The organism is Marinobacter sp. (assembly GCF_041595835.1).
Taxonomy (GTDB): domain Bacteria; phylum Pseudomonadota; class Gammaproteobacteria; order Pseudomonadales; family Oleiphilaceae; genus Marinobacter.
Genome location: NZ_JBFHJO010000010.1, coordinates 1 through 57,671 on the forward strand (window position 1 = coordinate 1; position 57,671 = coordinate 57,671).

40 protein-coding genes and 1 tRNA gene (1 of these 41 running past the window's edge) are annotated in these 57,671 nt (G+C 52.5%); 25 read left to right on the forward strand and 16 right to left on the reverse strand.

Annotated elements, in window-relative coordinates; translation table 11 throughout:
* Nucleotides 1-140: 140 nt before the first annotated feature.
* The 4 genes from glyQ to ABYA77_RS05625 all read left to right on the forward strand — a co-directional run bounded on the left by glyQ (nt 141) and on the right by ABYA77_RS05625 (nt 4,235).
* Nucleotides 141-1,130 carry a glycine--tRNA ligase subunit alpha gene (gene glyQ / locus ABYA77_RS05610; protein ID WP_372965027.1) on the forward strand — a complete coding sequence of 330 codons (990 nt, stop codon included), beginning with the start codon at nt 141-143 and terminating at the stop codon, nt 1,128-1,130.
* Nucleotides 1,130-3,211 carry a glycine--tRNA ligase subunit beta gene (gene glyS / locus ABYA77_RS05615; RefSeq protein WP_372964972.1) on the forward strand — a complete coding sequence of 694 codons (2,082 nt, stop codon included), beginning with the start codon at nt 1,130-1,132 and terminating at the stop codon, nt 3,209-3,211. The genes glyQ and glyS overlap by 1 nt, the downstream gene beginning before the upstream one ends.
* A gap of 86 nt (nt 3,212-3,297) precedes the next feature.
* Nucleotides 3,298-3,374 (forward strand) — tRNA-Pro (locus ABYA77_RS05620).
* Between the two features lie 447 nt (nt 3,375-3,821).
* The gene (locus tag ABYA77_RS05625; RefSeq protein ID WP_372964973.1) at nt 3,822-4,235 is read left to right on the forward strand and encodes a hypothetical protein; all 414 of its coding nucleotides are present in this window, start codon (nt 3,822-3,824) and stop codon (nt 4,233-4,235) included.
* A gap of 39 nt (nt 4,236-4,274) precedes the next feature.
* On the opposite strand, the gene ABYA77_RS05630 is transcribed toward ABYA77_RS05625, so the two are convergent.
* The 6 genes from ABYA77_RS05630 to ABYA77_RS05655 all read right to left on the reverse strand — a co-directional run bounded on the left by ABYA77_RS05630 (nt 4,275) and on the right by ABYA77_RS05655 (nt 13,725).
* The gene (locus ABYA77_RS05630; RefSeq protein WP_372964974.1) at nt 4,275-5,393 is read right to left on the reverse strand and encodes an ABC transporter permease; all 1,119 of its coding nucleotides are present in this window, start codon (nt 5,391-5,393) and stop codon (nt 4,275-4,277) included.
* A 2-nt stretch (nt 5,394-5,395) separates the two neighbouring features.
* Nucleotides 5,396-8,128 (reverse strand): ribosome-associated ATPase/putative transporter RbbA, encoded by a 2,733-nt coding sequence (gene rbbA, locus ABYA77_RS05635; RefSeq protein ID WP_372964975.1) that lies wholly within the window; start codon nt 8,126-8,128, stop codon nt 5,396-5,398.
* Entirely contained in the window at nt 8,121-9,119 is a 999-nt protein-coding gene (locus ABYA77_RS05640) for an HlyD family secretion protein (protein WP_372964976.1), read from the reverse strand. The genes rbbA and ABYA77_RS05640 overlap by 8 nt, the downstream gene beginning before the upstream one ends.
* Before the next feature lie 121 nt (nt 9,120-9,240).
* Nucleotides 9,241-9,633: a globin domain-containing protein gene (locus ABYA77_RS05645; RefSeq protein WP_372964977.1), complete on the reverse strand. Its 393-nt coding sequence runs from the start codon at nt 9,631-9,633 to the stop codon at nt 9,241-9,243.
* A gap of 133 nt (nt 9,634-9,766) precedes the next feature.
* Nucleotides 9,767-12,022, reverse strand: a complete 2,256-nt coding sequence (locus ABYA77_RS05650; protein ID WP_372964978.1) for a helicase C-terminal domain-containing protein — start codon at nt 12,020-12,022, stop codon at nt 9,767-9,769.
* Nucleotides 12,019-13,725, reverse strand: a complete 1,707-nt coding sequence (locus ABYA77_RS05655; RefSeq protein ID WP_372964979.1) for a VRR-NUC domain-containing protein — start codon at nt 13,723-13,725, stop codon at nt 12,019-12,021. The genes ABYA77_RS05650 and ABYA77_RS05655 overlap by 4 nt, the downstream gene beginning before the upstream one ends.
* 158 nt (nt 13,726-13,883) lie before the next feature.
* On the opposite strand from ABYA77_RS05655, the gene ABYA77_RS05660 reads away from it, so the two are divergent.
* The 5 genes from ABYA77_RS05660 to recD all read left to right on the forward strand — a co-directional run bounded on the left by ABYA77_RS05660 (nt 13,884) and on the right by recD (nt 24,338).
* Nucleotides 13,884-14,354: a hypothetical protein gene (locus ABYA77_RS05660; protein WP_372964980.1), complete on the forward strand. Its 471-nt coding sequence runs from the start codon at nt 13,884-13,886 to the stop codon at nt 14,352-14,354.
* Nucleotides 14,355-14,368: 14 nt separating this feature from the next.
* Complete coding sequence (locus ABYA77_RS05665) at nt 14,369-14,590, forward strand: hypothetical protein (protein ID WP_372964981.1); 222 nt, start codon at nt 14,369-14,371, stop codon at nt 14,588-14,590.
* A gap of 141 nt (nt 14,591-14,731) precedes the next feature.
* On the forward strand, nt 14,732-18,340 hold the full coding sequence (recC, locus tag ABYA77_RS05670) for an exodeoxyribonuclease V subunit gamma (protein WP_372964982.1): 3,609 nt from the start codon (nt 14,732-14,734) through the stop codon (nt 18,338-18,340).
* Entirely contained in the window at nt 18,337-22,062 is a 3,726-nt protein-coding gene (recB, locus tag ABYA77_RS05675) for an exodeoxyribonuclease V subunit beta (RefSeq protein ID WP_372964983.1), read from the forward strand. Before recC ends, recB begins: the two co-directional genes overlap by 4 nt.
* Nucleotides 22,059-24,338, forward strand: a complete 2,280-nt coding sequence (gene recD, locus ABYA77_RS05680; protein ID WP_372964984.1) for an exodeoxyribonuclease V subunit alpha — start codon at nt 22,059-22,061, stop codon at nt 24,336-24,338. The genes recB and recD overlap by 4 nt, the downstream gene beginning before the upstream one ends.
* Here the strand turns inward: recD and ABYA77_RS05685 are convergent.
* The 5 genes from ABYA77_RS05685 to ABYA77_RS05705 all read right to left on the reverse strand — a co-directional run bounded on the left by ABYA77_RS05685 (nt 24,292) and on the right by ABYA77_RS05705 (nt 31,011).
* On the reverse strand, nt 24,292-25,449 hold the full coding sequence (locus tag ABYA77_RS05685; RefSeq protein WP_372964985.1) for a phage tail sheath family protein: 1,158 nt from the start codon (nt 25,447-25,449) through the stop codon (nt 24,292-24,294). The two genes, recD and ABYA77_RS05685, sit on opposite strands and share 47 nt — an antisense overlap.
* Before the next feature lie 169 nt (nt 25,450-25,618).
* Entirely contained in the window at nt 25,619-26,866 is a 1,248-nt protein-coding gene (locus ABYA77_RS05690) for a hypothetical protein (protein WP_372964986.1), read from the reverse strand.
* Nucleotides 26,863-28,068 (reverse strand): MbnH family di-heme enzyme, encoded by a 1,206-nt coding sequence (locus tag ABYA77_RS05695; RefSeq protein ID WP_372964987.1) that lies wholly within the window; start codon nt 28,066-28,068, stop codon nt 26,863-26,865. The genes ABYA77_RS05690 and ABYA77_RS05695 overlap by 4 nt, the downstream gene beginning before the upstream one ends.
* 3 nt (nt 28,069-28,071) lie before the next feature.
* Nucleotides 28,072-29,127 (reverse strand): MbnP family copper-binding protein, encoded by a 1,056-nt coding sequence (locus tag ABYA77_RS05700; protein WP_372964988.1) that lies wholly within the window; start codon nt 29,125-29,127, stop codon nt 28,072-28,074.
* A gap of 90 nt (nt 29,128-29,217) precedes the next feature.
* Nucleotides 29,218-31,011, reverse strand: coding sequence for an ABC transporter ATP-binding protein/permease (locus ABYA77_RS05705; protein WP_372964989.1), 1,794 nt, complete (start codon nt 31,009-31,011; stop codon nt 29,218-29,220).
* Nucleotides 31,012-31,242: 231 nt separating this feature from the next.
* On the opposite strand from ABYA77_RS05705, the gene ABYA77_RS05710 reads away from it, so the two are divergent.
* A complete protein-coding gene (locus ABYA77_RS05710; RefSeq protein ID WP_372964990.1) occupies nt 31,243-31,998 on the forward strand; it encodes a VC0807 family protein in 756 nt (251 codons plus the stop codon).
* 86 nt (nt 31,999-32,084) lie between these two features.
* Here ABYA77_RS05710 and gyrB read toward each other — a convergent pair whose 3' ends face one another.
* From gyrB to dnaA, 5 genes are all read right to left on the reverse strand, one after another.
* Nucleotides 32,085-34,499, reverse strand: a complete 2,415-nt coding sequence (gene gyrB / locus ABYA77_RS05715; protein WP_372964991.1) for a DNA topoisomerase (ATP-hydrolyzing) subunit B — start codon at nt 34,497-34,499, stop codon at nt 32,085-32,087.
* Between the two features lie 75 nt (nt 34,500-34,574).
* A complete protein-coding gene (gene recF / locus ABYA77_RS05720) occupies nt 34,575-35,708 on the reverse strand; it encodes a DNA replication/repair protein RecF (RefSeq protein WP_372964992.1) in 1,134 nt (377 codons plus the stop codon).
* Nucleotides 35,709-35,818: 110 nt separating this feature from the next.
* Complete coding sequence (locus tag ABYA77_RS05725) at nt 35,819-37,090, reverse strand: ABC1 kinase family protein (protein ID WP_372964993.1); 1,272 nt, start codon at nt 37,088-37,090, stop codon at nt 35,819-35,821.
* Between the two features lie 18 nt (nt 37,091-37,108).
* Complete coding sequence (dnaN, locus tag ABYA77_RS05730) at nt 37,109-38,212, reverse strand: DNA polymerase III subunit beta (RefSeq protein ID WP_372964994.1); 1,104 nt, start codon at nt 38,210-38,212, stop codon at nt 37,109-37,111.
* Nucleotides 38,213-38,266: 54 nt separating this feature from the next.
* On the reverse strand, nt 38,267-39,712 hold the full coding sequence (gene dnaA, locus ABYA77_RS05735) for a chromosomal replication initiator protein DnaA (RefSeq protein ID WP_372965028.1): 1,446 nt from the start codon (nt 39,710-39,712) through the stop codon (nt 38,267-38,269).
* 653 nt (nt 39,713-40,365) lie between these two features.
* Between dnaA and rpmH the strand changes: the two genes are divergently transcribed.
* From rpmH to ABYA77_RS05810, 15 genes are all read left to right on the forward strand, one after another.
* Nucleotides 40,366-40,500 carry a 50S ribosomal protein L34 gene (rpmH, locus tag ABYA77_RS05740; RefSeq protein WP_008172542.1) on the forward strand — a complete coding sequence of 45 codons (135 nt, stop codon included), beginning with the start codon at nt 40,366-40,368 and terminating at the stop codon, nt 40,498-40,500.
* Between the two features lie 15 nt (nt 40,501-40,515).
* Nucleotides 40,516-40,914, forward strand: coding sequence for a ribonuclease P protein component (gene rnpA / locus ABYA77_RS05745; protein WP_372964995.1), 399 nt, complete (start codon nt 40,516-40,518; stop codon nt 40,912-40,914).
* Nucleotides 40,914-41,210, forward strand: a complete 297-nt coding sequence (gene yidD / locus ABYA77_RS05750; RefSeq protein ID WP_372964996.1) for a membrane protein insertion efficiency factor YidD — start codon at nt 40,914-40,916, stop codon at nt 41,208-41,210. Before rnpA ends, yidD begins: the two co-directional genes overlap by 1 nt.
* A 4-nt stretch (nt 41,211-41,214) precedes the next feature.
* Entirely contained in the window at nt 41,215-42,918 is a 1,704-nt protein-coding gene (yidC, locus tag ABYA77_RS05755; RefSeq protein WP_372964997.1) for a membrane protein insertase YidC, read from the forward strand.
* Nucleotides 42,919-42,986: 68 nt separating this feature from the next.
* Nucleotides 42,987-44,357 (forward strand): tRNA uridine-5-carboxymethylaminomethyl(34) synthesis GTPase MnmE, encoded by a 1,371-nt coding sequence (gene mnmE, locus ABYA77_RS05760; RefSeq protein WP_372964998.1) that lies wholly within the window; start codon nt 42,987-42,989, stop codon nt 44,355-44,357.
* Nucleotides 44,358-44,399: 42 nt separating this feature from the next.
* Nucleotides 44,400-45,083 carry a response regulator transcription factor gene (locus tag ABYA77_RS05765; protein WP_372964999.1) on the forward strand — a complete coding sequence of 228 codons (684 nt, stop codon included), beginning with the start codon at nt 44,400-44,402 and terminating at the stop codon, nt 45,081-45,083.
* Nucleotides 45,084-45,092: 9 nt separating this feature from the next.
* Nucleotides 45,093-46,496 (forward strand): ATP-binding protein, encoded by a 1,404-nt coding sequence (locus ABYA77_RS05770; RefSeq protein ID WP_372965000.1) that lies wholly within the window; start codon nt 45,093-45,095, stop codon nt 46,494-46,496.
* Nucleotides 46,497-46,582: 86 nt separating this feature from the next.
* Complete coding sequence (locus ABYA77_RS05775) at nt 46,583-47,794, forward strand: efflux RND transporter periplasmic adaptor subunit (RefSeq protein WP_372965001.1); 1,212 nt, start codon at nt 46,583-46,585, stop codon at nt 47,792-47,794.
* A gap of 3 nt (nt 47,795-47,797) precedes the next feature.
* Nucleotides 47,798-49,759 (forward strand): MacB family efflux pump subunit, encoded by a 1,962-nt coding sequence (locus ABYA77_RS05780; RefSeq protein ID WP_372965002.1) that lies wholly within the window; start codon nt 47,798-47,800, stop codon nt 49,757-49,759.
* Between the two features lie 12 nt (nt 49,760-49,771).
* Nucleotides 49,772-51,199, forward strand: a complete 1,428-nt coding sequence (locus tag ABYA77_RS05785; RefSeq protein ID WP_372965003.1) for a TolC family protein — start codon at nt 49,772-49,774, stop codon at nt 51,197-51,199.
* Between the two features lie 84 nt (nt 51,200-51,283).
* Nucleotides 51,284-52,750, forward strand: coding sequence for an aldehyde dehydrogenase family protein (locus tag ABYA77_RS05790; RefSeq protein ID WP_372965004.1), 1,467 nt, complete (start codon nt 51,284-51,286; stop codon nt 52,748-52,750).
* A 29-nt stretch (nt 52,751-52,779) separates the two neighbouring features.
* Nucleotides 52,780-53,868 carry an NAD(P)-dependent alcohol dehydrogenase gene (locus ABYA77_RS05795; protein WP_372965005.1) on the forward strand — a complete coding sequence of 363 codons (1,089 nt, stop codon included), beginning with the start codon at nt 52,780-52,782 and terminating at the stop codon, nt 53,866-53,868.
* A 59-nt stretch (nt 53,869-53,927) separates the two neighbouring features.
* Nucleotides 53,928-55,055, forward strand: coding sequence for an S-(hydroxymethyl)glutathione dehydrogenase/class III alcohol dehydrogenase (locus tag ABYA77_RS05800; RefSeq protein WP_372965006.1), 1,128 nt, complete (start codon nt 53,928-53,930; stop codon nt 55,053-55,055).
* A 53-nt stretch (nt 55,056-55,108) separates the two neighbouring features.
* Nucleotides 55,109-55,948 (forward strand): S-formylglutathione hydrolase, encoded by an 840-nt coding sequence (gene fghA, locus ABYA77_RS05805; protein WP_372965007.1) that lies wholly within the window; start codon nt 55,109-55,111, stop codon nt 55,946-55,948.
* Nucleotides 55,949-56,100: 152 nt separating this feature from the next.
* Nucleotides 56,101-57,671, forward strand: the 5' portion of a protein-coding gene (locus ABYA77_RS05810) for a TonB-dependent receptor domain-containing protein (RefSeq protein WP_372965008.1). 622 nt of this gene lie beyond the right edge of the window; 1,571 of the gene's 2,193 nt are visible here — the first part of the coding sequence; the start codon lies at nt 56,101-56,103; its stop codon lies off the right edge, out of view.

The following is a 57,671-nucleotide window of genomic DNA, read 5'->3' on the forward strand; positions in this document are numbered from 1 at the left end:
ACTTAGAAAAGCAGCGCCAGCCAGCGTATAATGCGCGTTTTCAAATTTCAGAGTGCTCCAGAAAACCGGAGCGCCACACACAGACTGACCAGCAGGCAAACGTCGTGACAGACAAGGCAACCAATAACTCCGCGCCAGACATCAAGACCTTCCAGGGTCTGATTCTGGCATTGCAGAATTTCTGGGCGCAGCACGGCTGCGTGGTTCTCCAGCCTCTCGATATGGAAGTCGGCGCAGGCACTTTCCACCCCGCCACCTTTCTGCGCTCCATCGGGCCTGAGACCTGGAACTCCGCCTACGTACAACCTAGCCGTCGCCCAACAGACGGCCGCTATGGCGAAAACCCCAACCGCTTACAGCATTACTACCAGTTTCAGGTAGTGCTCAAGCCCTCTCCAGATAACATCCAGGAACTGTACCTGGATTCTCTGCGGGCTCTGGGGCTGGACCCACTGGTTCACGACATCCGCTTTGTGGAAGACAACTGGGAATCCCCGACACTGGGTGCCTGGGGTCTTGGCTGGGAAATCTGGCTGAACGGAATGGAAGTCACCCAGTTCACCTACTTCCAACAAGTTGGCGGTCTGGAATGCTACCCGGTCACCGGCGAACTGACCTACGGGCTTGAGCGTATCGCCATGTACCTGCAAGGTGTAGACAGCGTGTACGACCTGGTCTGGACCAACGGTCCGGATGGCGTTGTCACCTACGGCGACGTGTTCCATCAACAAGAAGTTGAAATGTCCACCTACAACTTCGAACAGGCCGATACCGAATTCCTGTTCCATAGCTTCGACGTTTACGAGCGGGAAAGCGCCCGCCTGATCGAAGCAGGCCTGCCGCTACCAGCCTACGAGCAAGTGCTCAAGGCCTCCCACACCTTCAACCTGCTGGATGCCCGCCACGCTATCTCCGTGACCGAGCGCCAGCGTTTCATCCTGCGTGTACGCACCCTGGCTCGCTCCGTAGCTCAGGCCTACTTTGAAAGCCGCCGCAAACTGGGTTTCCCGCTGGCGCCTGAAAACCTCCGCAAAGAGGTATTGGCGGCAGCTGATGCGGCTAGCGCAAAAGCCAATGGCAAGAAGTCCGGAAAAGCGAAAAAGGCACCGCAGGAACAGGGGAAAGCATAATGGCAACACAGGATTTTCTGGTTGAACTTGGTACCGAGGAACTACCTCCAAAAGCCCTGAAGGGCCTGTCTGACGCCTTCACCCAAGGCATCACCAAAGGTTTGGAAGAAGCTGGAGTAGCTTTCGGCAAAGTAGAAGCTTTCGCTGCACCGCGCCGCCTGGCCGTACGGATCCGCGATCTGGCTGACGCACAGCCAGACAAGTCTGTTGAAAAACGCGGGCCTGCTGTCAAAGCCGCCTTTGACGATGCCGGCAATCCGACCCGTGCGCTGACAGGCTTTGCCACCTCATTGGGTATTACCCCTGACCAACTCGATACTCTGGAAACCGATAAAGGCGCCTGGCTGGTTTTCCGTACCGTTGAACAGGGCAAACCCACCGTTGAACTATTGCCAGAACTGGTAGACCAGTCACTCGCAGATTTGCCGATCCCCAAGCGCATGCGCTGGGGTGCCCACCGCACGGAATTTGTGCGTCCGGTGCACTGGCTGATCATGCTCTATGGCAACAACGTGATTGAAACCCCGATCATGAATCTGAAGCCCGGCAACAAAACCCGCGGCCACCGGTTCCACTGCCCGAAAGAGCTGATCATCCCAACCCCGGCAGACTACGAAACCGTGCTCAAGCAAGAAGGCTACGTACTGGCTGACTTTGCCGAACGTCGTGAGCGGATCCGGGCAGGTGTAAGCGCCCTGGCTGAAAAAGAAGCCGGGGGTATCGCCGTGATCGATGAAGACCTGCTGGACGAAGTTACTGCCCTGAACGAATGGCCAGTCCCCCTTATGGGCCGCTTTGAAGAGCGCTTCCTGAAAGTCCCTTCCGAAGCTCTGATCTCCTCCATGAAGGAGCACCAAAAGTACTTCCACGTGGTCGACAGCAACGACCGAATGTTGCCGCTGTTCATCACCGTAGCCAACCTGGAAAGTAAAGATCCGGCTCAGGTTATATCCGGTAACGAGAAGGTTATCCGGCCACGTTTATCAGACGCAGCCTTCTTCTTCGAAACCGACTGCAAAACCAGGCTCGAAGACCGGATCGATGCGCTCAAACCCATCGTGTTCCAGGAAAAACTGGGCAGTATCTACGACAAATCTGTCCGCGTAGCCGCGCTTGCCAGGAAAATAGCAGAAGCCATTGGCAGTGACCCAGCCCTGGCTGAGCGCGCCGCCATGCTGGCCAAAACCGACCTGGTCACCGAAATGGTACTGGAGTTCACCGACCTTCAGGGCATCATGGGAAGCTACTACGCCGCTGATGACGGGGAACACGCAGATGTCGCCAAAGCCCTGAACGAACAGTATATGCCTCGCTTTGCCGGTGACGACCTGCCCACAACTCTGACCGGTTGTGCCGTCGCTATCGCCGACCGTATCGACTCACTGGTTGGCTTGTTTGGTATCAGGCAACCACCATCCGGTACCCGTGACCCCTTCGCTCTGCGCCGTGCCTCTCTCGGCGTACTACGCATCATCATTGAGCGGGAACTGCCGCTGGATTTACAGAGCCTGTGCGAATGGGCTGAGCAAAACTTCACCGTACTGACCGAGCAGAACACCGCCAGTACCGTCGTGAACTACATGCTTGAACGCTTCCGTGCCTTCTACGATGAGCAGGGTATTGGTGCAGAAGTCTACCTGGCCGTACATGCACGTCGCCCGACCTGCCCGCTGGACTTCAACCGCCGCGTAAAAGCTGTAGAAGCCTTCCGCCAGCTGCCTGAAGCTCTGGCCCTGGCCGGTGCCAACAAGCGGGTATCCAACATCCTGACCAAGCAGGGTGGCGACAGCATCGGTGAGACGGTTGATAGCACACTGCTTCAAGATGCTGCCGAGAAGGCCCTGGCTCAGAAGGTCGAAGAGCAGGCTCAGAAAGTTCTGCCGTTGTTTGAGCAGGGTGATTACGCCACGGCTCTGACCTCACTGGCCAGCCTGCGCGAGCCGGTGGATAACTTCTTCGACGAAGTCATGGTTATGGCAGACGACGAAGCCGTGCGTAACAACCGTTTAGCACTGCTCAATCGCCTGCGTAACCTGTTCCTGCGCGTAGCGGATATATCCTTGTTACCCACCGCAGGGTAACAAGGCTCCTCTGCGGTTTTATTGAGGTATTTCCCCAGGGAAGGGTAGAAAAACGGCCGGTAATCCGTATAATACCGGCCGTTGATCGGCGTGTAGCGCAGCTTGGTAGCGCACTTCGTTCGGGACGAAGGGGTCGGAGGTTCGAATCCTCTCACGCCGACCATTTTTCTGCTTTACTCTTTATCGCTTCCCCTCACTCTGCGACAAACTTTCATCGACTCTTAAAACAAAAATCCTGAGCACAGGCTCAACTGTCCTTCCGTTCAGAAAAAGTCGCTAGTGGCGAAGCATCGATAGACCTAATCAACAAACATCTCGGACCCGATGTTATAAACCCGGCAATCTTTGACATCCGTCAAAGCGCAGGCAACTGCCCCCATCTTTCTCTGTTCGTTTGCCAAAAATGAACTACGCTTAGCCTGATTATGATTGCCCGGCAAACTGAACGCGTCGTTCATAGGCAATCACTGGAGGGGGGGAAGCTGTAACCCTTACCGCAAACCATCACCCTCTCAGCGTAGATACCAATATGCCGGCTTCTGGAGTCGCGTTATATAACTAAATAACTCATCTATACTTCTGTCTGTACATCCATGAACGAGGAATAAAAATGAAAAAACTGCTTACCCTCAGTCTGATGGCTGCTCTGTTCTCATCCTCTGGTGCCGTTATGGCTCAGGAAATTCTTGAAGGGGAACAGATTCGCGATGTTTTGGTTGGCAATACTCTCCAGGCCGATTATCAGGAGGCAGGTGAGTGTCGGCATACCTTCTACGAATACTTTTCAGAAGACGGGAAAATCTTTGGTCAGGACAAACGTGCAGAACATGCCTCCGGCTATACCCGCTATCTCGGCAAGTGGGAGGTAAAAGACGGGGAGTTCTGTACCAATGTTGGCTATGGCCACCGGGGAGGTTGCAGCGTATTCGAGCGTGTCGATGAGAATACTTTCGTAAGAAAGTTCGATGGCTTTGAAATCGATCGCGTCAAGGTTCACGAAGGCCGCTACCGCCCCTGTATGTAATACAAAGGCACTGGGCGGCTTGGTAAACACACGTTCCGGTTACACAGACATGTGTCGCCGGAATAGCACCAGAGCCGCCCCGAAAAACACCGCCCCGATGGACATCAGGGCCAGAAACTGGGGCCACACCACATCAATTCCGGCACCTCGGTACAAAATACCCTGCGCCAGACTGACAAAGTGTGTTGTCGGTGCCAACAGCATGATGTTCTGAACTATTTCCGGCATGCTCTCCCGGGGCGTAATGCCCCCCGAAAGAAGCTGTAACGGCAGAATGATCAATATCAGCAACAAACCAAACTGGGGCATTGTCCGGGCAACGGTGCCAATCAGAATGCCAATGGCGGTCGTAGAAAACAGGTGAAGCAAAGCACCAGCCAGAAACAGCAAAACCGACCCGGCAACAGGTACCTGTAACCAGCCCTGAATAACGAGTGTCACCGACAACGTGGCCGCGATCATCACCACCAGAGCATTCGCCCAAGCCTTAGCCGCCATGATTTCGTATGAACGCAGCGGCATGACCATCAGATGTTCAATGGTGCCATGTTCCCGTTCACGGATCAGGGCAGCGCCGGTCAGAATGATGCTGATCAGAGTCACCTCGGTAATCAGCTCCATCACGCCACCAAACCAGGAGCCTTCCAGGTTGGGATTAAAGCTGACCCGGTTCACCAGGTTAACCTGTAGTTCCGTTGAGCCACTGCCGGGCTCAATAAATTCTGCAACCTCGGTCGTAATAAATGATTCAATGTAATTAGCCCCGATAAAGGCCTGAGTCATTCGGGTTGCGTCAATATTCAACTGCACACTGACTTCATTCCCCTGGCGCACATCCCGTTCGAACCCTTCGGGTATTTCCAGAACAAAGGTATGAGTACCACGGTCTAACATGGCATCAATCTGGTCATACCGGATCAATTCCGGTTCAAGGAACCAGGGCTGCTGGAACGACTGGATGATTCGCCCCGAAAGAATCGTCTGATCCTCATCAACCACCGCCACCGGGGCGTTGTTCAGCTCCATGGAACCAGCCGAGCCAGCCGTATAGATAATCAGGGTAAACGCCAGCAACACAAACACCAACAATACCTTGTCACCCCAAAGGCTGCGCAGTTCCTTGAGTCCCAGATTCCAGATATTAGCCAGTGATTTCACGTCTAGCGCCCCTGTTTCTTGAGCAGAAAAACCGACATCAGGGTCAGCACCGGAATGAAGGCTGCCAGGTTAAGTAACGTCTGTTGGAGGTCAGTGAAGGAAAGCCCCTTGGTAAAAACCCCCCGGCTGACCTGAAGGAACCAGGTTGCAGGCCAGAATTCGCCAATGAGCGCACCCACCCCCACCTGGGAAGAAACAGGCTCCGTCAGTCCCGAAAACTGGACGGTGGGCAAAAGAGTAATGATCGCTGTTGCTGCCAATGCGGCAATCTGGGTAGATGCGAATGCCGAAATAACCTGACCCAGGCCTGTGGTCACAATCACGTACAACAGGGCCCCGAGCGATAGTGTCCACAATCCGCCTTTGAGCGGTACCTTGAACACCCAAACCGCCAGCATGACCAGACTGACATAGCTGATCATACTGAATGCAATGTAGGGGAGCTGCTTGCCCAACAGGAATTCCAGGCGCGTTACCGGAGTAACATACAGGTTTGTGATTGAGCCGAGTTCCTTTTCACGAACAATCCCCAAAGCCATCAGGATGGAAGGAATAAAAATAAGCAGGATAGGGATGACCGCTGGCACCATCGCGTCCAGACTCCGGAAATCCTGATTGTAGCGGTAACGATCTTCAATTGAGACCAGGCTTAACGTTGGTACTATTCCGTAGGTGCGTTGTACCAGGTCCGACAGGTAACTGTAATGGATTCCCTGAACGTAACCGGCAATGGTCTCTCCCCGGAATGGCATGGCACCATCCACCCATACACCAATTTCGGTGTCCCGCCCCCGCTTCAGATCTTTGCCATATCCTGGTGGTATGACCAGCGCCACGCTCAACTCACCGGACTGCATCCGTTGTTCCAGTGCCGACATATCCGTGATGGGAGGCCGTTCAATAAAATAGCGTGATCCGGAAAAGGCCGTAATGTAATCCCGGCTCTGGGGAGTCTGGTCCTGATCCAGTACCGCAAAGGACAAATCCTCAACATCCAGGGTAATGCCATAACCCAGGATCAGCATCAGCAGGGCAGACCCAACGAAAGCAAAGGCCATGCGAATAGGATCCCTGAGGAGCTCCCGGGCCTCTCGGTGACCATAGGCCCACAGACGCCGCGCACTGAACCATTGGAACCTGGTCTCGCTCTCCTGATCGTCGGCCAGCACCGCGGCAGCACCAATATTTTCGGTACCCGTCGCCGCTTCAAGGGTGCGCATAAATGCCCCCTCCAGATTCTTTTCACCAGCCTGCGCCACCAACACTTCCGGTTTGTCTGAGGCAAGCACCTCACCGGCATGCATCAGGGAAATCCGGTCACACCGTTCCCCTTCATTCATGAAATGGGTGGAAATAAAGATAGTAACGCCGTCATTCCGTGACAGACGGAACAACAAAGACCAGAACTGGTTCCGGGCGCCGGGATCAACACCCGAGGTGGGCTCATCAAGGATCAGTAGCTCTGGCCTGTGTACCACGGCCACCGCCAGCGAAAGCCGCTGGCGCACACCCAGGGGCAAATGACTGGCAAGCTGATCCATGACCTCCGAGAGGCCGAACTCGGTTGCCAGTTCATCCACCCGGGTATGGACCTGGTCTTTCGGAAGGTGGAACAATCGGGCGTGCAACTCCAGATTCTGCCTCACCGTCAGCTCGCCATACAGGGAAAACCCCTGCGACATGTAGCCCACCCTCTGACGGGTATTCAGGTCCCTTGCGTCTAACGGTTTGCCAAACAGCGAGACATCACCTTCTGTTGGCGACAACAATCCGGTCAGCATTTTCATGGTTGTCGTCTTGCCACAACCATTTGAACCGAGAAAGCCGAAGATTTCTCCGCGCCGAATCGAGAAGCTGACATCTTTTACTGCGGTGAAATCACCAAACCGAAGGGTCAAATGTTTTGCTTCAATGGCGGGCCTGTTATCGGTGCCGTCAACATCCGGTAAAGACAATGCCGCCTTTTGCTCTGAGGATGTCACCGCCGGGCTTTCTCCGGAAGAGAGCGCGATAAAGGCGTCATCGAGCGAGGAAGTGTTGGTGCGTTCATGCAGAGCGTTAGGGGTGTCGGTGGCCAGAATGCGACCCTCATCCATCACCGCCAGCCAGTCAAACCTTTCTGCCTCTTCCATATAGGCCGTGGCAACCAGCACGCTCATCCCCGACCGTTGCTTGCGGATAACGTCAATCAGATCCCAGAAACGGGCGCGGGAAAGCGGATCAACACCGGTGGTCGGCTCATCAAGGATCAGCAGGTCCGGGTGGTGAATCAAGGCGCAGCATAGGCCCAGCTTCTGCTTCATTCCACCAGACAATTTCCCGGCAGGACGATCCCGGAATGGCAATAGCCCGGTAGCCTCCAGCAACCGGTGAATCTGTTGCTCACGTTTCTTGCCCGACAGGCCAAACAGGTCGGCAAAGAAGCCCAGGTTTTCGTCAACGGTCAGGGTATGGTAAAGATTTCCGCCCAGTCCCTGAGGCATATAGGCAATGCGCGGGGCCAGCCGGCTGCGGGAGCGCTGGCTGCTCATATCGGAGCCAAGAACGGTCAGCTTGCCCTGCTGCAGTCGGCGTGCGCCAGCGATCAACCCGAGTAAGGAGGACTTGCCGGCACCGTCCGGGCCGATCAAACCCACCATGCAGCCTACGGGAAAATCCAGAGTTATGTCAGACAGCGCAATGGTTTCCCCGTAGGTGTGGCTGATTCCTTCCAGCCGGGCCACGGTGTTAGTCATTTGGCAGGCTCACATCCAGGTTTTCCGGCCATGCCTGGCTTTCATCCAAACGAACATAGGCTTCACCGGGTACTCCGGTTTTCACCCGATCACGGTAGGCTTTAAGCAGCTCCGGATTAATGCGAATACGAACCCGGAACATCAGCTTCTCCCGCTCACTGCGGGTTTCCACGGATTTGGGGGTGAACTGTGCTTCTGCTGCAACAAAGCTGACGTCCGCCGGGACTACATAATCGGGCAGGGCATCCAGAATAATCCGGGCTTCAGAACCGACCCGAACCCGGCCAGCCTGGGAGGTGGGCAGGAAAATGGTCATATACACATCGGTGACATCCAGCACGGTCGCAACCTTGCCGCCGGCAGCCAGTACTTCGCCGGGTTCAGCCAAGCGATAGAGCACGCGACCACCCACTGGCGTGGTGAGTTCGCTGTCATCAATATTCGTCTGAATTTGCCGGATAGCGGCTTTAGCGGCTTCAATACCGGCTAGTGCAGAAGCGACCTGGACCTTGGCTGCCTGCAGCGCTGCATCCGCTGTTTCTGCTGCGGTACGGGCACGGTCTTGCTGCTCACGAGAGGCATGCCCCCGGTCGACCAGCGTATTGATGCGAGCCAATTCAGCGAGGGCATAGCGCTGTTCGCTCTCACGCTGAGCCACTAGGGCTTCTGCCAGATACTGTGACTGTTCCGCCTGATGCAGATTTGCTTCTGCCGCCGCAAGCTGAGCTCTCAGCTCGTCGGTATCCATAACCGCCAGCTGCTGACCCGCTTCCACCATATCGCCTTCACGCACGGCAAAAGATTCCAGGCGCCCGGGGATACGGGTGGCAATATCCACTTCGGTAGCTTCGATTCGACCATTGCCAGAGGCAATATACTCTGGCAATTCATCACCGTTGGGGATCAGGTAATAAGCAGCGACAGCAACAGCCGCTACGACAACCAGAACAATAAAGAGTTTTGAGGAGGTTTTTACACCTTTGCCGGCCATAACTCATCCTTGAAAAAGGGAATTTCAAACGTAAGAGTCAGTATAGGAGAAAAGTAACACAACCGGGCTGACAGCAATCAAGTTAGCTTTTAATCTTTTTTAACCGCCAGCCCCGCAGAAATCAGTATGCGTCGCGAATCAGGTCAATACCCGGTTTCAATACTTCCTTCCAGGCTTGACGCAGCTGTGGTGTGTACTCGGGATCATGAACTCTGACTGTTTTTAACAGCGCTTCTTCCCACAAACCATACCATTCTGGCTGAATGTCGTATTTATGGCGGCTATGGCTTTCTCCCAAATCCCTGAGTTTGCGGTCAGACATACCTCGGGCCACCAGGATGATCTGCATGACACCATGGCGCAGAAGGTGGCGTTGGGCTTCCATATCGGTTTGAGCAAAGCGGTTACGAATGGCGTCAGAGCTGGACATGAAGAATTCGTAAAAATCGACAAAAAAGTCATCCTTCCGACAACAACGTCCATAGCTTTGGAATACAAGATCCGTGTTATTCATCTGCAATATTTGTCCTAGGAAACAGGTAAGAAAAGGTGATATTAGGACAGATTATAAGCTTGCAATCTATACGCAATATAGCGATATGTCGTAAGCTTCAGAATATTATCTTATATTTCAATGAGATATTATTTTAATGGTCGTCAGAAAACCACCAGCGCGGAAGTAGCCGGTTCACTGATGGCTGTAAAAACCGGTCATCGATCAGCCAGATCACCCCTTGGTCTTCCGGTGTGCGAATAACCCGGCCAGCTGCCTGCGCCACCTTCTGTAGCCCGGGGATCAGGTAAGTGTAGTCGTAGCCTTTACCAAAACGCTGCTGCAGGCGGGCTTTGAGGATGTCATGCCAGGCATCGAAAGGCGGTAAGCCTAATGTAGCCACAAACGCACCGATGAGCTGATCCCCCGGTAAGTCAATCCCTTCGCTAAATACCCCGCCCAATACGGCAAAGGCAACGCAGCCCTCTGGTTTCTGAAAACCCGCCAGGAATACCCGGCGCTGCTCCGGGCTCATCCCCGGTTGCTGGCGCCGCTGGGGGATATCCGGCGCGTGCTGAGCCAAAGCATCACTGGCTTGAGCTGCGTATTTAAAGCTGCTGAAGAATGCCAGATAGTGGCCCGGGCGTTGCCGGTACTGGCAGGCAATCACTTCGGCAATCGGGAGTAGTGAAGCATCCCGGTCCAACTGGCGAGTGCTGATTCCCGGGGTAAACTGCACCTGTAGTTGTTCAGGGCTGAACGGGCTGGGCAAGGAGGTAAAACGAGCGCCTTCCGGCAAGCCCAGCAGATCCCGGTAATAAATGCCGGGGCTCAGGGTAGCGGAGAACAGCAGTAACGAATTGGCAGCGGTAAAACGGTCTCTCAGAAAGTCTGCCGGAATCAGGTTCTGCAGGGCCAAACTGGCCCGACCTCGGCCGCTGCGCTGAAACTCACACAAGGAATGTTCGCCGAAACTGTCCGACAGTCTCATAAAAGCCACAGCTTCAAACATGACTTCTTGCAGCCCGAGATCCGGCGGGTTGTCCGCCAGATAGTCAGTAATATCAGAAACCATTGCCTGCAGTGCCCCAATCATCTGGGTTGGCAACGTTGCCCGGAACACCGGTTGCGTTTGCTCCCCATAGTCACGTATCAGGCTCTGCCAGGCCCGGGCCGTTCGATCCAGTGCCGGCTTCAGTGATTCAGGTGCAGTTTTCTTTACCTTCAGTAAGCGCTGCTGATCCAAACGCACCGAGTACATTCCCCGGCCCCGGTCTACCAGATTGTGGGCTTCATCCACCAGCACACTGACGCTCCAGCTATTCTGCCGGGTCAGAGCGTGAAGCAGAGCAGACTGGTCGAACATTCTGTTCACATCTCCAATCACCAGATCACTCCAACGGGCCATTTCCTGAGCCAGGAAATATGGACAAATATCGTGACCTGCAGCAATCTTCGCTAAAATCTTCTGATTTAGTAGGCCTTTGGTTTGAACCGCTTCGGCTCGCGCATCCGGCAAGCGATCGAAAAAGCCCTGCGCCAATGGGCAGGAGTCACCGTGACAGGCTTTATCCGGGTATTCACAAGCATCGTCTTTAGACACCAGTTCCAACGTGCGCAGGGGCCAGGGCTGCAATTTATTCTGGGCGGAACTTAACTTGTCCACAGCATCCAATGCCAGCTGACGCGCGGTGTTGCGACACGTGAGGTAAAATAGGCGGTCCTGTTTGGCAGCCGGCATAGCCATCAGTGCCGGAAACAGTGTACCCAGTGTTTTCCCAAGCCCGGTCGGTGCTTCCAGCAGCAAGGTGCCGGCTTTCATGGAATTCTTGTAAACCGTTTCCGCAAGTTGCCGCTGGAGCGGGCGGAACTTCGGGAAAGGGAAGATCAGACCAGCCAGCAGGCTATCTCGCAGCTCCCGGTGGTGCTCTTCCTGCTCAGCCCAGGCTTTATAGCGGGTGCATAACTCTTCCAGTTCTTGCCAGAGCTCTTCGGCACTGGCCATTTCTACTACCGTGCTTTCTTTGTTCTTTCCGGTATCAAAATATATCAGCGCCAGCTCCAGTTTTTTTCGCTTTTCCTGTCGGCATAACAGGGCACCATAGGCCCGTAACTGAGCCCGATGCAACGCACGCTGGTGCTCTCGGATACGAGACACATCGCCCCGGTGTGTCTTTATTTCTTCCAACCGGCCTTTGTGGGGATTATAGCCATCAGCTCTGCCTGAAAGCTTTAGTCCCAAACACTCTCCAGTTAGTGAGTATTCGCTTTTATAGCCATAACCACGGCTATTCTGGAGCATCTGATGGCCAGCGATACCTTCCTGGGCACTCGGGGCCGGGGTATAGCGGAAATCCAGATCACCATGGCGGGCGGCGAATTCGCACAGGGTTCGGACAGCGACCTTCACGTTGCTTCCCCGGCCTGTTGCCAACGCACATAACAGACACTGGCGGGAATACCCTGCTGATCGAAATAGCTAAGCCAACGGCGCTGATGATCCTGCAACCGATCGCCGGGACCTTTTACTTCTATCATTTCGTAACGCTGCTCAGGGGAGGCCGCGTTGGGGATAAACCGGATTAAGTCCGGAAACCCACTGCGGTGTTCCTTGATGTTATTCAGCAAACGCCGGAACAGGGTGGATAGGTGGTGCGCCGGGATACAGTCAATTGCCAATTGCAGCAATTCCTCGGTGATCACCGGCCAGGCAATAAAGGGATTGGCAATGCCCTGTTTCGCGTGGAAGGTTTCCATGATTCGTTCGCGATAAACGTCACTCGTGAGCAAGGCAAAGCAGTGATCGAAATCTGCTTGCCGCCGGGTGACGAAATTTTCCTGGGTCAAATCCGCCGGGCCAGCATGAAAAGGGTGAAAAAAGGCGCCGGGGATGGGCTTAAAGATGACGGGCCAGCACAGCAGACCAAACAAGGCGTTGATCAGGGTGTTTTCCACATAAAAGACCGGGGCATCATCATTACTTAAATGGTTTAATGCCGCCATTTCCACCGTGCCAGTCTCCGGTTTGCGCAAGGTTACCGTGAACTCTCGTAAAACCGGAGCGGATAGCGTTTCCGGTTTTGGCACACCCACCTTGGGTGCCAGCCGTTTCAGGATCCTTACCAATCCCTGAGCTTCCGCATCGCTCAGCTTACAGGTTTGCCACTGACGGGCGATGGCCCAGGCCTCGTCAAAGCGTTTCATCCGTTCCAGCAGGCGCAACTGCTTAAGCCGGGCTTCCCGATGCTGGCTAGCCGCCCATGCCTGCAACGCCAGTGGCTGATTACCCTGCCGCTCGGCCTGACGACCCAACTCCAATAACAGGCGGTCACGGCGACTGGCTAACCAAGGATTATCCACAGGGTCTGGAATACGTGCCCATACCTCATTCGCGGCATATCCCTCATCTAGTTGTTCCCGGCACCGATGCATCTGCAGGTAACTGTCGACCTCAGCCCGGTGATGAAAGGCGCGGGACCCGGTAGAAAAAGGCACAGGTTCGAATCGCTGCACACCCAGTTCCACCAAGACAAAGTCGGTCCAACTCTGACGCAAGTTTCCGAAGAACATCAAACGGATGCGATCGAACAGGGACATATCCCGAAGCTCGACGACTTGGGAATACATCTCGATTCCAGAGAGGGAGAACCAGCCTTCCAGCGATTTAGTCACACGGAAATCTTCAATCAGCACCTCATGCATCCGAGCCTTGGAGAGGTTTTTGGGCTGGCCCTGCTGCTGCAACCAGAAACCAAACACAGAGCGCAATTCCCCCAGAGTGAACAGCCGGAACAGATCGTCCAGATTAAGCATCGGGCTTTCTTCCAGCCAGCCATCCCGCTGTAACAGATCTAAGGCTTCGGCTTCCGGTACGGGCAGTTCCGGGTAACGAAGCTTGTCCACCCGAAACAGCTCACCGCTACGCATCACCATGCGCGTCAGCAACGCCCGGGGACCGGTAGGCAAATTGGCAAAGGCCACCAAGCGACGCTGTTCGTCCACAGTCAGCAGATCACCGTGGTGGTCGGCTACCCAGGCAACCAGCATGTCCATGTTTTCAAGATAATAAAACGGGTTATCCACGCTGGCGGGCGCCGGTCTTCGGTTGATCATGGTGGTGCTGCAATCCGTTATCGAAAGGGCTACAGCACTTTACGACGGACTGCCAACAGGCTCAAACCGGAACTAATGCACAAATATTAAGCAAGGTTAATCTTGCCATCTCTCTTAATGATAACTATTATCATTTGCATTAAGAAAAGGAGCTTGATATGAAATTTCTCTGCCTGCGCCATCACCAGATGTTTGCCAAACTTTCGCTCAATGAACAGAATAATTTATGGATGCTCTGGATGGAAAACGCTGTCACCTTCTGTGAAAAAAATAATACCGAACAAATGCTTGCAGCCACAGGTAGCGCCTTTGACCTGGCTTGTCTGGCGCGAACAGAACATCCGGATTGCATGCAGGTAGAGCTCACTCTCTCCGCGATTCTGGTTTGCCGCACTCTCAGAGATCATGGTGATCATGCCGCTGCTGATTCAGTGTTGTTCGGCGCTATTGAGAGCCTTCAGTCTGCTGAACCTTGTTATGGCAGCCCCAGCGGGTGGTGTAGTACCGATGAATGTATTGAGGTGTTGCTGGACCCGTCCCGCCAACCAGAATTTGTGACCGAGTATCTGAACTGGCCCAGTTTTTCTTCCGCTTACTCTGTCAGCCAACCCCTTGCGGTGGCTCACTGAACTCAGGAGGCTTCATGGGAATGCCCTTACCAAACACCGATATGTTACAGCGCAGTCACTGCCATCAGGTGAACTGGCAAGGCCAGCCGGATTCCGGCCAGGTCTCCATCGCAGTTTCTGCGGACTGTTTATGCAGGTTACTGAAGCACCGGCAACTTCACGTTGAAGATCTCACCTGCCTGGACCCAGCCACCAAATCTAAAGTCAGGGAGATGCTGCTTTTCTTGCTTAGCTAGTCAGTTTATCTGCGCGACACTCTGTGTCGTGTCAGTCCGGTATCCTTTGCCGTGTTGCCTTGCCGCCCTATGCGAATTCAGGGGCGCTTAAGGTAAGCTGTTGCTCCAGGAACTCAGCTCACAACGCAGCAAAGGATACCCATGGCCGCTTTGTCCGCCCCCGAACACGCCAGCATTGAACCTGGTTTTCACGCCATCCACGCAAATCACCTGGAAGATCTGCGCCGGGTGGTCGTGTACATCTGTCGTCAGAACCCCATGCCTCCGCTGCAAAGTGAAACTTTTCTGGTGCAGAGTAACGGCATTGCCCAGTGGCTGAAGCTGGCACTGGCCGAAAAGGCCTCTGACGATGGCATGGAAGGCGGCCTGGGCATTGCGGCTGGCATGGATTTCCTGTTCCCGGCCCGGTTTATCTGGCAAGCCTACCGAGCCGTTCTCCCGGAAGGATCTGTGCCAGAACAGTCTCCGTTCGATAAACGCCGGCTGGTTTGGCGGTTATACCGGCTGCTGCCAGAGCTGGTCGGTCAGAATGAAGCCTTTACGCCACTGGCCCGGTTTCTGGACGGCACCGATACCGAGTTACGCAATTTCCAGCTGGCCGAAAAGGTAGCCGATCTGTTCGACCAGTATCAGGTATTTCGTGCGGACTGGCTGGCCGCCTGGGAGCAGGGTAAGGATGTCATTATCACCGCCCGTGACGAAGAAAAACCTCTGGCTCCAGAAACCCTTTGGCAACCCTTATTGTGGCGCATGCTGGTAAAAGACGTGGGCGAAGCCTCCCATACCAGCCGGTCACAGATCCATACCCGATTTATGGAGCAGGGTCAGCGTATCACCACGCCAGCCAACCCGGCCCAGTTACCCAAACGCATCGTGGTATTCGGGGTATCATCACTGCCACGACAAGCCCTGGAAGCACTCTATGTACTCAGCCGCTTCAGCCAGGTGGTGCTCTGTGTTCACAACCCCTGTCAGTTCTATTGGGCCGATATCATCAGTGATCGGGAGCTGCTGAAAGCCGAGCGTAAACGTGGCACAGCCCATCCCGTGTTGTCACAAATTGACAATGCGGATCAATTGCACCAACACGCCAACCCGTTGCTGGCAGCCTGGGGAAAGCAAGGCCGTGACTACATCCGCCTATTGGACGAATTCGACAACCCTGAGGAATACCGCCACAGCTTCAGGACACCAGGTCAAACGATCGATATTTTTTCTGAACACGGCGCCGGTGAGGCACCTTGCCTTCTGCACCAGCTGCAAAATGACATCCACAACCTCACCCCACTGCAGGAAATCCGTGCACAACAACGCCAGCTGGATCTGACCCATGATCATTCCATCGTGTTCCACGATGCCCATGGCCCCCAGCGGGAGGTGGAAATCCTGCACGATCAGCTGCTGGCGGCGTTCAATGCCAACCCCGGTCTACGGCCCCGGGATGTGATCGTTATGGTGCCGGATATTAACGTGTATGCGCCCCATATCCAGGCGGTGTTCGGCCGTTATCAGCCCGGCCGGAAACGTCACATTCCTTTTACTATTTCAGATCAGGGCCAGCGCCACCACGAACCCGTGCTGATTGCTCTGGAAACCCTGATGTCCTTACCTCGCAGCCGGTTTGGCGTAAGTGAAGTCATCAGCCTGCTGGAAGTGCCAGGCATCCGAGACCGCTTTGGTATCAGTGAAGATGACATTCCTCTGGCCAGACGCTGGGTGGAAGGAGCCAATATCCGCTGGGGCCTGCACAGCCAGCACCGGGAAAGCCTGGACCTTCCGGCAGAGCTGGATCGCAACACCTGGCAATCGGGCCTGAGATCCATGCTGCTGGGTTACGGCATGGGTGAAGATGAACCCTGGGCCGGCGTAGAGCCATACGGCGAAATTGGCGGCCTGCAGGCCGATCTTGCCGGCCGGCTCAGTGCTTTTGTGCATCAGCTGGAAACTCTGTGGCAGGCACTGCAAACACCTCGATCCCCCGGCGAATGGGAAATGTTGTTCTCCGACATGCTGGAACAATTTTTCCTCAAGGTGGAAGGCAGCGATCTGCTCTTGCTCAACCGCTTCCGGCGTCAACTGGAGCAATGGCTGGAAGATGCCATGGCTGCCGGGCTCGAAAACCAGTCGCTACCTCTGAACATTGTTAAAGATGTTCTACTGGCGGGCCTGGACGAAGGCGGCCTGAACCAGCGATTCCTGGCGGGTAAAGTCAATTTCGCCACATTGATGCCGATGCGAGCCATTCCTTTCCGCAAAGTGTGCTTGCTGGGTATGAATGATGGCGACTACCCCCGCTCCCGACCACCGGTGGATTTTGACCTGATGGCCCAGGATTACCGCCCGGGTGACCGTTCCCGTAGGGAAGACGATCGCTATCTGTTTCTGGAAGCCCTGCTTTCTGCCCGGGAGCAGCTTTATATCAGTTGGGTAGGGCGCAGTATCAAAGATGACTCAGAGCGCCCGCCGTCGGTACTTGTGGGGCAACTTCAGGATCATCTCGACAGCCTGTGGACAGTGGCCGGGCAACCGGACCAAAGCGTCACCAAAGCGTTGACCACCCAACACCCGCTGCAGCCTTTCAGTCGTGACTATTTCCCAAAGGCCAACGGTCAGGAAAACGCCACCAGCAGCTCTCCCAAACCACTGACAGACGTTCTTCAAAGCCGCAACCTGTTCACTTATGAACGGGAATGGCGCAGTGCACATGGCCTGGAAGCAGCCGAACAGACTCAACAGGCATTGCCTTACCTGGCACCGGAAGAGCCTATCAGCCTGAACGAACTGGCCAGCTTCCTGAAAAAGCCCATCGACACCTTCTATCAGCGCCGCCTGCAGGTGCATTTTGACGATGTGGAAGACGACGATACTGACAACGAAAACTTTGACCTGAACGGTCTCGAGCGCTGGCGCCTGGACAACGAATTAATTCACCAAAGCCTGCTCAAGTCCGGCTCTGAAGCCGAACTGTATGAACGCCTGGGAAACACGCTGGATCGTATGGCCCGGAGGGGTGACCTGGGCATGGGCGTGACAGAACATCGTCTACGTACCGAATTATCAGGACGCTTGCCAAACCTGTTCGAACGTTACCAAAGTGCGCTTACCGAATGGCCGGAAGTTGTCGCTGAACCCCGGGCCTTCAACTATCTCTTTGAAGATTCATCACACACCGTCGAAGTGGCCGATCTGATCGATGGACTGCGCCGTAACCCCAACGGCGACCTGTGCCGGCTGGTAATCGCCAATTCCGGGCTACTCTCCGGCACAGATTCCAATCGAAAAGTACGCTACGCCAACCTTCTGCGAGACTGGGTGATTCATCTTGCCGGACAGCTCAGCGGCCAACCCTTTGCAACCCTGATTCTGGGTAAGGAAGAAGGCCGAAAATTTACATTTTCCCCAATGACCCCCGAACTTGCCGGGAAACACTTTAACGCCGCCCTGAAACGCTGGATGGAAGCCACTACACGGGCGCTGCCTATTCACTGCGACACCGGTTTCGCCTGGATTACCAGTTTTTACGGCGGTAAGAAGCACGTAGGCAATCACGAGCGCGCCATCAATGAAGCCGAAAAAGCCTATAACACGGCTCTTTCCCGGGACATCGGCTATCTGCGTGGTGCTTACGAAACCCCGGAAGCACTCATGGACAGCGGAGAGTTTGAAGCATTATTGCACGACCTGTATGTACCCCTGTGGGAAGCGGAGCAGGGCAAATCAGCGGCCGGGCAAATTGAGGGCATGGAATGACCGACCATACAACCAACCGAAACCCCAGTCTGGACCCGCTGGCACTACCCCTGAATGGCAGTGCCCTGATTGAGGCCAGTGCCGGTACCGGCAAAACCTTCACCATTGCGATTTTGTATGTCCGTTTGGTGCTCGGCCACAGCCAGGCCGATGGCAGTCCGCTGCACAACCTTCTGCCGCCCAACCTGCTGGTTGTGACCTTCACCGAAGCAGCCACCAAAGAACTTCGAGACCGTATCCGGACCCGGCTGACGCAAGCCGCCGAGGTATTTTCAGAGTACGCAACCAGCCTTGAAGCTTCGGCGGAAACCGCACTTATCCACAAGCTGCGGGACGAATGCTATCCAGACCCGGCCACTTGGCCAGACTGTCGCAAGAAACTGCTGCTCGCCGCAGAATGGATGGATGAAGCTGCCGTATCAACCATCCATGGATTCTGCAATCGCATGCTGAGCGAGCATGCCTTCGACAGTGGCAGTCTGTTCAAATTGACCCTGGAAACCGACCAGAGTGAATTGCTGGATGAAGTCGCCCGGGATTACTGGCGTACCTTTGTGTATCCACTACCACCGACACTCATGGATGAAGCCCTGAGTCACTGGAAAACCCCAAGCGATCTACGTGCGGCGGTACGTAACCTGATCGGCGATCCCGAAAGTCTGGGTACGCCACCCCAAGATGTGCATAACGCCATCGAACAGGTGGTAACCGAAAGAGAGATGCGATCCAAAACACTGAAAAGCTACGAGTGGGCCAAGTGGCAAGGTGAAGTAGCCGATCTGCTGAACGAGCTTCACAAGAGCAAACGGCTAAACGGCAACAGCAAAAACGCCATGCTGAAAATCTGGAATTCCCTGGAGGCCTGGACGAGCTCCGATGAGTTGCTACCGGAAAAACTGAACTCCGCCGCAGGCTTCAAAAATCAGACACCCGAAGGCCTGTATAGCATCCTGAAAGGTGATGCCCCAGCTCCGCATCATCCGGCATTCCACGCCATAGAAGAACTGATGGCGTTCGGGCAGAATCAACCCAGCGCCAAATCCGACATCTTACGCCACGCCAGCTACTGGATGGCTGAACGCCTCGAAACCGAAAAGCAGAAACGTTCAGAGATGGGTTTTGATGATCTGCTCACCCGGCTGGACGACGCCCTTCATGGTCCTCGAGGCGATCAACTGGCGGCCACCATCCGTCGCCAGTTCCCGGTTGCGCTGATTGATGAATTCCAGGATACCGACCCGGTTCAATATCGTATCTTCGACCGCATCTACAACGTAGAAAGCAACAACCCCGACACCTGCCTGCTGATGATCGGTGATCCGAAACAGGCTATTTATGGCTTCCGGGGCGCGGATATCTACACGTATCTGCAGGCGCGCCAAGGCGTGAAAAAACGCACGTACACCCTTGGCAAAAACTTCCGTTCCGCCGAGTTGATGGTCAGCGCCGTTAACCGGGTGTTTGAATACAGCGACCAACACAGCCGTGATGGCGCCTTCCTGTTTGGCAAAGGCGATACCTCTCCACTGCCATTCCAGAGTGTTGCTGCCAACGGTACCAAACGCCAGTGGTCAGTGAACGGCGAACTGCAACCCAGCTTGATGTTCTGGACACACGAATCAGAAGACGAAAACAAAGACGGCAGCCGAAAAGCTCTGGCAAAAAACACTGCAACTGAAGATATTGCAGAAGCCTGCGCCAGCGAAATCACCCGTTTACTCTCACTGGGCCAGGCCGGGCAGGCCGGTTTCGCGTTACCGGATACCCCGGATGATCTTGAGCCTGTCACCCCGAAAGACATAGCCATTCTGGTTAATAATCGCGACGAAGCCCGTGCAGTCCGGGATGCGCTGGGGCGCCGACGTATCAAAAGCGTCTACCTGTCTGATCGGGGTTCCGTACTGACCTCGCAAGAAGCCAAAGAAGTGCTGTGCTGGCTAAGGGCTTTTGCTGAACCCCGACAACTGGCCTACATCCGGGCAGCTCTGGCTACACCCACACTGGGCCAGTCCTGGCAGGACATGAACCAGCTGCTCACTGATGAAATCGCACTGGAACGGGAAATCGATCGTTTTATCGGTTACCAGCAGCAATGGCAGAATCAGGGCGTTCTGCCCATGCTTCGCAGCTTTCTGATGGATTTCGAAGTCCCCGGCCGATTGCTGCAACGGCCCGACGGCGAGCGGCGGCTAACCGACATTCTTCACATCGCGGAGCTGCTCCAGCAGGATAGCCTGCAACTCGATGGTGAACATGCTCTGGTGCACCACTTCACTCAGATTCTCCGGGCAGCAGATGAAGAAGATGAACACAGAACCCTTCGTCTGGAAAGCGACGCAGCCTTGGTGAAGGTTATTACAGTGCATAAGTCCAAAGGCCTGGAATATCCACTGGTCTTTCTGCCATTTGGTACCGCCTACCGGGCCCAGAATGAAAAACAAGCCTTTGTCAGTTATCACGATGACGAGAACAAACTCATTACCGTGTTTGACCCGAGCGCGGATGATGTTGCCAATGCTGACAAAGAGCGCCTGGGCGAAGATATCCGCAAGATTTACGTCGCTCTGACCCGGGCACGGTTTGCCACTTGGGTAGGCGCTGCTGCGCTCGATAACTGGCACCAAAGTGGGCTGGGTTACCTGATTGCGGGTGATTCAGACAGCTCAATCACCCACTGCCTGAACCAACTGGGCGAAGGCAGACCGGAGATTGCAGTCACACCACTGCCTGATGCAGAAGAAACCCATTACACAGAGCCAGCGCCAGAAGCCCTCGGCCCGGCGCTGAACTCCACCCGCGAAGCCAAAGAAGACTGGTGGATTGCCAGTTATTCATCCATTGAATACACCGGCATAGCGGGCACAGGCATCACCTTTACCGGTGAAATAGAAGACGCCCAGACCCAGCACCTGCTGGAGGAAAGTGCCCAGAACACCGAAGATGAAACGCCAGCAATGCCGGATAAACGCAATCATCATCACTTCCCGAAAGGAGCAGGCCCCGGCACCTTTCTGCATGAGCTGCTGGAATGGTGCACCCACAACGGCTTTCAATGGGTTGTCGATAACCCTGATGTACTCAGGGATCAGCTGACCCGCCGTTGTAGCACCCGTGGCTGGAGCGAATGGGTAGAGCCACTGGAACACTGGCTGCTAGCGCTGATAACACGCCCCATACAATTGCAGAGAAACACCAGCGACTGCATCAGTCTGGCAGGCCTGTCCACCCTTCGCCCTGAGCTGGAATTCTGGTTTGAAAGCCGCAACGTTAATGTTCAGAAACTTGACCAGATGGTCAAAGCTCACACGCTCAATGGTTCTGACAGACCACAGGCCGAGGCAAAAACCTTCAACGGCATGCTCAAGGGCTTTATTGATCTGGTGTTTGAACACAACGGACAGTATTACGTGCTGGACTACAAATCTAATACCCTGGGCGAGGAAGACTCTGCCTACACCGATCAAGCCATGGGCCAGGCCATTCTGGATAAACGCTACGACCTGCAATACGTGCTTTATCTATTAGCCTTGCACCGTTTGCTGAAAGCCCGGTTACCAGATTATGACTACGACCAGCACATAGGGGGTGCCGTGTACCTGTTTCTGAGAGGCGTGAATTCCGCCTCCGGCGGCACGTTCAGCGACAAGCCACCGAAAGCCTTGATTCACCAACTGGACGCCTTGTTTGATGGCGACGCTGTATCAGGGGAGGTAGCGGTATGAGCCGTACCCGAAACACTGAATACCAGATGTCGATGGACTTAGGGGATAGCGAGCTGGCCCCGGAAATAAAAACCATGGCGATGGATAACACCCACTTGCTCACCAGCCTGGATAAAACCGATGCCTTACTGGAACAGTGGCAACACGCGGAATGGATTCGCCCACTAGACATCAGTTTTGCCCGGCTCATCCGGGATTTATCCGAAGAGCAAGGCGAACAACTACATCCATTAGTGTTACTCCTCGCCGCGCTAACCTCCCATCAGGTGGGACGTGGCCATGTCTGCATTGACTTAGCGAACCTGCTTGACGACGCAGACAACACTTTGTCGCTGCCGCCAGAAGAACCCAAACGGGAAACTCTCAGTCCGTCTGAAATCATGGAGCTGAACCAACTCAAACCGGCAGACCTGCTGGCCCGGATAACCCTGGCTGACTGCCAGTCAGCGCTGTCTGGGTCTCTGGCTGTCAGCGACGGTTCACGATTATCACCGCTGATTTTGGTGGAGCGACGACTTTATCTGCGCCGATTCTGGCGTTACGAACAGCGCATTGCTGAAGGCATTCTTCAGCGCCTGGCCTTACCCTCACCAGTGGCTGAACTGAATTCTTTGCCAGCACAAACACTGTCGCAGGCTCTGAATACCTTGTTCCAACCGGAAGAGGCCATCGACTACCAGAAGCTTGCCTGCGCCCTGGCAGCCCGAAGCCGTTTCGCGGTGATCACCGGAGGCCCCGGTACCGGTAAAACCACCACAGTGGTAAACCTGCTGGCAGCGCTGCAAGCCGTGGCTGGTGAATCACCCGAAAGAGAAGGGCGCAAATACCGCATTCGGTTGGCGGCACCCACCGGTAAAGCAGCCGCCCGCTTAAATGAATCGATTGGCGGCGCGGTAAGCCGCCTGCCGCTGACAAAGTTACCCGGCAAGGTAGCACTGGATGATATTCCTACCAAAGTCACCACCCTCCACCGACTGCTGGGTAGCCGGCCAGACTCCCGTAAATTCCGCCATAACCAGGACAACCCCTTAATGGTGGATATTCTGGTGATCGATGAAGCCTCCATGGTGGACGTGGATATGATGGCCTCAGTATTCGACGCCCTGCCTGCCAGCGCCCAACTCATACTGCTCGGAGATAAAGACCAGCTTGCCTCTGTCGATGCCGGTGCTGTGTTAGGAGAACTGTGCCAACGTGCAAGAGAAGGGCATTACACCCCGGAAACCGCAGCCTGGCTTGCCGATATCACCGGCACACAAGTACCAGGTAGCCTGATTGATGCCAATGGACAGGCGATGGACCAGGCCGTCGCCATGCTGCGCAAGAGTTACCGGTTTGCCGAAGGCAGCGGTATCCGCCAGCTTGCCGAGGCGGTCAACACCAATACCTTGAGCGCCAGCACTCTTGAACATGCCCGCAACGCAGGATTCGAAGATGTGGTGTGGCTCAATGGCCACACAAGAAAACCCTCACTGGAAACCACTCAGGCGCTGATATGTAGCCATGCAGTTACAGGCAGCCCGCAGGCCTTCCGCAACCATGGAGAAGGGCGTATAGACGGTAATGGCCAGCCACTACCGCCACCGGTAGGCTACCGCCATTATCTAACGCTGATGCAGAGTCACAACCTGAACAGCAAAAGCTCCACAGAACAATGGGACCAGCTGGCGAAAACGGTACTGCAGGCCTTCAGTGACTTTCAGATACTCTGCGCTCTGCGGCGGGGCCCCTGGGGCGTGGAAGGCCTGAATGAGCTGATTGCCCATCACTTGCTGGCACAACGGCTGATTCCGAGGACCGACGGCTGGTATGCCGGGCGCCCAGTGTTGATTACCGGCAACGATTACAACCTGGGGCTGATGAATGGTGATGTGGGCATTACTTTCAGCCTGCCCGTTCATGGAGACACACAGAACACCGACCAAAACCCACAGACAGTCTTGCGTGTAGCCTTTCCTGCCAGCGATGGCAGCGGAAGTATCCGCTGGATTTCTCCCAGCCGCCTGCAGCAACTGGAAACCGTATACGCCATGACGGTGCATAAGTCCCAGGGATCTGAATTCAATCACACCTGCCTGGTGCTGCCAGATCGCCTGAGCCCCGTTCTCTCACGGGAACTCGTCTATACCGGCATCACCCGCGCCAGGAACTGGTTCAGCCTGATAACCGGCGACACCCATGTATTCAGAGAAGGCGTCGGTCAGGCTGTCGTACGCGCTTCCGGTTTGGCTATGGTACTAGCGGGGAACCAGTGCTCTGCTGAACCTTCAGAATGACGAATTCTGCCGGGCGTACGGGTGCGAAACCCACAACCACACTGAGCCGACCCTGATTGATATCATTCTGTGTGGTGGTGCTGGCGTCGCAGCGCACAAAATAGGCATCAGACGCCTTGGCGCCCTGGAATGCCCCCTGCAGGTAAAGGTTGTGCATGAATGCATTGACGGCCAGTCTTACCTGCGCCCACAAACGATTGTTATTCTGCTCATACAGAGCGAATTCAAGCCCCAGGGAAAGACTTTTCTCTATGAAAAGTGCTGTGCGCCGGACGGTAATATACTTGTATTCGTACTCACCGGAATTATCAAAGCCAGCCATGGTGCGCGCGCCCCAAACCACCACACCGAAGGGAAATTGTCGCAGCGCGTTGACCCCTTGGGGGTTGGTCACATTATTTCCGGCATTCGACATCACATGTTCCAACCCAGTGATGCCCAGAATGGAGGCATCCCGACCCGCCGGCGCCTTCCAGACGCCGCGCTGGGTATCAGTGCGTGCAATAATGCCCGCAATGGTGCCGGCCGGGTCAACGGGCCAGGTCACCGACGCCACATGGATGCGTGGCCAGTAGATAGCCGCATGATCGATGAGAGATCCAACACGCAGCGCGGCTATTCCATCTGCAACATCACTCACCGCATTCCAATCAGCCCGAGGATCAACAATCAGGAAAGCCCGATGGCGCTGACAGAATACGCTGGCAGCCCCCCATATCCGTTGCCGTTGGTCATCCGTTTGCTCAACGCCACGGGGCAGAACAAGCACGTTGAAATGATCGACCTCAGAGGCAAGAGCCCGGAACAGGTTTTCGTAGTCACCCGGTTCCGGGTGACTACCGCCCTCACCAACGATACGCACGACAATCGCTTCAACACCACCATTGAGGAAAAACTGCTTTATCTGCAGCTCAAGTTCTCCGTAGGCAACATCGCTGCCGAAGATTTGTTCAAACTCAGAATGGCTGCGAATAGCGACAGGACGCCCCTCTTCGCCTTGCCGAGCCATACCGATAAAGAGCGCAATCGACGTTGGCACCCCGGTTATCGTTTGTACGCCAGAGGGGATTTCCTCAACGTAAACTCCCGGATGTCTCGGGCGTGGCGGCATAATTTCTCCCTGCATATGCTGAAAGCGGCTTAAGCTCAAACATAGACCATAACTCAGTGACTTTCCTCTTCGTCATAGTTGTGCTGTTGCTGTTGCCACAGCAGGGCTGTCATCACCATTTTGAGCTGACGCCCGGCCCCAAAGGGGGCCAGAGTCCTTTTGCCCGCAGTCAGTGCTGGTGCCTGGTACTGGCGCCTGAATCTGAAGGCCAGAGCCGTCCACTCCAGACCACGCCCACCGACCAGCGCAGGTCACTCTCAGGCAAGGTTCGATCTTCGGTGACTTCGGTTCGAAGTGCCAGGTTATCCTTCCATTGCCAGTGCCAGAAAGCGGTGTAACGCTCCGGATCATGATCCTCCGGGTTTGCTAATCCGGAATCAGTGGCCAGAACAAGTGCTGCAGCCCCTGCCAGATGATTGTCGGTTGAGAGCCATTCACCTCTCAGGCCCATCGTATGACGGCGCCACTGCAGATATGGTTGTACCCAGCCGCCAAACTGATCGCTGTCTACGCTGGCCTGACGTCCGGTAGAGTCATGCAGGATGCCGTCCATATTCATTTGCATAAATTCTGCTTCAACACCCCATTGCCAATGAGGTTGAGGGTTGTAACGAATAGCACCGTGCAGACCGGCGATATCTGTATCGCCGGTAAAGCGGGTATCAGGAAACAGGGTTGCCGTTACGCCTGGTGGTGCCACCGGGGTATGAATATGTGTGCCTCCATAACGGTGGTCTGCTCTGGAACTGGCAGAGGCCTGGTAGAACCAGCCGCCCCCGGACATAGTAAACCTTTGCCCCTGCCACAGGTAACTGGCGAATACATCCCAGTTAGTATCGCCGGTATCGGTGGCTGGAAAAGCCTTGCCCCGCCACACCTCAACGCCCGCCGATACCCCCGCTGTTTCATGCCACCAGAAGCGCACACCTTCATCGTGAAAGTCGCGGCCAAAAAATACATCATTGACCAAGGGCGAATCGCTGATCCGCCGGTCAGCAGCATGGCTGGCCAGACTCGGAGAAAACACGGCTGACATTTTACCGGCTTCCAGCACCCAGGGGCCGGTCGAATCACAACAGACATAGCCTAGATAGGCGTGTTGCAGTTCCACTTCATCGCTATGATCATCGCCGCCTCCGTGGCTACCAATTTCAATGACCCCGAACACACGCTCATTGATGCGGGAACCAACCGTCAGGGTTGCTTCATCAACACTTACACCCTTCTCCTGGGGCCAGGCATGTCCACCCATCATGGTTCCCGGGATTTGCCAGAACTCATATTCATCAACCAGACTGGCTGAACGCCAGGTTGCTGCCACGCTTGCACTCACATCCAGCTGAGCATCTTCGGGAATGTAATGGGCATAACCCGTAACCGGCAGAAGCAATGCCAGCAAGACACAGAAACGAATCATGGAGTCAGATCCTTATTGGAATTATCGGTCCAGGGATTTGAGAATCGCGGATTGGTAATAAATGTCTGATCCGTCAGAGACTCTAAAAAGGCTACGAGGTCCTGGATTTCCGATTCAGTAATTGAAAACGAAACGATGAAGCTGTCTTTATAGGGATTCATACGGCCATCGCCCGGGTAGGGCGGGGAAACCCTCAGGCGCCCACCAGCGGCGTAGTTGCGTACAACATCTTCAAGAGATTTGACCGATCCATCATGGTTGTACGGCGCCGTAAGCGCGATGTTCCGGAGAGTTGGTGCACGGAATTGCCCCATATGATCAGGGTTTCCGGTTACTTCATGACGACCCGTGTTAGATTCCGGATAGCTCCCCATTCCATCAATGTTATATAGCCCAGTGTTATGGAAAGCCAACTGGCTGAAACTGGTTTGGCGGTCAACAGTTGCATCCGAGAAGTTATACCCTGCGTGGCAATGAAAGCACTCTAAACGTTCACTATTAAACAGTTTTTCCCCGCGAAGAGCCGAGTCTGACAACTCTCCACGATCGAAAGCACTGTCAAAAGACACGAGGCCACGTACAAACGACGCCAGCGCTTTCACGATATTGTCCCATGCCAAGTCCCCGTATAACGGCGCATCCTGATCAGGAAAGGCTTGCTGGAACAAAGTCGCGTAAACGGGATCTGCCTGAATACTACGTAATACCTGCTCAGAATTACCGGCATTCAGTCCATGTTCAATGGGATCATCACCAAACAGCGGAATCATAATCTGCTGTTCAATAGTGCCAAGACTCGGGTTACCCCAAGTTAAAGTACTTGCCCAGGCAACATTGACCAGAGACTGGCTGTTACGGGGGTGGAGCTCACCCGTTGCTCCAAAAGGAGTAGTCATCCCATCGCTGAAGGCTTTGTCCTGATGATGGCAGCTGGAACAACTTAACTCCCCATTCACCGATAGCCGTTGGTCATAAAACAGATGCCGCCCCAACTCGAACTTTTCTTCTGTCATCGGGTTGTCTGCCGGAACACGGGGCAGAGGGATAGACTTGGGTAATCCCCAATCAAATGAAGAAACAGTAGCGCCCTGATCATCTATCGTGGTCGAACTGGTTTCCAGGCAACCAGACAAACCGAGAGAAACGAACAACATTAACGCAGGCCCGGTGGGGCCTGCGATATATTTGCGATGTTTCCCCATGGTCTAATTCTTCTGAACGACAGAAAAGACGATGGCATTCGGATTACCGGTTGAGTTAGGGGAAGTACCCCAGGGTAGCGCCAGACGCTCAAAAATCGCTTCGCACTCGGGGTCTGTTTGACTCGACATACAACCCGGCGAAACACCGTCATCCTGACCAAGATTAGACCCAGAAACCAAGGCCTTGTAATCAAACTGAATCGCGGCTTCGTCGACACTCACACCATTGAGGGGCAACGTTAATTCTATACGGTTCTCATTCGGGCAGACTTTCGGAGCAACGCCCTGGTCAAGCTCCGAAGCTGATACTTCACACCCGGTACTTCCAAGATGGATATTCCAGCGGGAGTTAGACCATTCGGGATCTGCGGGCCGAACGACACCACCTTCCGGCCAAACATCCGCCGCAAGAAATTTATAGCCGTTTTGCCAGTTCCAGGTCATACCAGATGCTAAGCCAGGATTCCGCAAAGGCTCTTCCGCGTCTGTCTGGCTCTCGTGGTTCAGATCAAACGGTACGCCCAAAGTAAACTTGATTGCAGCAATACTCACTGCCGTATCAAGCTCGACGGTGCCCTCGACAGTATCTTTGAAAGTCGGATTAACGCCTGTATTACCGGCGGCACAAACTTCAACCAAATCACCCGCCGCATTAACCTCAGCAGTGTCCCGGAAGTCGAGCAATGCTACTCGATCGTTTTGAGCCAAAGCGTCAGAGTCAAGCGCCACCGGCAAAATATCGCCTTGATCCGTCACAAGCGCCAGATCATGGACGAAGAAACGCAGATCCTTAACGGTAACATCAGAGCCTGCGGTACCTATCCCCGAATATGTGGTGTCACATTTTAATGGATCAGAACCAACAACCGCCGCAAAAGGTATGACCAGACTTTTTGTATTGTCCGTGTCCTGCTCAACAGTCATTGATGAGGACGAGTCTTGTCCTGTATTCGTTGTTGAAGCAGAATCTTGCCCTATATCCGTTGATGAAGACGAACCACCACACGCAGAAAGAAGCAAAGCACAGGAAACCGCACCAACCATCCCTAAATTTTTCATCTATAACCTCCTTTAATTGATTTTTATTAAGAGGTTATGGTGTTTTAAACAAACTTATCAGGGAATGGGACATAATGCCGCAGACGAGAATCAGCCTTCAGTCCCTTGATGTTGCTGTTGCCAGAGATGCGCATAATGTCCGCCCCGGGCAAGCAAATTAAGGTGACTACCGCTTTCAACAATATGCCCACCATCCATCACCAGAATGGTATTGGCATCCCGAATGGTCGAAAGCCTGTGGGCAATGACCAGAGTTGTGCGCTGCTGACTCACTTCCTTCAATGCACTCAGAATGGCGTGCTCTGATAAAGAATCCAGTGACGATGTTGCTTCATCCAGGATAAGGATGGGAGGATTTTTTAGAATCACCCGAGCAATAGCCACCCGTTGTTTCTCACCACCGGATAACTTCAAACCCCGTTCGCCAACCTTGGTGTCGTATCCATCAGGCAGACTTTCAATAAACTTATCCAAATGAGCCAGGTGAGCAGCCCGGTAAACTTCTTCCGGGGACGCTTCGGGCCGGCCATAGGCCAGATTTCGATACAAAGTATCGTTAAACAACACGGTATCCTGGGGCACCACACCTATCGCCGAGCGCAGGCTATCCTGGGTGACTTGCCTGATATCCTGTCCATCAATGCGAATAGTGCCTTTATCTACATCGTAAAAACGGAACAATAAGCGGGCAAGGGTAGACTTGCCGGCACCACTGGCCCCGACTACAGCCACGGTATGGCCCGCCGGAATTGAAAAGTTTACATCTTGCAAGATAGGGCGATCTGCACGGTAGGCAAAATGGATATGCTCAAAACTTACTTCAGCCTTACTTACAGCCAATTCGGTAGCGCCCGGGGCATCCTGAATAGCAGGTTTATCTCCGAGTAGCTTGAACAACCTCTCTACATTTACCAGCGACTGCCTAATTTCCCGATAGACAAAGCCCAGAGCATTCAGAGGAATAAATAGCTGCAACAGGTAGGCATTAACCATGGTGAAGTCGCCCAGAGTAATTTCACCACTGGCGACTTCACCCACTGCCATGCTCATAATCGCAATCAAAGCGACGCCAATAATTAATGCCTGGCCAGTGTTCAGAGCCGCCAATGACAGACGGTTCTTCAAGCGAGCCTGTTCCCAGTTTTCCAGATCCTGATCATACAACTGCGCTTCATAACGTTCGTTGTTGAAATATTTAACCGTTTCGTAGTTCAGCAGGCTGTCTATGGCCCTTGAATTAGACTGGTTGTCCCGGGCATTGGCCTCGCGAACAAACTGGGTGCGCCATTCTGTAATTTTGATTGAATAAACCACGTACACAACCACGGCTATCAGAATAGCCAGCACATATCCCAGGTTGAACACCGCCAACATAATGCCTGCAACCATCAGGATTTCCAGAATAGTGGGAACAATATTAAACAGGGTAAATCTCAGCAGGAAGCTGATACCGTTGGTACCTCGCTCTATATCCCGGGCCAGCCCACCGGTTTTTCGGTCCAGGTGAAACCCCAGTTCCCGCTGGTGCAGGTGTTCAAAGATGCGCAACGACACCCGGCGCATCGCTCGCTCGGCTACCCGGGCGAATACGGCGTCCCGCAATTCACTGAATAGCGTCGCACCAAAACGTAACGATCCGTAGGCCACTACCAAAACGACAGGAATCCACAACAACAGATCTTCACCGCGGCTTTGGTCCAGATAGTCCACGATATATTTCAGAGCCACAGGGGTTGCCACTGTAGCCAACTTGGCTAACACCAACAAAGTTAGGGCGAGCACTACTCGACCACGGAATTCAGTCAGATAGGGCCAAAGACCAGCTATCACTTTCCAGTCTGGCTTGTGATCAGCGGGGTAGTCGTTGTCTGCGTATGCGCGCACTGGAGTTTCCTGTTAGCCAATGGAATCTGAGTCGATACAGGAATGGTACCGTGAAGGCTCACCAACTGCAGGCTTTCATGAAATTCCATGTTGTAACAAACGCCCGAGTCAAAGGCATGGTAAAGCCGGTTCCTACGCTTACGCTAGTCTCGGTATTCATCGTATACTGCGGGAGCACTTTGTTCGTGCAGCCTCTTCAAGCTGCTGTTTTTTCAACTATCAGGCTATCTCATGACCTCTGAGAACTCCTCCCATATTCCGGAACATCAACCCAGGCCTTGGATTGATTTATTAGTCAGTATCATCATTCCATCTGTCATTCTGATGAAGTTCAGTGGTGAGAATGATCTTGGCAGTGTTAACGCTCTTATTATCGGTTTAGCATTTCCCCTGACCTGGGGCCTGTTCGAACTGATTCGTTACCGTAAAAAGAATTTTATTGCTCTGTTGGGTTTGATCAGCGTGGGGCTCACAGGCGGAATTGGCTTGTTCGAACTGGATGCTGGCTGGCTTGCCATCAAGGAAGCGGCCGTGCCTGCCGTGATTGGTCTGGCCGTTCTGGTATCTACCCGTACCAGATATCCACTGGTACGCACGCTTTTGTATAACCCGAGTGTGCTCGATGTAGATAAAATTCACGCATCTCTTGAAGAGAGGAACTGTGTTGATGAGTTTGAAGCCCGGCTGCTCAATGCCAGTTATTTCTTTGCCGGAACGTTCCTGTTTTCGTCCATTATGAATTATGTCCTGGCCCGTTGGATTGTGGTCAGCCCGGCAGGTACCCAGGCTTTCAACGAGGAACTGGGGAGAATGACCCTGGTCAGCTATCCGATGATCGCCATTCCCTCCATGGTGATGATGATGCTTATTTTCTGGTATTTATGGCGCACCATTCGCCGGCTGACCGGCCATACACTTGAAGAGGTAATGTCCCCACATCTGGTTGAAAAAGAAAAAGAGCGAAAAAGGGCAAAAACCTCAAAGTAAGAAATCTGGTTTGATAATCCAGGCAAAAAAAAACGGTGGCATCCAGCAAGGATCCACCGTTTTTTATTGCCTGGTATCTCAAGTAATCAGATATCCAGGTTGCTTACTTCCAGTGCATGAGTCTGGATGAAATTACGCCGAGGCTCAACATCGTCACCCATCAGGGTCGTAAAGATCTGATCGGCTGCAAAAGCATCTTCAATGGTCACCTTCATCATTCGACGGCTTTCAGGGTCCATAGTGGTTTCCCAAAGCTGTTCCGGGTTCATTTCACCCAGTCCTTTATACCGCTGAATGTTCAGGCCACGCTGGGCTTCTTTCATCAACCAGTCCAGAGCGCCGGCAAACGACAAAATGGGCTGCTTACGCTCACCACGCTGAATATAGGCGCCGTCTTCGATCAGCCCTTCGATGGTCTCGCCCAGGCGCGCAATAGCCTTGTAAGACGTAGATTCAAAGAATTCATGGCTGAAGACATGCTCATACGGAATACCGTGCATGTAGATCGTCACTTTAGGCAGGAACAAATTACGTTCCTCGTCCCGGGTCACTGAGAAGGTGTATTTGGTTCCGGTTCGGGTATCCAGCTCCAGGCCTTCACCCAGTCGATTAATCCAGGCCGATACTGAAGCTTCATCTTTCAGCTGCTCAACAGACAGAGTGTCGTTGTAGATCATCTGCTCCAGGACCTTGGCCGGATAAGCGCGGGACAAACGCTCAATCATTCCCATCACTGTCTGGTAGTCCATAATCATGGTTTCCAGAGCAGAATCCTTGATGGGTGGGGCATCCGCATTCACGTACAACTGAGCGCCATCCAGAGCCGTCTGGGTAAGGTAAGCCACTTTCGCCTTCTCGTCCTTCAGGTATTGCTCTTGCTTACCACGCTTGACCTTGTAAAGAGGTGGCATGGCAATGAATACGTGCCCACGTTCGATAATCTCACGCATCTGACGGAACAGGAATGTCAAAAGGAGAGTCCGGATGTGCGAACCATCCACGTCGGCATCGGTCATAATGATAATGGAGTGGTAACGCAGCTTATCCGGGTTAAACTCTTCCCGGCCAATACCACAGCCCAGCGCTGTAATCAGGGTACCAACTTCAGCAGATGACAACATCTTATCGAACCGGGCTTTTTCCACGTTCAGGATCTTACCTTTCAGCGGAAGGATAGCCTGCGTCTTACGATCACGACCCTGCTTGGCACTACCACCCGCAGAATCACCCTCCACTATGAACAGTTCAGAGAGGGCGGGATCTTTTTCCTGGCAATCAGCCAGTTTTCCAGGCAAGCCAGCGATATCCAGTGCGCCTTTACGACGGGTCATATCCCGGGCTTTACGAGCAGCTTCACGAGCACGCGCAGCTTCAATCATTTTATTAACGATCAGCTTGGCTTCGTTTGGATTCTCCTGGAGATAATCAGCAAAGCTCTGATATAACTCCTGCTCAACTGCGGTTTTCACCTCAGATGACACCAGCTTATCTTTGGTCTGAGATGAAAATTTCGGATCAGGCACTTTAACACTAACGATCGCTGTCAGGCCCTCACGAGCATCATCACCAGACGTCGAAACCTTGGATTTTTTGCCCAGACCTTCATGCTCAATATAGTTATTCAAAGAGCGGGTGAGGGCAGCACGGAATCCCGCAAGGTGAGTACCGCCATCCCTCTGGGGAATGTTGTTAGTAAAGCAATACAGATTTTCCTGGAAGGCATCGTTCCACTGCATAGCCACTTCCACCGAAATACCGTCTTCACGTTCACGGTTGAAATGGAAGACCTGATTAATCGGGGTCTTGTTGGTATTCAGATGCTCAACAAAGGCACGCAAACCACCTTCATATTCGAATACTTCCTCACGACCGGTGCTTTCCTCGGTTAAACGAATGCGCACACCGCTGTTCAGGAATGCCAGTTCCCGAAGACGTTTAGCCAGAATTTCATAGTGAAATTTAATATGGCTGAAGGTTTCCGGTGATGGGATGAAATGCACCTTGGTCCCGGAGGATTCCGTTTCACCTACCGCACCTAGCGGAGCATCAGGAACCCCGTGTGTGTATGTCTGCTCATAGACAGTGCCATTACGACGAATGGTGAGCGTCAGTTTGGAAGACAGGGCGTTAACAACGGACACCCCCACACCATGCAGACCGCCCGACACTTTATAAGAGTTATCATCAAACTTACCGCCAGCATGCAGTACCGTCATGATAACTTCAGCGGCAGACACGCCTTCTTCTTCGTGAATATCAACAGGAATACCACGGCCGTTGTCTTGTACGCTGACTGATTCATCAGGGTGAATAATCACGCCAATCTCAGAACAGTGTCCTGCCAGAGCCTCATCGATGGAGTTATCCACCAATTCAAAGACCATGTGGTGCAACCCCGTACCATCATCAGTATCACCGATGTACATGCCGGGACGTTTACGCACCGCATCCAGTCCCTTTAGGACTTTGATACTGGAGGAATTGTAGTTCGATTCACTCATTAATGAGACTCCTGAAGGTGATACCCGGTAACAGACTCAGCAGTACTTTCAGGATCTGCTGCAATCCTACCCAGTTTATTCTTCCGTCAATTTTCCATGTTCCACGTGGAACATTCTGTATTCTGGTGCCTGTCCATCCTTCCATAACACCTCGGGTTCCGGGTGCTCGATGGACGTAATAAACACCTGGCAACGTAAATCCTGGAGCTTTCTTGCCAGCATTATCCGGTGACGGACATCCAGCTCGGCATTAATATCATCAAGCAAAAAAGTGACTTGTTTGCCCAAATCACTCAAAACTTTGCCTTGGGCTATTTTCATAAGAATAACCAAGGTCTTTTGCTGGCCTCGCGAAAACGTTTCGGCTACAGGTCGCCCGCCGTATTTAAGACGAATATCCGCACGATTCGGACCATAAATTGTATGGCCCATGCGCCGCTCCTGTTCGCGATGCCCTTTCAAAACATCAACCAAAGATTGCGAACGATCCCAGCCCGGATAAAACTCCAGCTTCACCCCCTCGGCCCACTCTGCATCCAGTTCTTTAAGAACTTCATCGAATGCAACCTTGAACTGGTAAAAAACGCGCTCCCTGGTGTCGCTCAGAGATTCCGAAAGGGGTCCAAACTGATTATCCCATACCCTCATCAGCGACTCATCGATTCTACCATTTCTGAGCGTTTGATTCCGCTGTGATGTAACTCTCTGACATTGTTGCCATGAAGATGAAAAAGAAGGTTCCACGTGGAACACTAACCAATCAAGAAACTGTCGACGCTTCCCCGGCCCACCGGCAACAATATCGAATACTCCCGGATCAATAACGGACACAGGCAAGCGTTTCGCTAACGTCGACAAATTCCTGACGGCCTCACCATCAACTCTCAGAGACGTTTCTTTGGAGACAATATCCCGAGAAATACCCAAACGATGCTCTGCGCATGAAATGTCTGTCATTTCACAAGACGCTTCATCAATTCCCTTGTCCAGAGCACCAAATACTGTCAACTTGCTCTGCCCATGGGCCACCACCGCCTGATGACGCGAGACCCGGAACGAACGCCCCAAACCAAGATAACCAATGGCTTCAAGCACACTGGACTTACCACTTCCGTTGGAACCATAAAGAAGATTGAAAGAGGGGGAGAACCTGACGGGTTCTGGCTCCAGGTTTCGAAAAAACTGAGTCTGGAGTTTCACTAGCGCCATAAAGAGGGGAGTCTCAATACCAGGTAGAAAACTAGGAGCCCTATAAAACAAAAGGCAATGCCGCTAACCGACACTGCCTTAGTGTACAAGATGCAAGGGTACTTGGCTCGTTAATGCAGCATAGTTAGCCGATCATCCATAAATACATCCATCTCTGGCGCCATGATATGCACATAGCGGTCGAAGTAGAGGAACTGTTTAAGCAACAACGCAAACTCTCTGGGAAAGTGCAGACCATGGCTCTCACCGACTTTCACCATATCCATCAGAATATGGTTTACGTCATCTTCGGCTTGTTCCATTTGGTAGACACTCTCGTCCGGTACCATCCGGTCCATCTGTTTATACAAGCGCTGAAGATCGGCAGCCAAATCTTCCGCCTTTACAGCACGACGAGTGACTCCAATACGAATCATCGCATCTGCCATGCCCTGGAAATTCCCAACCATAATGGCAGAAATAAAATCACTGACAGCCTGCCAGGTATCCGGTTTGATCCGGCCCACGATACCAAAATCGATAAAACCGACGCGGCCGTCTTTCAGTACCATTAAGTTTCCTGCATGCACATCTGCGTGAAAGAATTCACACTGAGTCAAACTGGAAAACCAGGTGTTCATCGCTGTAATCAAGGTACGCTCGGGATCTTTGGCATAACCGCGAATACTGTCAAGATCGGTTAACGGAACACCGTAGAAACGCTCCATCGTCAGAATTCGGCGACTACTGCAGTGATCGTAGACCACGGGTACGGTTGCATCTTCATTGCCGGTTGACTCAAGAAACGCCCGGAATACCTTAAGGTTATTGGCTTCCTTGATGAAATCACATTCTTCCATCATGGTTTTCTGGATTTCGTCGACAATGCCGGATAGAGAAGTCCATGACAGCTTCGGCGCCAGGGTTTCCAGAATACGAGCAGACAAATACAAGAAATTCAGATCTGTCAGCAGAATGTTTTCAACACCCGGCTTCTGAACTTTGATAACCACATCTTCGCCAGTCACCAGTCTGGCTGCGTGCACCTGAGCAATCGACGCCGATGCCAGAGCTACCGGATCAATCTCGGAATAAACCTCATCAATCGGGCGGCCCAGCTCATCACGGATTATCTTTTTGATAACGCTGAACGGCAGGCTTGGTGTGTTGTCGAGACAGTTCTGAAACTCCTCGACGTATTCTTTCGGGAAGAACGTGGGTGAACTGGCAATAAACTGGCCCAGCTTTATATAAGTCGAACCCAGATTTTCAAATGTCTGACGCAACAACTTTGGCGTGGGTGGGCGATCGCCCCGAACCCAGTTAACACCGGTACGACCAAGCACTGACAGCGTTTGACCTATCCTGAACGCGCCTTTGATTCCATTCACTATGGGTCCCATCGATTCCTCCGGAAACAATTACAAACGCATCGGCATGACAACGTACATACAACCATTATCATTTTCCGCTTCGATCAATGCACTACTGTTAGGGTTAGACAGCGTGACCTTAACCTGAGCATCACTCAGCGCATTCATTACATCGACCAGGTAGCCTACATTAAAGCCAATCTGAAGTGATTCGCCCTGATAATCCACAGGCAGTGCATCTTCGGCCTGTTCCTGATCAGGGTTGTTGGCAAAAACTTCAAGCTGACCAGGTTTGAGATTTAGCCGCACACCACGAATGTTCTCGTGAGAAAGAATGCCCGCTCGCTGCAGAGTATTCTTAAGCGTTGCCCGGTCAGCCAAAACGACTTTATCCCCGCCGCGCGGAATGACCCGATTGTAGTCCGGAAATTTCCCTTCAATCAGCTTGGAAGTGAACGTATATGACCCGACCGTTGCGCGCAGGTGATTGTCCCCGATAACCAGAGTTACCGGGGATTCGTCATCACTCAACAAACGAGCCAGTTCCAGAATACCTTTTCTTGGCACGATAACCTGACGGGCTTCCGGGCAACCGGTTTCCATATCAAAATGCGCCAATGCCAGCCGATGACCATCGGTAGCCACCGTGCGAACGTGTCCTGAGTCTACTTCCAGCAACAAACCATTCAGATAGTAGCGAACGTCCTGCTGAGCCATGGCGAACGCCGTCGCATCCAGCATACGGCCCAATTCTTTCTGGGGCAGTTCCAGACGAAAACTCTCTGGCTCATCTTCTACGTTGGGGAAATGTTCCGCAGGCAAGGTCGATAGCGTGAAATGAGAGTTGCCGGCGCGAACATGCAACCGATCACCTTCTTGTGCCAGTTCAATTGGTGCTTCATCGCCCAGAGCACGACAAATATCAGACAGCTTACGGGCCGGAACAGTGATCCTGCCAGGCTGGTCTACATGTACCGGCGTCACCCGGCCTACCAGTTCCACTTCCATATTGGTGCCAGTCAGCGTCAACGTATTACCTTCAGCTTCCAGTAACACGTTAGACAGAACCGGCATGGTCTGTTTCTTTTCCACAACGCCAGCGATGCTTTGCAGCGGAGTAAGCAGGGATTCACGGCTGATTGTCAGTTTCATGGCACTCGGCTTCAGTTATCGGAAGTGAATGTTATTAGCTTGCCACCTTTAGCGTCAGGTGGTCAGTAATCTCATAAAATTCTGGTAGTCCTCCCGGATACCGGGATCGGTCTCCTGGAGTTCTCTGATTTTCTTACAGGCGTGCAACACCGTAGTGTGATCGCGCCCGCCAAAAGCATCACCAATCTCAGGAAGACTGTGATTGGTCAGCTCTTTAGATAACAACATGGCTACTTGCCTGGGGCGAGTCACGGTCCGGGTTCGCCTTTTGGACAACAGATCGGCCACTTTGATCTTATAGTACTCCGCAACCGTCCTTTGAATGTTATCAACACTGACCTGTTTTTCATGTAACGCCAACAGATCTTTCAGACTTTCTCTGATAAAAGGAGGCGTAATCTCCGACCCAGTGAAGTGAGCGTTCGCTATCACCAGGCGTAGCGCACCTTCTAGCTCTCGAACGTTTGAACGAATTTTCTGAGCAATAAAGAAAGCCGCCTCGCTACTCAATTTAACGTTGGCCTGCTCAGCTTTTTTCATCAAAATCGCAACACGGGTTTCCAGTTCTGGAGGCTCAACCATGACAGTCAGGCCCCAACCGAAACGGGATTTCAGCCGTTCTTCCATATCCACTATTTCTTTAGGAAAACGATCACAAGTTACAATCACTTGTTGGCCGCCTTCCAGCAGAGCATTAAACGTGTGGAAAAACTCTTCCTGAGAACGCTCTTTACGAGCAAAAAACTGGATATCATCAATCAGCAACGCATCAACCGAACGGTAGTAGCGTTTAAATTCGTTAATGGCGTTCAATTGAAGCGCCTTCACCATATCCGCCACAAAACGCTCAGAACGCAAATAAGCAACTTTGGCATTTGGATTGCGACGAACAATTTCATTGCCTATGGCGTGCATCAAGTGAGTTTTACCCAACCCGACTCCACCATAAAGGAACAATGGGTTATAGGCACCCCCCGGATTCTCAGCCACCTGCATAGAAGCTGCGCGAGCCAGTTGGTTAGATTTACCCTCTACAAACGTATCAAAGGTAAAGGTCTCGTTCAGGAAGCTCTGGTGCTTAATATCACCCTCTACCTGAACAGACCGGCGCTGACCGCTCATCGTTGATGTCGCCAGGTTGCTGTTATTCGTCGTGTTAGCGCGACGATGGGCAACGGTAGCGGCAACACTCTTCTCTTCTTCTGTAACCGTATGCCCTGTTTCATCAACTTCAGGGACAGACCGGACAACAGGATCATCAGGCTTTGGAGCAGAACCTACTTTCATCTGAACTCTGGGAGCCTGGCCGCCGTTCAGATCTTTAAGCACTTCCTCAATGCGTCTCAGGTACTTTTCATTCACCCAGTCCATAACAAAACGGTTCGGAGCGAACAGCATCAACTGGCCTTCACGTTGATCAGACTGAAGAGGCCGCAACCAGGTATTAAACTGCTGTGCGGGAAATTCATCCCGAAGTACTTCAAGACATTGATGCCACATACTGTTAGGCAAGACCGCCCACTCCCAACTACCTGACTATTCTCACACCGGAAAGAATTTTCCCGTTGCTCAAGGTGACCCCGGATTCTACCCCGAGCAGCCGCTCAGTAAAAGGCCGTCCACCCAGGTAATGAACAGGCTGTGGAAACATTTAAATAATATTTTCAACTTGTTACAGACATATCTACAGCCTTGTGTACAGAAAACTATTGAAAAATAGTTATACACAGAAGGCTGTGCGCATCATGGGATAAGCCCTGTGTGAAACCCCTGTATCGATCGATGCATAACTCGGAGAGATGATCAAAACCCCACTTATTCACAATTTCGCATACTCTTACCCACAGGGCTTAACCACACATGTCACAAGCCTTATCATCACCGTAACTTTTTATATTTAAAGTGTTTTTTATCATTATCCACAGAAAACATACTGCGTAATAACAGTAATAATTAATCTTTGAAAGAACTTTAAAAAAACCTACTAATGCTATTAATCACGGCTGCGGAAACTACCCACGTAGAAAAGTTACAATCCCCTGTCCTCATTGATTGATCTTCCTGTGAGATTTGACTAGAATGCCGCTCCTGTTTCAGCTGTCTATTTTCCAGCCAGTTACAAATTTCAATTTACGATTTGTGAGAACATCATCATGAAAAGAACATTCCAACCGAGCGTCCTGAAGCGCAAGCGTGTTCACGGCTTCCGTGCCCGTATGGCGACTGCTAACGGCCGTAAGGTGATCTCCCGTCGTCGTGCCAAAGGCCGCGCACGTCTGTCTGCGTAAGCTGAAAACTGCCTCATGAAGGCTTTGACGTTTCCAAAATCGAACAGGCTTCTGAAGCCTTCAGATTACGGCAAAGTCTTCGATGACGTGCAGCTGAAAGTTCCGCACCGGAATTTTCTGATCCTGGCGGCCCCGAATAATCTCGGTCATGCCAGGATTGGTTTGATTTTCTCAAAGAAAAACCTACGGCACGCCGTCCAGAGAAACCGGATCAAACGCCAGGTCAGAGAAACATTCAGACTACAGCAGGATTTACCGGGCCTGGATATTATTGTTCTGGGTCGACAAGGGCTTAATAACCTCGAAAATCCTGAAGTTCGTTCTTCATTGAACGATATCTGGCGTCGGGTGAAGAAAAAATATCGCCAGGTCGTCGCTGCCCGATCAGAAGCTCATGCTCAGGGCAACGAGTAATGCGCCAACTTCTGCTTTTACCTATACGGTTCTACCAGTACGCTATCAGCCCGATGATGGGCAGCCATTGCCGACACACTCCTACCTGTTCACAATATGCCATTGAGGCTATACAACATCATGGAGCTCTGAAAGGCAGCTATCTTGCAGGTGCACGCTTGTTAAGGTGTCATCCTTGGGGCGATGCCGGTTATGATCCGGTTCCAGGAACTGAAGAACCCGTCAAAAAGACGAACCCTGACGTAACAATTAGCCCAACTGAACAGTTTCAATCCACTACTCAGACCAGACCCTAAGTTTATGGATATTCAACGCATCGTTTTGTTTGCCGGTCTTGCGATTGTCAGTTATCTGATGGTGCTTGCCTGGAACGAGGATTACCACCAACCACAAACAGCACAAGTGGTTCAAACCGAATCGTCCATGAATGGCAATTTGCCAGTGGATGACATGGTGCTGCCTGAGAATGGAACAAACGGTTCAACCGGAGAAGAGTTTTTAACACCGGAAACAGGTGGAGTATCTACAGCCAGTCCTGCAGCCAGTGAAAACGTAAACAATCGTTATATCTCGGTGAAAACTGACGTTTACGATCTGAAAATTGACCGTATTGGCGGCAACCTGGTTGAAAGTTCTTTGCTGGACTTTGACGAATCGTTAAACAGCGAACAACCGCTTAAGCTTCTCACCAACAGTAATAACCGTACTTACTTATTGGAAAGTGGCCTGATTGGACGAGATGGGCCTGATGGTCGTGGCGCCACTCAGCCTCCTGTGTTTTCCAGTACACAAAACGAATTCGTTCTGGCTGATGGAAACGATAACCTCACTATCGATCTCAGCTACACCACTGATACCGGAGTTAAAATCACCAAACGTTACCAGCTAAAACGTGATAGCTATGAAATTGGTGTTCGTTACCTGATCAATAACCAGTCGGATACCCCCTGGCAGGCTAACTTTACTGGCAAAATTGTTCGTGATCAGGCACCAGACCCAACTTCCCAGGCAAGCATGGGTATCAAAGCCTTCCTTGGCATGGTGGTAAGTACTCCTGAAGATCCTTATGAAAAATATAAATTTGATGACCTCGCAGAAAAACGCATCAATCAATCTGTAACCAATGGCTGGTTAGCGTTTTTGCAGCATTATTTCCTGACGGCCTGGGTACCTGATTCAGAAACCCCGGCTCAATTCCAGACCACCCAACGTGGCCAATTGCATGTGATGGGCTTTGTTTACCCGGCGACTACGGTGGCCGCAGGCGAAACCGTAGAAGTTGGAGCCACCGCCTATGTTGGTCCTAAGATTATCGACCGTCTGGAAGCTGTAGCTCCAAACCTCGACCGCACCGTCGATTTCGGCTGGCTGTTTTTTATCTCATTACCTCTGTTTATCGTTCTGGAATGGTTCTATGGCCTGGTGGGTAATTGGGGAGTTTCAATTATTCTCCTAACGGTTCTGGTGAAGGCTGTATTCTTCCACCTGTCAGCCACCAGCTATCGGTCAATGGCCAAGATGCGTGCAGTTGCGCCCCACCTTGCCCGATTGAAAGAGCTCTACGGTGATGATCGCCAGCGCATGTCTCAGGAAATGATGGCCCTGTACAAGCGAGAGAAAATCAACCCGCTGGGTGGTTGCTTGCCAATTCTGGTTCAGATGCCGGTGTTTATTTCTCTGTACTGGGTTCTGTTTGAAAGTGTGCAATTACGCCATGCACCCTTCATGCTGTGGATTCAGGATTTGTCTCAGATGGACCCATACTTCATCCTGCCAATTCTGATGGGGGCCAGCATGTTCATCCAGATGAGCCTGAACCCGACACCACCTGATCCTATGCAGGCCAAGATCATGAAGCTGATGCCTATGATCTTCACCGTGTTCTTCCTCTGGTTCCCGGCCGGTCTGGTACTGTACTGGTTGGTGAACAACATTCTTTCAATCTCGCAGCAGTGGTACATTACTCGCAAGATTGAAGCGGAAACAGCAGGCAAGAAGTACTGACGAATCAGTATTTCTGTCCAGACAAAGGCTCCCGTGTGGAGCCTTTGTTTTTTGTAAGGAACGTCATTATGCAGCCAGCCACCGATACCATTGCCGCCATCGCCACAGCGCCGGGACAGGCCGGGGTAGGTATAGTCCGGGTATCCGGCCCAAAAGCTTCCGTGATTGCCCGCACCATGCTGGGCTTTGACCCCAGGCCTCGTTACGCACACTTTGGAGCATTTATGGACTCCAAAGGCGAGCTGATTGATGAAGGCATCGGCCTGTACTTCCCGAATCCGCATTCGTTTACCGGGGAAGACGTGTTTGAGCTGCAGGGCCATGGTGGCACGGTTATTCTCGACATACTGCTTAGAGAAGTATGTAGCCTGGGAGCTCGCCTCGCCCGCCCCGGAGAGTTTTCTGAACGTGCCTTTCTCAATGATAAGCTGGATCTTGCCCAGGCTGAGGCCATTGCCGATCTGATTGAAAGTAGCTCGGAACAAGCTGCACGCTGCGCCGTACGTTCGATGCAGGGTGTGTTTTCACGCCGCATAGATGATCTGGTCGAGGCTGTCACCCACCTGCGTATTTATGTAGAGGCCGCCATTGATTTTCCTGAAGAAGAAATCGATTTTCTGGCGGATGGCAAAGTGGCTGCAGATCTTGTTTCATTACTACAACGGGTGGAACAGATACTGTCTGAAGCACAACAGGGCACTATTCTTCGGGACGGTATGAAAGTGGTGATTGCTGGCAGACCCAATGCGGGTAAGTCCAGTTTGCTGAATGCATTGGCGGGCCGGGAAGCCGCTATCGTTACCGCGATTGAAGGCACTACCCGGGATGTGTTGCGGGAACATATCCATATTGACGGTATGCCACTGCACATAATTGATACGGCAGGTCTTCGTGACAGCCCGGATGAAGTAGAGCGCATTGGTATTGCCCGGGCCTGGGAAGAAATCCGTCAGGCTGACCGAATTCTGCTGATGGTAGATGCCACCACGACCGATAAAACCGAACCTCACGAGATTTGGCCGGACTTTATCGACAAGCTCCCCTGTAATGCGCCAGTAACCGTCATTCGTAACAAAGTGGATCTGTCGGGTGAACCAGTGGGAATCAGCGCAGAGCCGCATCAGCTTGCTCCAGTCGTTCGTCTGGCAGCCAAAGAGGCGGAAGGGTTGGATGTTCTGCGCAATCACCTGAAAGAGTGTATTGGCTTTGCCAGCACCACAGAAGGCGGCTTTCTGGCCCGACGTCGGCATCTGGACGCACTGGAACGCGCCAGGGATTCGCTGGTTCAGGGCCAAAGTCAGTTGGAAGGGTATGGCGCAGGGGAGCTTCTGGCGGAAGACCTCAGAGCCGCTCAGGACGCTTTGGGTGAAATTACTGGGCACCTGACTCCCGATGAACTGCTTGGCAAGATTTTCAGTTCGTTCTGTATCGGGAAGTGATGTAGCAAAAAGCTTCCATGAGTGGTCTAAGGATTAAGCTCAATGAACGTATTGCTGGTCGAAGATGAACAGAAAATTGCTGATTTCGTCTGTGAAGGTTTGCGTGCTAAAAACTTCAATGTAATCCATTGCGCTGACGGGCATCGTGGGTACGAGGTTGCCAGTAAGAATACCTTCGATGTCATTATTCTCGACATCATGCTGCCGGGCCGCGATGGCCTGGATATTCTCCGTTCTCTGCGTAAAGAACGCATCGACACCCCCATTATTTTGCTGACCGCCCGTAATGAGTTGGGGGATCGTGTGCAGGGCCTGGAAATGGGTGCTGATGATTATCTGGCCAAACCTTTCTATGTAGAAGAGCTGAACGCCCGCATTCAGGCGCTATTCCGACGACATGGTGGCGCACAGCAGCATTTGATTGAGGCAGGCTCGCTGCAGCTGGACTGCATAAATCGAACCATTAACTGTCGGGGCCAGTCGGTAGAACTTACCAGCCGGGAATTCAGCCTGCTTGAGTACCTTATGCGTTCCGCCAATCAGGTGTTAACTCGCGGCCAGTTGCTGGAGCATGTCTGGGGCTACGATTTTGATCCCTGTACCAATGTTGTGGATGTCTGTATTAAACGTATTCGCCGTAAGATTGCCTCACTGGATGAGGCAGGGGAAATGGTTGGCGCCATTGAATCGGTACGAGGTACGGGATACCGCTTGAGTTCCCGCTGAGGTTATTGCATGCATTTCCGTATCCGTATTTTTGCGATCTCCATCCTGACTGTGATTGCGGTGCTTGCGACTGTGATCTCTCTGAGCTGGTCACGCATTATGCAGGTGGAGCTGGATCATCTGGATGCGCGCCTGTGTATGGAAGCAAGGCGTATTATTCCTCGTTTTGATAGCAATGGTGTTCTTCGTAATCGAGCGATACCCGACGATACCGGCTTGGCAGCGGGTCCGATGATTGCGGACCTGGTTGATAAACTAAGAGTCGATTCACCCCGACAACTGATGTTACTGATCGAATCCCGTGACAACGATCTGCTGATCAAGTCAGCAGAGACTGATGTCAATAGGCTGATAAGTACGTTGAACTGGGTAAATGCAGATCATGCCGATGGTCTGTGTCAGGTTGCTTCGTTTGAGTATCAGCAAAGCCAATGGCGAGCCGGTTTCATGCATATTGCAGACAGAAAGAGCTTTATCGCTGTCGATGTTGCAGCTACTGCAAAGGAGTTGGAAAAAACTCTGCAAGAAGCGCTGATTGTGGTTATCCCGATCTCGTTGCTGCTCAGTATCTTGGGTTCATGGCTGATTGCCAGTCATACCATCCGACCGATAAATCGTCTGCACCAGTCGATGAATCTGGTGACACAAAAAGACCTTAGTCATCGCTTACCCGGGCATAATGAAGACAAAGAATTCCAGATGCTGATTGAAGCCTACAACACCATGCTGGCTCGTCTGGAAGATAGTTTTCAGCAAATTTCCCGCTTTACCGCCGATGCGGCCCATGAGCTGAAAACACCGCTGACAGTGTTAAGAGGCAAGCTGGAGCAAGCGGTGTTGTCTGAAGATACTTCACAGCTGGATCTGAACGCTATCCTTGATGAAGTGGGGCACCTTTCGGCGATCACCCGTAAATTGTTACTGCTGTCACAAGCTGACGCCCGTTCCATGGCGTTGCATCTGGAGCCGGTCAATATCACTGAGTTAATGGACGAACTGATAGCCGATATGGAATTGTTGTCGGAAGACCTGGTGATTCATCGTTCCATTGAGCGAAATCTGATCACTAAAGCTGACAGGGTATTACTGAGACAGCTTCTGAATAATCTGTTGGCGAACGTGATTCGGTATAGCCTTCCCGAGAAGGGCGTAACGATTGAAGCCTGCGAGCAAGAATCTGCCATTGAAGTACGGATCAGCAACTATTGTCACCCAATGTCTGAGAACGTCAGAAACCAGTTGTTCGACCGATTTTATCGTGGCGAGCCCGAGCATACACAAGGTATCTCTGGCAGTGGGCTGGGTCTGAGTTTATCCCGGGAAATCGCCCGTGCACACGGAGGCGATCTGACCCTGGAACAGAGTTCGCAAGATATTGTTTTTATAAAACTATTTATTCCAATCGTTAAATGACAACATTGTCACTCATCCTGAAGGCCTGATCGATAGGATTAAGGTGACTCATTAATAGTTACCTTAATCGCTATGGATCTTGGGCTATGAATCTGAAAAAGCTTTTCCCCTTTGTCATTTTGTTGTTTGTCGTAGCGGGTATTGGCTACAAATACTCCATGGCACGGCAAGTTAAGCCCGTATTCATCACAGACTTTGTTAAGCGTGGCAACATTGAAAATGTGGTGCTGACAAACGGTGTGCTCTATCCATCGAAATTGGTCAGTGTGGGCGCTCAGGTTTCGGGCATGATCGAAAAAATGGCGGTTGAAGTTGGTGAATACGTCAAGAAGGGTGACTTGATTGCCCAGATAGACAACCTTGCGCAACAAAATGCGCTTAAAGAAGCCGAAGCATCGCTTAAAAGTATTAATGCTCAATACATGGCAAAGCAGGCTCAGATCAAAGCTGCTCAGGCAGAATTTACCCGTAAGAAAAACATGCTGCGGGAAGGCGCTACTTCGCAGGCGGAATACGACACGGCTGAGTCCATGTTGGCGGTTTACCGCGCCGAACTGGATCAGCTCAGCGCTGAGAAAGAAAAAGCCATCATCAGTGTGGATAACGCCAAACTCGACCTGGGTTACACCACCATTTCGTCACCAACAGATGGCACTGTCATTTACGTCTCAGTTGAAGAAGGTCAGACGGTAAATAACAACCAGGGAACGCCCAGTATTGTTGAGTTGGCGCAATTGGATGTAATGACGGTAAAGGCTCAGGTGTCTGAAGCGGACATCATCAACGTGCGGGCCGGGCAGGAAGTGTATTTCACGATTCTGGGTGAAAGCAGAAAGAAATACCGGGGCGTTTTACGGGCCATTGAACCTGGTCCGACCTTACTTACAGGCGACGACAGCACCCTGCAAATTGGTGATGATGAGGCCATTTATTTTAACGCCTTGTTCGATGTGGATAACCCTGAAAACCTGTTGCGCTTCGGGATGACCGCTCAGGTATCCATCATTCTGGAAAATGCCGAAGCCGCTTTACTTGTGCCCTCCCAGGTACTGATCAAAATCCCTGGTACAGAATCTTCCTATCAGGTTCTGGTTAAACATAACGACCAAACGGAATACCGCGATGTCAAAGTAGGCATCAATAACAAAATTTATGCACAGATTTTGTCCGGTCTGGACGAAGGTGATGAGATTGTTATAGGCCAGTCTTCCGGTGATAACGAAGCGGCTTCCGTAATACCCATGGGTGGCCGGCCGGGGCGCGGTGGCCCCAATATTAGTACGGGCATGAGGCTATAAACCATGGCTGATGCTCTGTTAAATGTGGTGGGTGTAAGTCGTACGTTTTCCAACGGTGAGAACGAACTTACGGTTCTGAAAAATATCAATTTGCAGGTTCAGCGTGGCGAAATGATCGCCATTATCGGGGCTTCCGGCTCGGGTAAATCTGCGTTTATGAATATCCTGGGTTGTCTGGATAAGCCCAGCAAAGGCAGATATTTCATCAATGGTCAGGATACCTCGACCATGAACGATGATGAACTGGCGGCCCTTCGGCGAGAGTATTTTGGCTTTATTTTTCAGCGTTATCATTTGCTGAGTGATCTGACCGCACTTAGAAACGCCGAAATTCCGGCTATGTATGCCAATGAGGGGCCTCATTCCCGGGAGGAAAAGGCGAGAAATCTGCTGGCTCGCCTTGGTTTGAGTCATCGTTTGGATCATAAACCCAACCAGCTCAGTGGTGGCCAGCAGCAGCGTGTCAGTGTGGCCCGCGCCCTGATCAACGGTGGTGAGGTTATTCTGGCGGATGAACCAACCGGAGCGCTGGACAGCAAAAGCGGCGCGGAAATGATGAAACTCCTGCGGGAGTTACATGACGACGGCCACACCATTGTTCTGGTAACCCACGACCCGAAGATTGCCGAATTTGCCGACCGGGTTATTGAAATTAAAGACGGCGAGATTATCAGCGATGAACGAAACGCCAGTGCAAAGGAAGGCCGGCGGCTGGTTCCGGTGCGCAACGAACCGGAAAAGAAACCCGTTAAAGCATCGCCAGGTCTGAATTGGTCCCGTTATATCGAAGCATTCAAAATGGCGCTGATCGCCATGTCCAATAATCGTTTGCGTACGTTTTTGACTATGCTGGGAATCATTATTGGTATTGCGTCGGTAGTCTCCGTTGTGGCATTGGGGGCTGGGTCGCAGCAATCGATTCTGGATGAAATTTCGTCAATGGGCACTAACACCATTGAGATAAAACCCGGAACCGGGCGCGGCGATCGCCGTTCCGGGCGAGTGCGCACGCTGACAGCGGATGATGCCAATACTCTTAAAACCCTGCCATTTGTAGACAGTGTTACGCCTACGGTCAGAGCAAATGTCGCTATCCGTTATTCCAGCGAAACGGTGACCGGTTCGGTTCAGGGGGTGGGCCCCGAGTACTTCCGGGTGCGTGGATACACCCTGGCGCGGGGACAATATTTTGATGAAGACAGTATTGAAGAGCTTGAACAGGTTGCGGTGATTGATGCCAACACGGAAGAGGAATTGTTCTCTGACGGTCAGGCTCTTGGCAGTGTGATCTTTCTCGGACGCCTTCCTGTGCGAGTGATTGGCGTGACCGACCCCATTGAAAGCGTGACTGATAACAGCGAAGAGCTGAACATCTGGTTACCGTACACCACCGTTTCCGGGCGTATATTCCGGCAAAACTACGTCAGTGATATCACTGTGCGGGTTGATGAAAATGTATCCAGTGAAGTGGCCGAGCAAGGCATCATCAGTTTGTTGACCATGCGTCATGGCGTTGTGGATTTTTTTACCATCAACACCGACACGGTGCGCAAAAGTATCGAGAAAACCTCTGAGACCATGACCCTGCTGATTTCCGCCATAGCCTTTATTTCATTGCTCGTGGGTGGGATTGGGGTAATGAACATTATGCTGGTATCGGTAACGGAGCGAACCCGGGAGATCGGTATACGCATAGCTGTGGGGGCCAGGCAGACGGACATCATGCGCCAGTTTTTGATTGAAGCCGTACTGGTATGTTTCTGCGGTGGCCTGCTGGGAATAGGGCTCGCGTTTCTGGTGGGCGTGATCATCACCTACACCGGCAGTGATTTCCAGATGATCTACTCAACGACCTCAATCATTGCTGCGTTCGCCTGTTCAACCTTGATTGGCATTATCTTCGGGTATTTTCCTGCCCGGAATGCTGCACGACTTAATCCTATTGATGCACTCGCCAGAGACTAGGGGGGAGGCTAAATGAATATGATGATAAAGCTGTCGACTACGATATTGTGTGTTGTTTCACTGTTGGGTTGCAGCACCATGCGCAGTGATTATCAGCAGCCGGAGTTGAATGTTCCCGAAAGCTGGTCTCAGGTGTCCTTGCAGAAGGAGACTGCCAAAGCAGACGATCAGAGCCGCACCAGCATTCCCCTTGAACAACCTGAAAAATGGTGGACCCTGTTCGGGGACCCAGAACTCAACAACCTGATCGACAAGGTGCTGGCTTCTAACAGCAATCTGGAAAAGGCCACACTGACCCTTAGAAAAGCACTCCTGGAAGCGGGGGTCAGTGAAAACAATAAAGTTCCCAGGCTGAGTTTTTCACAGGACTCTTCCTACGAATACGATATTGATGCTGATTCATCGGAGACTCGCTACGGAGCGAGGTTGTCCCTGAGTTATGAACTGGACCTGTGGCACCGCGTTGATGCCTTGGCGGATGCCAGTGAGTTGGCAGCCCGGGCCAGCTATGAAGACAGAGAGTACCTGGCTCAGGATCTGGTGGTAACCACGGCCATGCTCTACTGGAAAGTGGGACACCTCAACCAGAGGCTGGCTCTGGTCAAAGATAATTTAGCGGACAGCGACCGTATTGCCGGGCTGGCCCGGCTAAAGTATGAAAACGGAGAAACCACACAGTTAGAGGTGATTGAATCAGAGCAGGCTCGGTTTAATCAGCAGGTGCAACTGAGCCAGTTACAGCAGGAGCTGTCAGAAGCCCGAAATTCGATTTCGATACTGTTGAACCAGCCTCTGCAAGCGACGGGGGTCACCGTTGAGCAGCTGCCGCAACAGACCATGCCGGATATTGCAGCGGGGCTACCGGCTGACCTTCTGTTACGCCGACCCGATGTCAAAGCCAGCCTGTATAAACTGCAATCCGCGCTTGCCTCGAAAGATGCGGTAGATGCGAGCTATTTGCCGACCATCACGCTGACCGGGGCACTTAACACATCTTCATCAAACCTGCTGGAGTTGCTGCAAAACCCCGTTGCTCAATTGGGAAGCGGTATCGTTCTGCCATTTCTTCAGTGGCGTGAGATGAAGCTGAACAAAGGTATTTCTGAAATCGATTATCAGCTGGCCGTTGTGGATTACCGGGATATCCTTTATCTGGCATTTGAAGAGGTCGATAACCTGCTGACCGCGAAAAAGCACTACGCCTATCAGTATAGTGTTTACGAACAACAGTATGACAATGCTAAAGAAATAGAGCGTATCTACGAGAGCAAATACAATCAGGGTGAAAGCGATATTATTGACTGGCTCAATGCCATGGAGTCCCGGCGCAACGTTGAGTCTTCATTGCTGGAGAGCCGGTATAACCAGTTTGTGGTTCAGGCACAGCTTTATCAGTCTCTGGGGGGTGGCGATGCACTCGGCAAAGAGATCATTCCGTAGTAGATACCACTAGCTAAGCCACAAGATTCCGAGAAGGGGATACACTGATATCACACGTTCGGAATACACAGTGGGGTTGAGCTTATGTCTGATGACTATCGTGATTTACATCTACAACTTCTGGAAGGCGAGTGGCGGGAAGGAAGCGGGGATGAATCCCGCTCAGTCATAAACCCCTATTCGGGCGAAACCATACTTGCTATCCGGTCTGCGACCTCTGCTGACCTGGATGCTACCTACCGAAAGGCTGCCCAGGCTCAGGAAGCCTGGGCTAACACCCCGCCAGCTGAACGTTCTGCATTGATGCACCGGGTAGTATCCATTTTTGATCAACGTAAAGACGAAATTATCGACTGGCTCATCCGGGAGTCTGGTAGTACACGCCTGAAAGCTAATATCGAATGGGGCAGTGCCCGGGCGATTACTCTGGAAGCCGCGAGTATGCCTGCCAGAGCCCATGGTGCCACCATGAGCAGTGATATTCCCGGAAAAGAAAACCTGGTTTATCGCAAGCCGCTGGGAGTGGTTGGCGTGATCAGCCCCTGGAATTTCCCGCTGCACCTTTCGCAGCGCTCTGTCGCACCAGCCATTGCCTTGGGGAATGCCGTGGTGATTAAACCGGCGAGTGATACGCCGGTGACTGGCGGTTTGTTACTGGGCCGTATCTTTGAGGAGGCCGGTTTACCCGCAGGCGTGCTGAGTGTGGTGATTGGCCCGGGGTCTGCTATTGGTGATGACTTCGTAGCGCACCCTGTTCCTTCCCTGATTTCTTTTACCGGTTCCACGCCTGTTGGTAAGAACCTCGCCAAGATTGCCACCGGTGGTCGTTACCTGAAAAGGGTTGCTCTGGAACTGGGCGGCAATAGCCCGTTTGTCGTGCTTGATGATGCGGATGTGGAGCAGGCGGTGAAAGCTGCGGTGTTCGGCAAGTTTCTGCATCAGGGCCAGATTTGTATGGCCATCAACCGGATTATTGTTGATGCGACGATTTACGACCGCTTTGTGGATAACTTTATTGCCCACGTCCGCACGCTGAATGTCGGTGACCCAGCCCTGATGGAAACCGCTATTGGCCCTATCATCAACAAATCTCAGCTTGAGGGCCTGAAGAACAAGATTGCCAAGGCCAAAGAGCAGGGTGCTACCGTACTTCTCGATGGTGAAATTAACGGGCAAATGGTGTCGCCCCACATCTTTGGTGATGTAACCCCTGATATGGACATCAGTCGTGAGGAAATCTTTGGGCCATTGGTGGGTATACAGAAAGCCCGGAATGAAGAACACGCCCTGGAACTGGCCAATGCCACGGATTTTGGGCTCTCCAGCGCGGTTTTCTCTGGCGACCTGAGCCGGGGCCAGAGGTTTGCAAGCAAGATCAAGGCGGGCATGACACACGTAAACGATATGTCGGTGAACGATGAAGCCCATATGCCGTTTGGTGGCGAGAAAAACTCAGGGCTCGGCCGTTTTAATGGGGATTGGGCCATCGAAGAATATTCCACCGTGCAATGGGTGAGTGTGCAACGTACTCCCAGACACTATCCGTTCTGAATACGCTCAAGAATTGAAGAGGTCATATTATGGATATCAAAGCAGCGGTAACTCATAGCAAGGGCGAAGCCTTCAAGCTGGAGCCTGTTCAGCTTTCAGAACCTGACTTTGATGAAGTCAGAGTTCGCGTTGTTGCCACCGGAGTTTGTCACACAGATGTGGTAGCGCGGGATCTGGGCATTGCACCATACCCGATAGTTCTCGGTCACGAAGGTTCGGGCGTAGTGGATGCTGTGGGTAAGGGTGTCTCTGATCTGCAGCCGGGTGATCATGTGGTGTTGTCATTTGCCCATTGCGGTAATTGCGGGCATTGCCTGACCGGCCATCCAACGGTTTGCGATACCTTCAATGATCTTAACTTTGGCGGTGCCATGGATGATGGCAGCCACCGGCTGGCCCAAGGCGAAACTGAATTAGGAACGTTTTTTGGTCAATCCTCCTTTGCCACCTACGCCATCACCAAATCGAGAAATGCGGTGAAAGTGGATCCGGAGGTTGATCTGGCCCTGCTGGGCCCGTTGGGGTGTGGTATTCAGACAGGGGCTGGCACGGTACTTAATCGCCTCAAACCGGAGTTTGGTTCCAGTATTGTCATCTACGGTGCGGGTGCAGTCGGGCTCAGTGCAGTTATGGCCGCCAGAATTGTCGGGTGTGAGCACATCATAGCCGTTGATGTGCATGACAGTCGCCTTGCATTGGCTAAAGAACTGGGCGCGACTCATGTCTTCAACGGTAAAAATGTGGATGTAGTAGCGGAAGTTAAAACGCTCACGGGTGGCGGCAGTCATTATGCGGTTGAAACCACCGGGGTTCCGCCTGTTGTTAAGCAATCATTGAACGCCTTGCGGCCTTTGGGCACAGTTGCGATTGTAGGCATTACGCCGGAGATGAGTCTGGATATTCACAATGACCTGATGGCTGAAGGCAAGAGCATGATCGGTGTTATTGAAGGGGATTCTATCCCCAGGGTATTTATTCCCCAGTTGATTGCTTACTTCAAAGCGGGTCAGTTCCCATTCGATAAACTGGTTAAATTCTATGAATTTGAACAGATTAATCAGGCCTTTGAAGATTCTGCCAGCGGCATTACCATCAAACCTATTCTGAAAATCGGTTGATGACAACGAACAGAGGCTGGCGGCAGCCTCTTGAGTCATCACAACAACTGGAGAGCGTTATGACCCAGACTATTAAATCCAAAGCAGCCATTGCCTGGGGCCCGAAGCAACCGCTGACCATTGAGGAAGTGGACGTGATGCCTCCACAGGCCGGTGAAGTGCGAATCCGCGTTGTCGCCAGCGGTGTTTGCCATACCGATGCATTTACCCTGTCCGGGGAAGATCCCGAAGGTATCTTCCCGGCGATTCTGGGTCATGAAGGCGGCGGCATTGTGGAGTCCGTCGGCGAGGGGGTTACCAGCGTGCAGGTGGGCGACCACGTGATTCCGCTGTATACCCCGGAGTGTGGTGAATGCAAATTCTGCACCTCCGGAAAAACCAACCTGTGCCAGAAAATTCGCGAAACCCAGGGCAAAGGGCTGATGCCGGATGGCACCACTCGTTTCTCCCTGAACGGTGAGCCTATTTTCCACTACATGGGGTGTTCAACTTTCTCTGAATACACCGTGCTGCCGGAAATTGCACTGGCGAAGGTGAACAAAGCAGCGCCGCTGGAAGAAGTGTGTTTGCTCGGTTGTGGCGTAACCACTGGCATGGGTGCGGTGATGAACACCGCCAAGGTAGAAGAGGGCGCTACGGTAGCCATTTTCGGTATGGGTGGTATTGGCCTGTCGGCAGTTATTGGGGCCTCCATGGCCAAGGCCAGCCGCATCATTGCGATCGACATCAATGAAAGCAAGTTCGAATTGGCCCGCAAGCTGGGAGCTACCGATTGCATCAACCCGAAGGATTACGACAAACCTATTCAGGAAGTGATTGTTGATCTGACTGATGGTGGTGTGGACTACTCCTTCGAGTGCATCGGTAACGTGGATGTGATGCGTTCAGCTTTGGAGTGCTGCCACAAAGGCTGGGGTGAATCTGTGATCATCGGTGTTGCCGGGGCTGGTCAGGAAATATCAACGCGCCCATTCCAGTTGGTAACGGGCCGGGTCTGGAGAGGTACAGCCTTTGGTGGTGTGAAGGGGCGCTCTGAACTGCCGGGTATTGTTGAGCGTTACATGCAGGGTGAATTCAAACTGGATGATTTCATCACTCACACCATGGGCCTGGAAGAGATCAACGATGCCTTTGATCTGATGCACGAAGGCAAGAGCATTCGCTCCGTTATCCACTTCGACAAGTAATGGAATAGGTCGCCTGTACCATGTACCGGCGACCATTCGATTGAGAGGTTTCCATGACGATTGAAAACCTGAGCTGTAATAAGAGCTTCGGTGGTTGGCACAAGCAGTACAGCCACTATTCCGAAACGCTGAATTGCACTATGCGTTTTGCGGTTTATCTGCCGCCGCTGGCATCCAGTAGCAACAAAGTGCCTGCTTTGTATTGGCTCTCTGGTTTGACGTGTACGGATGAAAATTTCATGCAAAAGGCCGGTGCCCATCGTATGGCTGCTGAGTTGGGTATGGCTATTATTGCCCCGGACACCAGCCCACGTGGTGATGACGTGGCGGATGATGAAGGTTATGACTTAGGCAAGGGCGCAGGCTTTTATGTGAACGCGACCGAGGCTCCCTGGAACCGGCATTACCGGATGTACGATTATGTTCTGAACGAACTGCCCGCACTGATTGAATCCATATTCCCGGTCAGTGATCAGCGTTCAATTGCAGGGCATTCTATGGGTGGGCACGGCGCTTTGGTTCTGGCGTTGCGTAATCCGGAGCGGTATCGCTCGGTGTCGGCTTTCAGTCCGATCAGCAATCCGGTGAATTGTCCCTGGGGGAAGAAAGCCTTTGGTGCCTACTTGGGGGAAGAAACGTCTGGCTGGGCCGAGTATGACGCCAGTCTGTTGATGGGCAAGGCCCGTCAGTTTGTGCCGGCACTGGTGGACCAGGGAGAAGCCGATAATTTCCTGGCAGAGCAGCTCAAGCCGGAAGCTCTGGAGGCTGCGGCCCTGAAAAGTGGTTATCCGCTGGAAATGAACCGGCATGAAGGTTACGACCATAGTTATTACTTTATTGCCAGCTTCATTGAGCAGCACCTGCGCTTTCACGCCAACTATCTGTTTCGTTAAAGGTTTATCGCCCGCTGGCAGTCGCCGGCGGGCGTTTTCCCAATCTTTCCTGTCTGTGAATAACCAAAAAATAACAAAAGGGTTGTATTTAGTTAATACAAATCATTATCATTCGCTCTTTGTTTTGATTCTTAACATTCAAGGAGTGGCTCATGCAGTTCAGGTCTTCAATACTGGCGACATCGGTAGCGCTGTTATCTTCCGGCTATACCCTTCAGGTGGCAGCCCAACCAATGGAACTGGATGAGCTGGTGGTATCCGCTTCTGGTTTCGAGCAGAAAGTGACGGACGCTCCAGCCAGCATCAGTGTGCTGAACCAGCAAAACCTGCAACAGAGTCAGTTTTCTAACCTGGCGGAAGCTTTGGATACTATAGAAGGCGTGGATATACGCCAGAACACGGGTAAGACCGGCGGACTGAGCATCAGTATCCGTGGCCTGCCGAGTGAATATACTCTGATCCTGATTGACGGCCGGCGCCAGAATCCTCCGGGAGATGTCACGCCGAATGGTTTTGGTGATACCTCGACCAGTTTCATGCCACCACTGTCGGCCATTGAGCGTATCGAAGTCATTCGGGGCCCCATGTCTACGCTTTATGGTTCTGATGCAATTGGCGGCGTGGTTAATATCATCACTAAGAAAGTGTCCGATGAATGGGTTGGCTCAGTGACCCTGGAACACACCTTTCAGGAAAACAGAGATTTTGGAGATAACGGGAAAGCCAGTTTCTATACCAGCGGCCCGTTGATTGAAAATGTCCTTGGCCTGAGTGTTCGAGGCAGCGTATTCGACCGTGAAGCGGCGGATCTTGATTTTGAAGACGGGTCTGAAGCACCGAAGCGGGGTGTTGCACCGGTTGATGGCCGAAACCATACCGTGGGTGCGCGGCTGACGTTCGTGCCGGCACAAGGACACGAATTCTATCTGGATGCAGAGCAGGGTAAGCAGGTTTATAACAATGATGCCTGCCAACTGGGTACTCTGGATGGTAAAGACCGTAGCTGTGAAGATGATCCAGGCCTGGCCAATGGTTATGCCGACGAATTGCGTTTCAACCGGGAACAGGTAGTACTGGGCCACTCCAGTGAACTCGGTTTTGGTACCTGGAGCAATGATCTGAGCTATAACGTTACCGAAACCGAAGGTCGTACTCTGCCCGGCACGATCGGCTCGGCTTATGATGCGCCCTATCAGGCTTTGGTTGGTGGAGATGACCGGGAGCTGGAATCTAAAGATACAATCTTCGACACCAAATTGGTTACACCCGTTACGGATAACCATATTGTGACTCTGGGAGCTCAGTACCGGGATACCGAACTGACCGACGGCATTGCCGACACCACCTTTGAACAAAACTCCTGGGCCATTTTTGCAGAAGATGAGTGGTATCTGAGAGACGATCTGGCGTTAACGCTGGGTGGCCGTTATGAAGATCACGATGCCTTCTCCGGTCACTTTACGCCCCGGGCTTACCTGGTGTGGAATTCCAGTGCCAACTGGACGCTGAAAGGTGGTGTGAGTAAAGGCTATAAAACCCCAGATATCAATGACCTGCACGACGGTATAAATGGCGTTACCGGGCAGGGCACCATTATGACAATCGGTACGCCAGATCTGGAGCCGGAAAAAAGCACCAACTACGAGGTGGGTGCTTACTTTGATAACCTGAATGGTTTCAAAGCCAATGCAACCGTCTTTTATACCCGTTTCAGTGACAAAAT

Excerpts from the sequence above, each read along its gene's own strand:
- glyS (WP_372964972.1), top strand. The coding sequence starts at position 1,130 with ATGGCAACACAGGATTTTCTGGTTGAACTTGGTACCGAGGAACTACCT.
- ABYA77_RS05625 (WP_372964973.1), top strand. The coding sequence starts at position 3,822 with ATGAAAAAACTGCTTACCCTCAGTCTGATGGCTGCTCTGTTCTCATCC.
- rbbA (WP_372964975.1), bottom strand. The coding sequence starts at position 8,128 with ATGACTAACACCGTGGCCCGGCTGGAAGGAATCAGCCACACCTACGGG.
- ABYA77_RS05640 (WP_372964976.1), bottom strand. The coding sequence starts at position 9,119 with ATGGCCGGCAAAGGTGTAAAAACCTCCTCAAAACTCTTTATTGTTCTG.
- ABYA77_RS05645 (WP_372964977.1), bottom strand. The coding sequence starts at position 9,633 with ATGAATAACACGGATCTTGTATTCCAAAGCTATGGACGTTGTTGTCGG.
- ABYA77_RS05655 (WP_372964979.1), bottom strand. The coding sequence starts at position 13,725 with ATGATCAACCGAAGACCGGCGCCCGCCAGCGTGGATAACCCGTTTTAT.
- ABYA77_RS05660 (WP_372964980.1), top strand. The coding sequence starts at position 13,884 with ATGAAATTTCTCTGCCTGCGCCATCACCAGATGTTTGCCAAACTTTCG.
- ABYA77_RS05665 (WP_372964981.1), top strand. The coding sequence starts at position 14,369 with ATGGGAATGCCCTTACCAAACACCGATATGTTACAGCGCAGTCACTGC.
- recC (WP_372964982.1), top strand. The coding sequence starts at position 14,732 with ATGGCCGCTTTGTCCGCCCCCGAACACGCCAGCATTGAACCTGGTTTT.
- recB (WP_372964983.1), top strand. The coding sequence starts at position 18,337 with ATGACCGACCATACAACCAACCGAAACCCCAGTCTGGACCCGCTGGCA.
- recD (WP_372964984.1), top strand. The coding sequence starts at position 22,059 with ATGAGCCGTACCCGAAACACTGAATACCAGATGTCGATGGACTTAGGG.
- ABYA77_RS05685 (WP_372964985.1), bottom strand. The coding sequence starts at position 25,449 with ATGCCGCCACGCCCGAGACATCCGGGAGTTTACGTTGAGGAAATCCCC.
- ABYA77_RS05690 (WP_372964986.1), bottom strand. The coding sequence starts at position 26,866 with ATGATTCGTTTCTGTGTCTTGCTGGCATTGCTTCTGCCGGTTACGGGT.
- ABYA77_RS05695 (WP_372964987.1), bottom strand. The coding sequence starts at position 28,068 with ATGGGGAAACATCGCAAATATATCGCAGGCCCCACCGGGCCTGCGTTA.
- ABYA77_RS05700 (WP_372964988.1), bottom strand. The coding sequence starts at position 29,127 with ATGAAAAATTTAGGGATGGTTGGTGCGGTTTCCTGTGCTTTGCTTCTT.
- ABYA77_RS05710 (WP_372964990.1), top strand. The coding sequence starts at position 31,243 with ATGACCTCTGAGAACTCCTCCCATATTCCGGAACATCAACCCAGGCCT.
- gyrB (WP_372964991.1), bottom strand. The coding sequence starts at position 34,499 with ATGAGTGAATCGAACTACAATTCCTCCAGTATCAAAGTCCTAAAGGGA.
- recF (WP_372964992.1), bottom strand. The coding sequence starts at position 35,708 with ATGGCGCTAGTGAAACTCCAGACTCAGTTTTTTCGAAACCTGGAGCCA.
- ABYA77_RS05725 (WP_372964993.1), bottom strand. The coding sequence starts at position 37,090 with ATGGGACCCATAGTGAATGGAATCAAAGGCGCGTTCAGGATAGGTCAA.
- dnaN (WP_372964994.1), bottom strand. The coding sequence starts at position 38,212 with ATGAAACTGACAATCAGCCGTGAATCCCTGCTTACTCCGCTGCAAAGC.
- dnaA (WP_372965028.1), bottom strand. The coding sequence starts at position 39,712 with ATGTGGCATCAATGTCTTGAAGTACTTCGGGATGAATTTCCCGCACAG.
- rpmH (WP_008172542.1), top strand. The coding sequence starts at position 40,366 with ATGAAAAGAACATTCCAACCGAGCGTCCTGAAGCGCAAGCGTGTTCAC.
- rnpA (WP_372964995.1), top strand. The coding sequence starts at position 40,516 with ATGAAGGCTTTGACGTTTCCAAAATCGAACAGGCTTCTGAAGCCTTCA.
- yidD (WP_372964996.1), top strand. The coding sequence starts at position 40,914 with ATGCGCCAACTTCTGCTTTTACCTATACGGTTCTACCAGTACGCTATC.
- yidC (WP_372964997.1), top strand. The coding sequence starts at position 41,215 with ATGGATATTCAACGCATCGTTTTGTTTGCCGGTCTTGCGATTGTCAGT.
- mnmE (WP_372964998.1), top strand. The coding sequence starts at position 42,987 with ATGCAGCCAGCCACCGATACCATTGCCGCCATCGCCACAGCGCCGGGA.
- ABYA77_RS05765 (WP_372964999.1), top strand. The coding sequence starts at position 44,400 with ATGAACGTATTGCTGGTCGAAGATGAACAGAAAATTGCTGATTTCGTC.
- ABYA77_RS05770 (WP_372965000.1), top strand. The coding sequence starts at position 45,093 with ATGCATTTCCGTATCCGTATTTTTGCGATCTCCATCCTGACTGTGATT.
- ABYA77_RS05775 (WP_372965001.1), top strand. The coding sequence starts at position 46,583 with ATGAATCTGAAAAAGCTTTTCCCCTTTGTCATTTTGTTGTTTGTCGTA.
- ABYA77_RS05780 (WP_372965002.1), top strand. The coding sequence starts at position 47,798 with ATGGCTGATGCTCTGTTAAATGTGGTGGGTGTAAGTCGTACGTTTTCC.
- ABYA77_RS05785 (WP_372965003.1), top strand. The coding sequence starts at position 49,772 with ATGAATATGATGATAAAGCTGTCGACTACGATATTGTGTGTTGTTTCA.
- ABYA77_RS05790 (WP_372965004.1), top strand. The coding sequence starts at position 51,284 with ATGTCTGATGACTATCGTGATTTACATCTACAACTTCTGGAAGGCGAG.
- ABYA77_RS05795 (WP_372965005.1), top strand. The coding sequence starts at position 52,780 with ATGGATATCAAAGCAGCGGTAACTCATAGCAAGGGCGAAGCCTTCAAG.
- ABYA77_RS05800 (WP_372965006.1), top strand. The coding sequence starts at position 53,928 with ATGACCCAGACTATTAAATCCAAAGCAGCCATTGCCTGGGGCCCGAAG.
- fghA (WP_372965007.1), top strand. The coding sequence starts at position 55,109 with ATGACGATTGAAAACCTGAGCTGTAATAAGAGCTTCGGTGGTTGGCAC.